Origin of the sequence: Campylobacter sp. CNRCH_2016_3089 (assembly GCF_025772505.1) — a bacterium.
GTDB lineage: Bacteria > Campylobacterota > Campylobacteria > Campylobacterales > Campylobacteraceae > Campylobacter_D > Campylobacter_D lari_D.
Genome location: NZ_JAKMSF010000005.1, coordinates 1 through 57671, shown reverse-complemented (window position 1 = coordinate 57671; position 57671 = coordinate 1). Strand labels below are relative to the sequence as shown.

The 57671-nt window shown below is 28.8% G+C and carries 57 protein-coding genes and 1 tRNA gene (1 of these 58 running past the window's edge); 20 read left to right on the top strand and 38 right to left on the bottom strand.

The features are described from left to right. The 5 genes in view from L8W69_RS04520 to tpx are tightly spaced (at most 60 nt apart) and all read left to right on the top strand, a layout consistent with a single transcriptional unit that may run on beyond the window. On the top strand, positions 1-509 hold the end of the coding sequence (locus tag L8W69_RS04520) for a DegQ family serine endoprotease (protein ID WP_133318880.1). The gene continues 907 nt to the left of window position 1, outside the view; only the last 509 of its 1416 coding nucleotides appear in the window; its start codon lies off the left edge, out of view; the stop codon is at positions 507-509. 12 nt (positions 510-521) lie between these two features. Continuing rightward, positions 522-1196 carry a response regulator transcription factor gene (locus L8W69_RS04515; protein WP_039626094.1) on the top strand — a complete coding sequence of 225 codons (675 nt, stop codon included), beginning with the start codon at positions 522-524 and terminating at the stop codon, positions 1194-1196. Further along, on the top strand, positions 1193-2434 hold the full coding sequence (locus L8W69_RS04510) for an ArsS family sensor histidine kinase (RefSeq protein WP_263661365.1): 1242 nt from the start codon (positions 1193-1195) through the stop codon (positions 2432-2434). Before L8W69_RS04515 ends, L8W69_RS04510 begins: the two co-directional genes overlap by 4 nt. Before the next feature lie 7 nt (positions 2435-2441). Continuing rightward, positions 2442-4463, top strand: a complete 2022-nt coding sequence (locus L8W69_RS04505; RefSeq protein ID WP_263666537.1) for an ATP-dependent helicase — start codon at positions 2442-2444, stop codon at positions 4461-4463. 60 nt (positions 4464-4523) lie between these two features. Then, complete coding sequence (gene tpx, locus L8W69_RS04500; protein ID WP_263665710.1) at positions 4524-5048, top strand: thiol peroxidase; 525 nt, start codon at positions 4524-4526, stop codon at positions 5046-5048. A 58-nt stretch (positions 5049-5106) separates the two neighbouring features. On the opposite strand, the gene msrA is transcribed toward tpx, so the two are convergent. The 15 genes from msrA to L8W69_RS04425 all read right to left on the bottom strand — a co-directional run bounded on the left by msrA (position 5107) and on the right by L8W69_RS04425 (position 19898). Further along, a complete protein-coding gene (msrA, locus tag L8W69_RS04495) occupies positions 5107-5607 on the bottom strand; it encodes a peptide-methionine (S)-S-oxide reductase MsrA (protein ID WP_263666536.1) in 501 nt (166 codons plus the stop codon). Then, on the bottom strand, positions 5597-5962 hold the full coding sequence (locus tag L8W69_RS04490) for a hydrogenase maturation nickel metallochaperone HypA (protein WP_263666535.1): 366 nt from the start codon (positions 5960-5962) through the stop codon (positions 5597-5599). The genes msrA and L8W69_RS04490 overlap by 11 nt, the downstream gene beginning before the upstream one ends. After that, a complete protein-coding gene (gene hypE, locus L8W69_RS04485; protein ID WP_220567193.1) occupies positions 5962-6933 on the bottom strand; it encodes a hydrogenase expression/formation protein HypE in 972 nt (323 codons plus the stop codon). The genes L8W69_RS04490 and hypE overlap by 1 nt, the downstream gene beginning before the upstream one ends. Position 6934: 1 nt before the next feature. Next, positions 6935-8026 (bottom strand): hydrogenase formation protein HypD, encoded by a 1092-nt coding sequence (gene hypD, locus L8W69_RS04480; RefSeq protein WP_133318873.1) that lies wholly within the window; start codon positions 8024-8026, stop codon positions 6935-6937. Beyond that, complete coding sequence (locus L8W69_RS04475; protein WP_012661500.1) at positions 8013-8294, bottom strand: HypC/HybG/HupF family hydrogenase formation chaperone; 282 nt, start codon at positions 8292-8294, stop codon at positions 8013-8015. Before L8W69_RS04475 ends, hypD begins: the two co-directional genes overlap by 14 nt. Beyond that, the gene (hypB, locus tag L8W69_RS04470; protein WP_261530076.1) at positions 8294-9028 is read right to left on the bottom strand and encodes a hydrogenase nickel incorporation protein HypB; all 735 of its coding nucleotides are present in this window, start codon (positions 9026-9028) and stop codon (positions 8294-8296) included. The genes L8W69_RS04475 and hypB overlap by 1 nt, the downstream gene beginning before the upstream one ends. 63 nt (positions 9029-9091) lie before the next feature. Beyond that, positions 9092-11290 (bottom strand): carbamoyltransferase HypF, encoded by a 2199-nt coding sequence (hypF, locus tag L8W69_RS04465; protein WP_263666534.1) that lies wholly within the window; start codon positions 11288-11290, stop codon positions 9092-9094. Then, a complete protein-coding gene (locus L8W69_RS04460; protein WP_263666533.1) occupies positions 11271-12785 on the bottom strand; it encodes a hypothetical protein in 1515 nt (504 codons plus the stop codon). The genes hypF and L8W69_RS04460 overlap by 20 nt, the downstream gene beginning before the upstream one ends. 76 nt (positions 12786-12861) lie before the next feature. Then, positions 12862-13527: a M48 family metallopeptidase gene (locus L8W69_RS04455; protein ID WP_263666532.1), complete on the bottom strand. Its 666-nt coding sequence runs from the start codon at positions 13525-13527 to the stop codon at positions 12862-12864. Next, on the bottom strand, positions 13503-14819 hold the full coding sequence (locus L8W69_RS04450) for an MATE family efflux transporter (protein WP_263666531.1): 1317 nt from the start codon (positions 14817-14819) through the stop codon (positions 13503-13505). Before L8W69_RS04450 ends, L8W69_RS04455 begins: the two co-directional genes overlap by 25 nt. A gap of 71 nt (positions 14820-14890) precedes the next feature. Beyond that, positions 14891-16102 carry a DUF2920 family protein gene (locus tag L8W69_RS04445; RefSeq protein WP_263666530.1) on the bottom strand — a complete coding sequence of 404 codons (1212 nt, stop codon included), beginning with the start codon at positions 16100-16102 and terminating at the stop codon, positions 14891-14893. Positions 16103-16161: 59 nt separating this feature from the next. Next, positions 16162-16902 (bottom strand): phosphate ABC transporter ATP-binding protein PstB, encoded by a 741-nt coding sequence (pstB, locus tag L8W69_RS04440; RefSeq protein ID WP_133318867.1) that lies wholly within the window; start codon positions 16900-16902, stop codon positions 16162-16164. Further along, the gene (gene pstA / locus L8W69_RS04435) at positions 16899-17987 is read right to left on the bottom strand and encodes a phosphate ABC transporter permease PstA (protein ID WP_133318866.1); all 1089 of its coding nucleotides are present in this window, start codon (positions 17985-17987) and stop codon (positions 16899-16901) included. The genes pstB and pstA overlap by 4 nt, the downstream gene beginning before the upstream one ends. After that, positions 17984-18898 (bottom strand): phosphate ABC transporter permease subunit PstC, encoded by a 915-nt coding sequence (pstC, locus tag L8W69_RS04430; protein WP_047208303.1) that lies wholly within the window; start codon positions 18896-18898, stop codon positions 17984-17986. The genes pstA and pstC overlap by 4 nt, the downstream gene beginning before the upstream one ends. 16 nt (positions 18899-18914) lie before the next feature. Next, entirely contained in the window at positions 18915-19898 is a 984-nt protein-coding gene (locus tag L8W69_RS04425; protein ID WP_257928718.1) for a substrate-binding domain-containing protein, read from the bottom strand. Positions 19899-19985: 87 nt separating this feature from the next. Here L8W69_RS04425 and L8W69_RS04420 point away from each other — a divergent pair, with 87 nt between their 5' ends. From L8W69_RS04420 to ccsA, 8 genes are all read left to right on the top strand, one after another. Then, positions 19986-20645 (top strand): response regulator transcription factor, encoded by a 660-nt coding sequence (locus tag L8W69_RS04420; RefSeq protein ID WP_220566406.1) that lies wholly within the window; start codon positions 19986-19988, stop codon positions 20643-20645. After that, positions 20639-21937, top strand: a complete 1299-nt coding sequence (locus L8W69_RS04415; RefSeq protein WP_263666529.1) for a sensor histidine kinase — start codon at positions 20639-20641, stop codon at positions 21935-21937. The genes L8W69_RS04420 and L8W69_RS04415 overlap by 7 nt, the downstream gene beginning before the upstream one ends. Before the next feature lie 73 nt (positions 21938-22010). Then, complete coding sequence (ftnA, locus tag L8W69_RS04410; protein WP_220566403.1) at positions 22011-22505, top strand: non-heme ferritin; 495 nt, start codon at positions 22011-22013, stop codon at positions 22503-22505. Between the two features lie 106 nt (positions 22506-22611). Continuing rightward, complete coding sequence (locus L8W69_RS04405; protein ID WP_220566402.1) at positions 22612-23247, top strand: helix-turn-helix transcriptional regulator; 636 nt, start codon at positions 22612-22614, stop codon at positions 23245-23247. A 182-nt stretch (positions 23248-23429) separates the two neighbouring features. Continuing rightward, positions 23430-25367 carry a multiheme c-type cytochrome gene (locus L8W69_RS04400; RefSeq protein WP_133318862.1) on the top strand — a complete coding sequence of 646 codons (1938 nt, stop codon included), beginning with the start codon at positions 23430-23432 and terminating at the stop codon, positions 25365-25367. 95 nt (positions 25368-25462) lie between these two features. Beyond that, positions 25463-27481, top strand: coding sequence for a rhodanese-like domain-containing protein (locus L8W69_RS04395; RefSeq protein ID WP_412175471.1), 2019 nt, complete (start codon positions 25463-25465; stop codon positions 27479-27481). Positions 27482-27537: 56 nt separating this feature from the next. Beyond that, positions 27538-28137 carry a SoxW family protein gene (locus L8W69_RS04390; RefSeq protein ID WP_263660777.1) on the top strand — a complete coding sequence of 200 codons (600 nt, stop codon included), beginning with the start codon at positions 27538-27540 and terminating at the stop codon, positions 28135-28137. 9 nt (positions 28138-28146) lie between these two features. Continuing rightward, a complete protein-coding gene (gene ccsA, locus L8W69_RS04385; protein WP_263666527.1) occupies positions 28147-30846 on the top strand; it encodes a cytochrome c biogenesis protein CcsA in 2700 nt (899 codons plus the stop codon). A gap of 1 nt (position 30847) precedes the next feature. Here the strand turns inward: ccsA and L8W69_RS04380 are convergent, their stop codons facing one another. The 10 genes from L8W69_RS04380 to L8W69_RS04335 all read right to left on the bottom strand — a co-directional run bounded on the left by L8W69_RS04380 (position 30848) and on the right by L8W69_RS04335 (position 40717). Beyond that, positions 30848-31072, bottom strand: a complete 225-nt coding sequence (locus L8W69_RS04380) for a hypothetical protein (RefSeq protein ID WP_133318859.1) — start codon at positions 31070-31072, stop codon at positions 30848-30850. Then, positions 31065-32024 (bottom strand): UDP-3-O-(3-hydroxymyristoyl)glucosamine N-acyltransferase, encoded by a 960-nt coding sequence (lpxD, locus tag L8W69_RS04375; RefSeq protein WP_263661691.1) that lies wholly within the window; start codon positions 32022-32024, stop codon positions 31065-31067. Before lpxD ends, L8W69_RS04380 begins: the two co-directional genes overlap by 8 nt. Then, positions 32021-32488, bottom strand: a complete 468-nt coding sequence (ilvN, locus tag L8W69_RS04370) for an acetolactate synthase small subunit (RefSeq protein WP_039626144.1) — start codon at positions 32486-32488, stop codon at positions 32021-32023. Before ilvN ends, lpxD begins: the two co-directional genes overlap by 4 nt. Beyond that, on the bottom strand, positions 32485-34194 hold the full coding sequence (locus L8W69_RS04365) for an acetolactate synthase large subunit (RefSeq protein WP_263665912.1): 1710 nt from the start codon (positions 34192-34194) through the stop codon (positions 32485-32487). The genes ilvN and L8W69_RS04365 overlap by 4 nt, the downstream gene beginning before the upstream one ends. 83 nt (positions 34195-34277) lie before the next feature. Further along, entirely contained in the window at positions 34278-34835 is a 558-nt protein-coding gene (locus L8W69_RS04360) for a 2-oxoacid:acceptor oxidoreductase family protein (RefSeq protein ID WP_133318856.1), read from the bottom strand. Beyond that, entirely contained in the window at positions 34832-35677 is an 846-nt protein-coding gene (locus tag L8W69_RS04355) for a 2-oxoglutarate ferredoxin oxidoreductase subunit beta (RefSeq protein WP_220566397.1), read from the bottom strand. Before L8W69_RS04355 ends, L8W69_RS04360 begins: the two co-directional genes overlap by 4 nt. 1 nt (position 35678) lies before the next feature. Further along, the gene (locus tag L8W69_RS04350) at positions 35679-36803 is read right to left on the bottom strand and encodes a 2-oxoglutarate synthase subunit alpha (RefSeq protein WP_263666526.1); all 1125 of its coding nucleotides are present in this window, start codon (positions 36801-36803) and stop codon (positions 35679-35681) included. A 9-nt stretch (positions 36804-36812) separates the two neighbouring features. Further along, on the bottom strand, positions 36813-37127 hold the full coding sequence (locus L8W69_RS04345) for a 4Fe-4S binding protein (protein WP_133318853.1): 315 nt from the start codon (positions 37125-37127) through the stop codon (positions 36813-36815). Positions 37128-37300: 173 nt separating this feature from the next. Continuing rightward, positions 37301-38197 carry a malate dehydrogenase gene (locus L8W69_RS04340; RefSeq protein WP_263666525.1) on the bottom strand — a complete coding sequence of 299 codons (897 nt, stop codon included), beginning with the start codon at positions 38195-38197 and terminating at the stop codon, positions 37301-37303. An 18-nt stretch (positions 38198-38215) separates the two neighbouring features. Continuing rightward, positions 38216-40717: an AsmA-like C-terminal domain-containing protein gene (locus L8W69_RS04335; protein WP_263666524.1), complete on the bottom strand. Its 2502-nt coding sequence runs from the start codon at positions 40715-40717 to the stop codon at positions 38216-38218. On the opposite strand from L8W69_RS04335, the gene mltG reads away from it, so the two are divergent. Next, on the top strand, positions 40704-41657 hold the full coding sequence (mltG, locus tag L8W69_RS04330) for an endolytic transglycosylase MltG (RefSeq protein WP_263662472.1): 954 nt from the start codon (positions 40704-40706) through the stop codon (positions 41655-41657). The two genes, L8W69_RS04335 and mltG, sit on opposite strands and share 14 nt — an antisense overlap. Here mltG and L8W69_RS04325 read toward each other — a convergent pair whose 3' ends face one another. Both L8W69_RS04325 and flgL read right to left on the bottom strand, forming a co-directional pair. Then, positions 41658-44186, bottom strand: coding sequence for a DNA translocase FtsK (locus L8W69_RS04325; RefSeq protein WP_412175470.1), 2529 nt, complete (start codon positions 44184-44186; stop codon positions 41658-41660). It abuts the gene before it with no gap. Between the two features lie 353 nt (positions 44187-44539). Next, the gene (gene flgL, locus L8W69_RS04320) at positions 44540-46762 is read right to left on the bottom strand and encodes a flagellar hook-associated protein FlgL (protein WP_263666523.1); all 2223 of its coding nucleotides are present in this window, start codon (positions 46760-46762) and stop codon (positions 44540-44542) included. A gap of 158 nt (positions 46763-46920) precedes the next feature. Here flgL and L8W69_RS04315 point away from each other — a divergent pair. Further along, positions 46921-47007, top strand: a tRNA-Leu gene (locus tag L8W69_RS04315). 193 nt (positions 47008-47200) lie between these two features. After that, entirely contained in the window at positions 47201-48379 is a 1179-nt protein-coding gene (locus L8W69_RS04310; RefSeq protein ID WP_257395782.1) for a tyrosine-type recombinase/integrase, read from the top strand. Here L8W69_RS04310 and L8W69_RS04305 read toward each other — a convergent pair. The 9 genes from L8W69_RS04305 to L8W69_RS04265 all read right to left on the bottom strand — a co-directional run bounded on the left by L8W69_RS04305 (position 48372) and on the right by L8W69_RS04265 (position 51574). Beyond that, positions 48372-48557, bottom strand: a complete 186-nt coding sequence (locus tag L8W69_RS04305) for a helix-turn-helix transcriptional regulator (protein ID WP_012661534.1) — start codon at positions 48555-48557, stop codon at positions 48372-48374. The genes L8W69_RS04310 and L8W69_RS04305 overlap by 8 nt on opposite strands. Before the next feature lies 1 nt (position 48558). Then, positions 48559-48915, bottom strand: a complete 357-nt coding sequence (locus L8W69_RS04300; RefSeq protein WP_012661535.1) for a hypothetical protein — start codon at positions 48913-48915, stop codon at positions 48559-48561. A 15-nt stretch (positions 48916-48930) separates the two neighbouring features. Continuing rightward, the gene (locus L8W69_RS04295; RefSeq protein ID WP_263666522.1) at positions 48931-49137 is read right to left on the bottom strand and encodes a hypothetical protein; all 207 of its coding nucleotides are present in this window, start codon (positions 49135-49137) and stop codon (positions 48931-48933) included. Then, on the bottom strand, positions 49121-49495 hold the full coding sequence (locus tag L8W69_RS04290; protein ID WP_047208322.1) for a hypothetical protein: 375 nt from the start codon (positions 49493-49495) through the stop codon (positions 49121-49123). The genes L8W69_RS04295 and L8W69_RS04290 overlap by 17 nt, the downstream gene beginning before the upstream one ends. Continuing rightward, complete coding sequence (locus L8W69_RS04285; protein WP_263666521.1) at positions 49492-50358, bottom strand: hypothetical protein; 867 nt, start codon at positions 50356-50358, stop codon at positions 49492-49494. The genes L8W69_RS04290 and L8W69_RS04285 overlap by 4 nt, the downstream gene beginning before the upstream one ends. 20 nt (positions 50359-50378) lie before the next feature. Then, the gene (locus tag L8W69_RS04280) at positions 50379-50537 is read right to left on the bottom strand and encodes a hypothetical protein (RefSeq protein ID WP_012661539.1); all 159 of its coding nucleotides are present in this window, start codon (positions 50535-50537) and stop codon (positions 50379-50381) included. A gap of 2 nt (positions 50538-50539) precedes the next feature. Next, positions 50540-50719 (bottom strand): hypothetical protein, encoded by a 180-nt coding sequence (locus L8W69_RS04275; RefSeq protein ID WP_133388840.1) that lies wholly within the window; start codon positions 50717-50719, stop codon positions 50540-50542. Positions 50720-51067: 348 nt separating this feature from the next. Further along, positions 51068-51367 carry a hypothetical protein gene (locus tag L8W69_RS04270; protein WP_263666520.1) on the bottom strand — a complete coding sequence of 100 codons (300 nt, stop codon included), beginning with the start codon at positions 51365-51367 and terminating at the stop codon, positions 51068-51070. Further along, positions 51368-51574: a hypothetical protein gene (locus tag L8W69_RS04265; RefSeq protein ID WP_041570280.1), complete on the bottom strand. Its 207-nt coding sequence runs from the start codon at positions 51572-51574 to the stop codon at positions 51368-51370. Positions 51575-51858: 284 nt separating this feature from the next. Here L8W69_RS04265 and L8W69_RS04260 point away from each other — a divergent pair, with 284 nt between their 5' ends. From L8W69_RS04260 to L8W69_RS04245, 4 genes are all read left to right on the top strand, one after another. Then, the gene (locus L8W69_RS04260) at positions 51859-52509 is read left to right on the top strand and encodes a hypothetical protein (protein ID WP_263666519.1); all 651 of its coding nucleotides are present in this window, start codon (positions 51859-51861) and stop codon (positions 52507-52509) included. Positions 52510-52742: 233 nt separating this feature from the next. Continuing rightward, positions 52743-53405 carry a helix-turn-helix transcriptional regulator gene (locus tag L8W69_RS04255; RefSeq protein WP_263666518.1) on the top strand — a complete coding sequence of 221 codons (663 nt, stop codon included), beginning with the start codon at positions 52743-52745 and terminating at the stop codon, positions 53403-53405. Positions 53406-54280: 875 nt separating this feature from the next. After that, a complete protein-coding gene (locus L8W69_RS04250) occupies positions 54281-55324 on the top strand; it encodes a type I restriction endonuclease (protein WP_263666517.1) in 1044 nt (347 codons plus the stop codon). Between the two features lie 91 nt (positions 55325-55415). Beyond that, positions 55416-57200: a KAP family NTPase gene (locus L8W69_RS04245; protein ID WP_263666516.1), complete on the top strand. Its 1785-nt coding sequence runs from the start codon at positions 55416-55418 to the stop codon at positions 57198-57200. On the opposite strand, the gene L8W69_RS04240 is transcribed toward L8W69_RS04245, so the two are convergent. Both L8W69_RS04240 and L8W69_RS04235 read right to left on the bottom strand, forming a co-directional pair. Then, on the bottom strand, positions 57181-57333 hold the full coding sequence (locus tag L8W69_RS04240) for a hypothetical protein (RefSeq protein WP_235362394.1): 153 nt from the start codon (positions 57331-57333) through the stop codon (positions 57181-57183). The two genes, L8W69_RS04245 and L8W69_RS04240, sit on opposite strands and share 20 nt — an antisense overlap. Next, positions 57317-57671, bottom strand: a 355-nt coding sequence (locus L8W69_RS04235) for a hypothetical protein (RefSeq protein ID WP_263666514.1), incomplete at its 5' end; no start/stop codon positions are given. The genes L8W69_RS04235 and L8W69_RS04240, both read right to left, overlap by 17 nt.

Sequence of the window (57671 nt, the reverse complement as noted above, 5' to 3'; positions counted from 1 at the left end):
TAATTACTGAAGTACAAAAAGATTCAGCAGCTTATAATGCAGGGTTAAAAAGAGGAGATTTGATTATAAAAGTAGATAAAACTGTGATTAAAAGCCCTATGGATTTAAAAAACTACATAGGAAGTATTGATCCAAAACAAGCAGTAGAAGTAACTTATGAAAGAGATAATAAAGTCAAAACAGCTAAATTTATGTTAAAAACAGATGAAAAGTCGCTACAATATGAAAAAGGTTATATTGATGGTCTAAAATTAGTGGAACTTGACTCTAAGAATAGACAGCAATACCGCATACCTGAAAGTATTAGTGGTATTTTAATTACCGAAGTTACTCCAAAATCAAAAGCTGAAAAAATAGGTTTTGAGCAAGGTGATATCATCATAGGTGTTGATCAGTATGAAATTTCAAATTTTAAAGAATTATCTAAGGCTTTAGAATTAAATAAAGGTAAAGAGTATGTTAAAATTTGGATTAATAGAGGCGGATTTGTAAGAGCTTTACTTTTTTAAGAAAGGAAAAAAATGACAAATATTTTAATGATAGAAGATGATTTAGAATTAGCAGAGATTATAGCTGAATATTTAGAGCAATTTGATATGAAAGTAGATATTGCTCATGAGCCTTATATAGGTCTTTCAAGACTTGCTTTAAATCCTTATGATTTAATCATTTTGGATTTAAGCTTACCTGGACTTGATGGACTTGAAGTATGCGAGGAAATTCGTAAAAAATATGATACACCTATTATCATTTCAAGTGCAAGGCATGATATTAGCGATAAGGTTGCAGCACTTGATTTGGGTGCAGATGATTATTTACCAAAACCATATAATCCTCAAGAACTTCAAGCAAGAATTAAAAGTCATTTAAGAAGAATTTCAAACACAAAAACTGCTCAAGCTCAAGTTAAAAAAGATCTTGTATATGATAAATATAAACATACTATCACTATGAAAGATCAAGAAATTAGCTTTACTAATGCTGAATTTGATATTTTGAGTTATTTAATTAAAAAAGAAGGTGGAGTGGTAAGCCGCGAAGAGCTTGTGTATAATTGTAGCTCTATTAGTGAAGATTCTAGTAATAAAAGTATAGATGTAATCATTAGTAGAATCAGACAAAAAATCGGAGATGATCCTAAAACTCCAAAATACATTCATTCAATCAGAGGTATAGGATATAAATTAACTCAATGAATAAATCATCAATTTTTTATACTATAACCTTTGTTTTTTTACTTGCAAGCGTTAGTGTAATTTTAGCTTTTTTATGGCTTATAAAATATGATCAACAAAATTACACTAATGAGCTTAATGCAAAATATTCTTTTATAGCTAATGCAAGATTATTATATTTTAATCATGTGATTAGTGAAAGAGAATTTTATGAGCAAACAAAAAATTACAAAATGATAGAATTAACAACTCCATCAGACATAAGACAAATCATCTATAAAGCTGAAACTATAGCACGCGCTCAAACTAGCACAGGTGTAGTTGAAATCATTACTTTAGAAGATAATGTGTATTTAAAAATCATCTTTGATGGTAAGCTTTATTTATATAAAGATTTAGAATATCAAGGTTATCGTTATTTTGTGATCAAGCTTATTGCTAGTATAGTAGTAATGGTTTTATTGATTTTATATATTTTTATCATTAAAAAATTAAAACCACTTAGAGCTTTAAAAAGACAAATTGATAAATTTGGCGAAAATAAACTCAATGAAATTCAAAATGTTAGCAAGGGAAATGATGAAATTTCTCAAGTAGCAACAGCCTTTTATGAGTCTATTTTAAGAATTCAAAAACTAAACACTTCAAGGCAGTTTTTCTTAAGAAATATTATGCATGAGCTAAAAACCCCCATTACTAAAGGTTTAATTACTTTAGAAATGCTTGAAGATAGCAAATATAAAGAAAGATTAGTGGGTGCTTTTAATCGTTTAGAGATTTTGATTAATGAATTTGCAGCCATTGAGCAAATTACTTCGGGTGCTGGTTTGATTAATTTAAAAAAATACAATATCTTAGATCTTTTAGATGAAGCTAAAGATATAGCTATGAGTGATGATGAAAAGGTAAAAATTAGTATAAAAGAAAGTTTTAGTGTCAATGTAGATTTTAAACTTTTTACCACTGCAATGAAAAATATGATAGATAATGCGACAAAATACTCTGATGAAAATTGCGTTACTATAGAAATAACTAAAGATTATCTTTGCTTTAAAAACAAAGGAAAAGCCTTAGATAAAGACTTGAAATACTATACTCAAGCCTTTACGCAAGGCAAGAAAAATAAAGATAGTTTTGGACTTGGATTATACATTGTTAAGACTATTTTAGATTCTCATAAACTCACGCTTTATTATGAATATAAAGATGGTATTAATCATTTTTATTTTAATGATATACAAAATATAATTTTAAACTAGGAAATTCATGCCCTTATCGCGTTTAAATGAAGAACAATATAAAGCCGCTAGTGCTCCTTTTGGACATAATCTAATTATAGCAAGCGCAGGCACGGGTAAAACTTCAACTATAGTTGCAAGAATAGCCTTTTTACTTCAAAATGGTATAAAGCCTGAAAAAATTATGCTTCTAACCTTTACAAACAAAGCTAGTAAAGAGATGATAGAAAGACTTAGTAGGTATTTTGATAAAAGCATTACTTCAAAAATCACAGCAGGAACTTTTCATAGTACTGCTTATTCTCTACTTAAAGAGTTAAATCACGATATTATTTTAAAACCTGCGAGTGAGCTTAAAATTCTTTTGCGTTCTATTTTTGAAAAACGCACTTTTCATCATTTAAGCGATACTAAACCTTATATGCCAAGCTATTTGTATGATGTGTATTCTTTATTTCAAAATACTAATGCAAACTTAGATGAATTTTATAATTGGTTTTGTCAAAATTATGATGAACAAGCTGTTTATGCTGAAATTTATGAAGATATTTTAAAAGAATACGAAGAAGAAAAAATGCGTTTTAACTATGTGGATTTTAATGATTTATTGATCAAATTAAAACATGTTTTAGCTTCACATCATTTTGAATTTGATGAGATTTTAGTAGATGAATACCAAGATACTAACACCTTGCAAGGCTCGTTAATTGATGCTTTTAAAAGTAAAAGTTTGTTTTGTGTGGGTGATTATGATCAAAGTATTTATGCTTTTAATGGGGCTGATATTTCTATTATAGGAAGTTTTAAAGATAGATTTGTCGATGCAAATATTTTTACTTTAAATAAAAACTATCGTTCTAGTAAAAATATACTTGCGTTAGCTAATAAGGTTATTTTAAACAATGAAAGATTATATCCTAAAGAATTAATTGTAACTAGAGAAGGAGATTTTAAAGCGCCAAGTTTGCTAACTTTTAATGAATTATTTGATCAATACTCTACCATAGCAAAAATAATTTTACAAAGCGGGGTTAATCTTGATGAAATTGCTGTGATTTTTAGAAACAATTCTAGTGCAGATGGAGTAGAAGTAGCCTTAAGAGAACTTGGCATAGCAAGCAAAAGAAAAGGTGGAGGAAGTTTTTTTGAAAGCTTGGAAGTTAAAAACTTTTGCTCTATGCTTGCAATCGTGCTTAATCCAAAAGATATCATGGCTTTTATACATTTACTTGAATACACCAAAGGAGTTGGTGGGGTTTTGGCAAAAGATATTTTTGATGCTTTATTAAAATTAGGACATTCTAGTTTAATTAAAGGCTTTTTAAATCCTGATAGTAGCGTAAATTTAAAAAAATACAAAAAACAAAGTTACCAACTAGGACTTTTTGATGATATTGAGGAGCTAGCCTCGCCTTCAAGATTTAACTTAGAAAGCGAATTTAACACCCACCCTATTTTAAGCTTACCCAAAATCAACGAGCTTTGTGCAAAAAATCTTGAAAAAATTTATCTTTTTATTAAAAAAGCAAGTGAGTGTAAAATCTCGACCCAGCTTGTAGATTTGATTTTAGAAAATGATTATTTTAAAGAAATTTGTGATATTTTGGCAACTAAAAGAGCGACTAATAAAAATTCCAATGTTGATTTAAATAAAAAAAATGAAATTTTAGAAAAAATCAACGCGAAAATGTTTGTATTAAAAGAACTTGCTAAAAATTATAGTGATAATTATAAATACTATAACTTTCTTACTCTTGGTGCTAGTGAAATGAGTAGTGGTAGTGGGGTTAATCTTTTAAGTATACATGCAAGTAAGGGGCTTGAGTTTGAACTTGTATTTATAATTGATCTTGCACAAGGAAGATTTCCCAACCAAAAACTCATGAGCATGGGCGGAAGTTTAGAAGAAGAAAGAAGGCTTTTTTATGTAGCTGTAACTAGAGCTAAAGATACTTTATACTTAAGCTATGCAAAATATGATAAGATTAAAAAAAGCAATTATCAACCCTCGTGTTTTCTAATCGAAGCAGGTATGTGCAAAGAAGAATAAAAATAAGACTTTATTAATCTTTTTATATTATGATTAATAAAAATCATTCAAGGAGAAAAAATGAATAGTGTATTATTCAAAGGAAATAAAGTAAATTTAAAAGGAAACAACATCCAAGTTGGCGACATAGCTCCAAATATCACTTTAAAAGCCAAAGATCTTTCAGGTGTTGAAATTGCTCCAAAAGGTAAAACTCAAATTATTATCAGCGTACCAAGCCTTGATACTCCAGTATGTGCAACTGAAGCTAGAGAATTTAATAAAAAAGCAGCAGCAAGTGGTGTAGAAGTAATCGTAGTTAGTATGGACTTACCATTTGCTATGGGTCGTTTTTGCTCAACTGAAGGTATAGATAATTTAACTGTCGCGAGTGATTTTGTTTCTAAAGAATTTGGTGAAAAATATGGTGTTTTAATGGCTGATGGTCCGCTTGAGGGAATTTTAGCTAGAGCAGTGTTTGTAATTAAAGATGGTGTAGTTGCTTATAAAGAATTAGTAAATGAAGTAACAGAACTTCCTAATATGCAAGCTTTAGAAAATTTCTTTAGTCAAAGTTGTGGATGTGGTGGTTGTGGTTGCCACTAAATTTTAAAAGCCTGTAAAAGGCTTTTAAATCTAACTGCAAAAATACTTAAAAACAATATTAGCAATTAACCTTTTCTAATTTTGGAGCAATAACAAATCTACAATAAGCTTGGCTAGGATTATTTTTAAAATATTTTTGATGATAGTTTTCAGCCTTATAAAATTTTTCTAGTTTTAAAACTTGTGTAACTATGTCTTTAGTGTAATATTTTTGTGCTTTTTGTAAAAAATTGTTAATAATTTTTAACTCCTCATTAGTTTGATAAAAAATAACTGATCTATATTGTATCCCCTCATCAGCTCCTTGTTTATCTAAGCTTGTTGGATCGTGCATTTTGAGAAAAATTTCTAAGATTTTTTCTAATGAAATTTGTTTTTCATCATAAATTATCTTAGCTACTTCTATATTCCCATCACCATTTATCACGCTTTCATAACTTGGATTTGGCTTACCGCCACTATAACCTACTTCTGTATAAACTACGCCTTTGATTTCATCAAACACAGCTTGAGTACACCAAAAACAACCCGCACCTAAGATAATTTCCTTATTTGTCATTATTTTCCAAATCCTCATTTTCTTTTAAAACAAGTTGCATAAGATAAAGCTCTTCCCCATCTATGATTTTTAAATCTTTATCTTCGCATTTTGGGCACCAAAAGATATTATTTTCAAGTACTCCACTAAAATGGCATTTTTGACACTCAACTATTACTTCTTGAATATGTATAATAAATTTAGCATTTTTACATAATGGACTATTTTCTTTAAAAGTTTCAAAGCTTCTTTGTAAAAGTGGAGGTTCAACCCCACTTAAACGCCCTATTTTAACATGCACTTCTTCAATAACTTTTCCTTGAGCATATTCTTCACAAAGCTCTAGCAAAGATTCTGTAATACTTAACTCATGCATTAGCAAATTCTTGGTAAAAGTTCGCCTTTTGGAGCTTCTAAAATGCGTTTTGCTCCATAAGCATTTTCTAAAACCACTCTTGCTTTTTTATTAGCTGTGATTTCACCTATAATAGCTGCATTAGTATTAAATTGTTTTAAAATTTCTAATGCTTTTTGTTCATCTTTTTTATCTACACAAATAATAAAAGTTCCTTCATTTGCAAGCTCATAAGGCTCATACCCAAAAAGCTCACAAACCCCTAAAACTTCATCACAAACTGGGATTTTTTCTTCAAATATTAAAAGCTCTAAATTACTTAATTTAGTCCATTCATTTAAAACTGCACTAAGCCCACCACGCGTAGCATCACGCATTGCTTTTATGGAAATATTTGCATTTAAAAGTGTTAAAACTTCATCTTTTAAGCTTTTACAATCACTTTGGATATTTGCCTCTAAATTATTTCTTTCAACCAAAACCGCACAACCATGAGCTCCAATATCCCTTGAAACTAAGATACTACAACCACTTTTTAAGTTTTTGGTATTGATTTTTTGTATATTTTTACCTATACATGAAGTATTAATGTATATTTCATCGCCTTTATTTTTAGGAACAACTTTAGTATCCCCGCAAACTAGCTTTACTCCCGCTTTATCGCATTCTTCTTTTATAGATTTTAGTATAATTTTTAACTTTTCTAGCTCAAAACCCTCTTCTAAAATTAAAGCTAATGATAAATATAGCGGTTTTGCTCCCACCATTAATACATCATTTACACTACCACAAACTGCTAATTTTCCTATATTTATATCTTTTAAAAAGATAGGATTTAATACAAAAGAATCAGTACTAAAAGCCAAATCATCTAAAATAGCAGCATCATTTGCTTCTTTTAAAACATCATTTTCAAAAATAGAAAAAATTTCACTTATCAAAGCATTCATTTCTTCGCCACCGCCACCATGAGCTAAAGTAATTTGCTTCATTTTATGCCTTATCTTGATAGTATTTATAATAAGCCGCACAAGCTCCTTCACTAGAAACCATACAGCTACCTATGGGATTTTTTGGAGTGCAAGCTTTTGCAAACACCTTACAATCGTAAGGCTTAGCTAAACCTCTTAAAATTTGACCACAAATACAAGCCTTGCTTTCGTTTTTACTTTGTACTTTACAATCAAACACTTTGCTAGCATCTAAGTGTGCAAATTCATCTTTTAGACAAAGCCCGCCATTTACAATCACTCCAAGACCTCTAAATTCAAAATCACATGGTTTAAAGTATTTTTCCACTAAAGCCTTAGCTTTTAAATTTCCTTCTTTGCTAACTACTCTGTGATATTCATTATAAACTTCAAAAGTATTTGCATTCATTTGCTCTACTATATTTAACACACTAAGCATTATATCAACTGGCTCAAAACCACTCACTGCTATAGGAGTTTTGTATTTTTTAGCAATAGGTTCATAAATGTTTGATCCTGTGATAACGCTTACATGGGAAGGCCCTAAAAAGGCGTCAATTTTTACATTTTCATCTTGCATGATAGCTTCTACCGCGGGTGGAACCAACACATGATTAATATGAAAAAATAAATTTTTTAAATTTAAAGCTATACCTTTTTCTATAATCACCCCACTCATAGGTGTAGTTGTCTCAAAACCTATGGTAAAAAAGATTATATTTTTTTCAGGGTTTTTTAAGGCTATATCTATCACATCCAAAGGTGTATAAAGTGCTCTAATATCAGCCCCTTTAGCTCTAAGATCAATTAAGCTTTCATAACTTCCTGGCACTTTAAGCATGTCACCTAATACACAAAAGATAGTATTTGGCATACTTGCAAGCTTTAAAGCTACATCAATACGCTCTCTAGGCATAACACACACAGGACAGCCTGGGCCATGAACAAAATTAATTTCTTTTGGCAATAAATCAGGCAAACCAAATTTCATAATACTATGCGTATGTCCACCGCAAATTTCCATGATATTAATAGGCTTAGTAATTTTAGAAGCAATAAGTTCTTTTAAGGTTAAAATTCTTTCTTTATTTCTAAAATCATTAATTAAATCCATTTTTTAGCCCCATATCGCCTTCATTTTCATCGATTTGTCCATTTTGCATTTTCTCTGCTATATCAGCATAAATTTTTAAACTCTCTTGTGCAGCTTGAGTGTCGATTTTCTCCATAGCAAAACCCACATGTATAAGCACATAATCGCCTACTTTTAAAGGCTCACTTATTAAATCCAAACTTACTCTTCTTTTAACCCCTAAAGTTTCTACTATGGCTGAATTTAGCTCATCAATTTCTAAAATTTTAGAAGGTATAGAAAGACACATTAGTTAAGCTCCTTTTTCATTTTTAGATAATTTATCCAAAGATCAAATCCTGTTTTTGTTTTACTATCTAAAATCATAATATCTATTTTAGGATTTAGCCTTTTAGCTGCCATAGAAGCTGCTTTGAAATCAAAGTCAAAATGTTGAGCTAAATCGGCTTTAGTAATGACCAATAAATCAGCCTTTCTAAACATCACTGGATATTTTTCCACCTTATCGCTACCTTCTGTTACTGAAAGTAAAACTACATTTAAATGTTCACCCAAATCATAACTTGCAGGACATACCAAATTTCCCACATTTTCAACAAATACTATATCGAGTTCGCTAAGTTTAAAATGATGTAAAGCTTCATGCACCATAAAAGCATCTAAATGACAAGTTTGTCCTGTAGTAATTTGATGAGCTAAGCCTCCTGCTTTAATAATGCGATTTGCATCATTATTAGTTTCCAAATCTCCTTCAACCACAGCTATTTTTAAATCATCTTTTAAAGTTTTTATAGTTTCTTCTAAAAGCGTTGTTTTACCGCTTCCTGGGGAACTCATTAAATTAATACAAAGAGTATTATACTCATTAAAATGCTCTCTATTATGAGCTGCTTGATGATCATTTTTTGATAAAATTTTACTAATAACATTAATAGTTTTTTCATCTTTTAAAACTGGATTTTCATGATGGTGATCATGATGATGTTCATGTCCATTAATAGAACAACCGCAATCTTTACACATAATCTTTCCTTTATATTTTTATTTTATTGTATATAAAAAAGTATTAAAAAAATATGAGTTTTATTAAGTTTTTAAAGATAAATAATGCACAAGTTGCCCAAGTGCGATAGAACTATCATTGCAAGGAAATTGCAAAGAAGTTTTATAAGCAAAATTTTTTCGATCTAAAATTTCAAGCAAGGTTTTGTTTTGAAATACCCCACCACATAAAAGCACTTCTTCTTTAAATTTTTTTGAATATTCTATAATTAAATTTGCAATGCCATTTAGCAAACCTGTGCTAATTTTAACTTTATCTTTATCTTCTAAAGCTTGCAAAAAAGCATTTTTAAAGCAAATTTCTTTTTCTTTGATGTCAAATTTGTAACTATAATCAAGATTTTTATCATAATATTTTTCCATCAAAAGCCCAATTTGTGCTTCATAATCAAGCTTTTGTATATCAAAAGCAAAAGCGCCAAAAGCATCGATAATCCTACCAAGAGAACTCGTATATAAAGAGCTTTGAGTGTGAATTTTTTTAAGATTATTTAATTTTACTTGAGAAAATTTAGCTAAAAACTCGCTAGCTTTGCTTTCTAAATTAAAATCAAAAATTAAAGCTAAAGCTAAATTTGCGATATTTTTAATATCTGCATTAATTAGTTTGAAATTTTTAAAATGATTTAGCCTTTCATAGTTTTTTAAATTCGCTCTAAAAATCTCCCCACCCCAAATTTTTCCATCATCTCCATAACCTGTTCCATCAAAAACAAAGGCTAAAACATCATTTTTGTAAATTTTGTGTTCAAATAAACAAGCACACAAATGTGCATAGTGATGTTGCACGCGAAAATTTTTATAATCTTTAAATTCTTTTACATAGTTAAATTGTGGGTGTTTATCGCTTAAAATCTGATCAAAATTTAATTTATAAGAGTTTTGAAAGAAAGTTAAAATTTTAAAAAATCTCTCTTGTATGTCTAAACTTTTCATATCGCCTATATAAGGAGAAATGAAAATTTGATTTTTAAAAAAACATGCAAATTCGTTTTTTAACTCACTTCCTAGAGCTAGAATATTTTCTTTTGTATTAAAAATACTTGCTGTATTGATATAAAGTGGGTTAAGACCCCTTGAAGTCCTTAAAAACATAATTTTTTCGCTAATAACTTGAGCAATGCTATCATCACTTGAGTTGTGTATTGTTCTATCATAATCAAGATAAAAATCAAATACATCACTAAGTTGCTCTAAAAGTTTTGTTTCTTCATAAATAATGCTTTGTGAACTTAAATTAGCACTTGTTGCAATGATAGGTTTTTTAAAATGTTCAAAAAGCATTAAATGCGTTCCCATATAAGCTAACATAATACCTATTTTATTGGTATCTGGTGCTAAGCTTTTATGGATATTTTTGCTATTTAAAATAACTATGGGTTTTAAATTTGAAGTTAAAAGTTTTGCTTCAGCTTCATTAATAAAAGCTAATTCTTGAGCCATTTTAAGATCTTTTACCATGATAGCAAAAGGCTTTTTAGGGCGATTTTTGCGTATTCTAAGTTCATTTATAGCATTTTTATTTGTGCTATCACAAATTAAATGAAACCCACCCATACCTTTAAAAGCTATGATTTTACCTTCTTCTAAAAGCTTTGCAAGCAAGATAAAAGCTTTTTCATCTTTGGCTAAAATATTTTGATTTTTATCTTTTAAAAAAATAGTAATTTTACATTTTGGGCATGAGAGTGGTTGGGCATGAAAACGACGATTAGTAGGATCTTCATACTCGCTTTGACAAAAAGAACACATTTTAAACTCATCCATAGTCGTATTAACTCTATCATATGGGAGTTTTTTTATAATAGAAAATCTTGGTCCACAATTTGTGCAAGTGATGAATGGATATTTAAATCGCGGATTTTTCTCATCGTAAAATTCATTATAGCAATCCTCACAAAGAGCAAAATCACTCAAAATTGGACTAAATTTTTCACTATCTTGTGAAGTACTTATACTAAATTCATTATAAGTTTTTTGAAGTTTTTTATAAGAAAAATTAAAATCATCTATCCTAGCTAAAGGTGGTAAATTAGCAAAAAGTTTTTCTTTAAAAATTTTTAATTCAACATTGTTACACTCAAGGATTATAACAACACCTAAGCTATTATTATAAACTTCACCTTTTAAATTAAGCTCTTTAGCTATATTAAAAACAAAAGGACGAAAGCCAACGCCTTGCACTAGTCCTTTAATATGAATTTCATATCCAAAGTGGGACATCACTTAACTTAAAAAATGGTATGTGTTTAAATACATTTTTACTAAGGCTTTTATGCTCAAACAAGCTCCCACTAAGCACGGCACAATCAACTTGTTCTTTAGTCCTTAAATCATCAAATAAATCCCTTAAAAAATACGCCAAACTCTCAACAACACCCAAGGCTATGATTTGATTTTCTACTCCAGCAAGCTTAAAACTCATCACACTTCTTAAGGTTTTAGTGTAATCAAATTCTTTTTGCTCATTAAGCTTAAAGTCTATCCTAACACCTTTTGCCATTTTACTCTCATCTGCTAAGGCCAAAAGTGCTAATGCTGCTTTTTTCTCGTCTTCATCAAGCTCTAAAATCATCCCTACCATGCCAAAAAGATTAAAAAAATTATTAGCCATGTTTAGTTCTTTTCGCACTAGGGTAAATTCTTTTTCATAATTAGCTAATAATCTCTTAGCAACATCATCTTGACTTATAGTTTCATAAAACTCATCAAAGCTTTTTGGTAAGCAAAGTTTTAAAAGATTTAGCTCTTTATCAAGTAGGATAATATCATCATATTTTTTACTAAGTTCTAAAAGCAAAGGCTTTTTGTCTTTAAAATCAGACAATATACAAGAAATTCTTGCAAAATTTTTATCTTCTTTTTGAAAAATCAAATTTTTAAACTCAGGTAAAATATAATCATAACCCCTGCAAACTACTAGCTCATTTTCGATTAAAGCTACTTCAAAATCATCTTCAAAATGTTCTAGTTTTTTAAAATTTAAAAACTTAATTCCTTCTTTTTCAAGCTCAAAACATAAAGCAAACAAGAAAAGATTATCATATATTTTTATTTTAAAATATTCATGATTTAATTGATGATTTTGTCTAAAAATAGCATTAAATTTAAGCTTCATTAGAGGCTTTTCAACCCCTGCTAAGATTTTAAATTGCTCGTTATTACAAGAAAAAAATGCATTGATATGTTTTGGGTCACAAGGTATTAAAAAATCATCCAATGCTTCATTAAAAATTTCAAAAGCATATATTCCTTTTGGACTTTTAAAATGCATTTTTTCTTTATTTTTTAATTTTTCCAAGGCTTTTTTTAAATTATCGTAGAAATTTTCTTTAGTGATTTTTATAAATTCTTCTTCTATTTTAAATTCTTCTTCTACAAAAATACCCCATTCATTTTCTAAAAGCTCGCCATTAATATAAGCATTTGCATTAAGTCTTGTTAAAAAACTTCTTTGAGTAAAAGCTTTTTCTTTTTTTATAGGTGTAAAATCTTCTTCTATAACTTTTAAGTCAAATTTGTTTAAAAAAACACTATGGCTGATATTTTCTAAATTAGAGCAAAAGGCTTGAACTTCATCTTTTTCGCCTTTAATCTTAATGATGATTTTTTCATCTTTTTGCTCATAATCATACACATAATCTTTAGCATAATAAGCTAACAAATACTCAAAAATATCATTTTTAGATTTATAATCAAAAGTAATTTCTAAAAGCAAGTTTAAAACCTTAAAATTAAATTTTTAAAAATATAAATATAACAATTTTAATTCTAAGGAAAGCTTAAAAATATACTTAAAAAATAAGACTTTTTAGAAAAATTTCCCTTGCTTTATAATCAGGCATAAATTTATATAAAAAATCATAAAATTCTTTTTGATGATGTGGGTAGATTAAATGTGTAAGTTCATGTAAAATCACATATTCTATAGCTTTTATAGGTTTTTGCATAAGTTTTAAATTTAAGTTTATGTATGCTTTTTGATGATTACAAGAACCCCATCTTGAAATCATTTCCTTGATGCAAATTCTTTGCACCTTTCTTTCAAAAGCAAATTCCCATTTTTTTATAAAATACTCAAAAATCACTCTAGCACTACGCCTCAAGAAAAGATCTAAGGACTTTTGATTTTTTGCAAAAATTTTATCTTTTTTTATAAGAACTTTTTTATGATTTTCGTTAAAAACTAGCTTGTATTTTTTACCTAAAAAATACAATTCATCACTTGCTAAAACTACTCTTTTTAAAGAAAGTTCTTTTTCTTTGGCTCTAATCCAGCTTTCATTTTTTTCTAAAAATCTTAAAACATCTCTTTGCTCATAATATAGCGGTATGCTAAGCTTGAAAGTTAAATCCCTATCTATCTTAAGTCTTAAGTATTTAAGTTTTTTCTTTTCAAAAGCAAAACGAAATTCTTTAAATTCTAAAATTCCTTTTATACTAGTGCTTTGCCTTGCCATTTTTTACTTTTCCATCTATATGAATTTACTATACCGCGTAAAAACTCATCTGCACAAAAACCTATCCAAACTCCCAAAATTCCAAGTCCAGCATAAAAACAAAGCACATAACCAACCGGTAAAGAAACCCCAAGCATAAACACCACTCCACTTAAAAATGGAAATCTCGCATCACCACTTGCTCTTAGCGAATTCACCATGACTATATTAAAAGTTCTTGAGATTTCTAAGAAAATTGAAAGAGTAAAAAGTGGTATCATAAGTTCTTTTAAACTTTCTTCAAGCTTTACCACACCCATGGTAAAATCTTGCAAAACATAATTAAGCAAAGCTACAAAAGCACTTGCAACCACGCTAAAATATAAAGCTATCCAAGTATGTTTATAGGCCACATTTAAGTATTTTGCGCCGACTAATTTACCTATGATAATTTCATTGGCTACGCTTATAGCTTGCCCTACTAGCATGATGAGCAAAGAAATTTGAAAATAAATCGTTTGAACGCTTAAATTTTCTTTACCCAAACTTGCTACAAAAGCAAAAGCTATGGTGTATTGTATAAACCATATCAAATGCTCTCCTGCTGCAAAACCACCGATGTTAAAAATCTTTTTAAGTACCACTTTTTCAAGGCTTATCATCTCTTTAATTTTAAGATGAATTTTGAGTTTAAAGCTAAGTATTGCTACAAGCATACCAAAGGCGACCAAACGCCCAAGTATATTACTAAGCCCTACTCCAAAAAGCTCTAGTTTGGTAAAATGTAATACATAAAAATTTCCTATAAATATCATAACATTCATCAATAAGGTAGTAAACATAACCCAATAAGCCATATTATACACCCTAATAATAGCAGCCAAAACTATACCCATAGCGTCGAAAAACAAACAAATTCCAAGCATGTGCAAGTAAATTTCACTATTCTTTAAAAGCTCATTTGGAATTTGTAAAAGATAGAGTAAAAACTCTCCATGCCATAAAATCAAACTTCCGCACACAAAACCAAGCAAAGCATTTAAAAATAAACTTTGATGAATTGCCTTTCTTGCTAGAGTGTAATCTTTAGCCCCTAAAGCTTGAGCAATCACTACACTACAACCCACACTTAAAAAACTAAAAATAATGATAAATAAATCTGCTACTTGATTACCCGCACCCATGGCTCCAACTAAAAAGTTAGAATACTGCGAAACCATAACGGTGTTGATAATCAAAGAAAAATATCTTAAAAACATTTCAAGCAATATAGGCATACTAAGATGTTTAAGTGAAAGTTGTTTGCTTGCCATAAATACTCTTTTTGATAATAATCTTTTGAAAGTAAAAAGTAATTTTACTTAAAAATTACTTTTTATAAGCTTTATAATATTTCTAAAACAAATTTATCATTTTCATCTTTAAAGGTAAAAACTTTATTTTTACAAGGATAAGATATACTATCTTTTTTCATACTAAATGTTTTATCTTTTAATTTTTCAAGCATAATAGGTAATTCTTTATTAAATAATGCCTTATCAGGAATTCCACAGCCATGAGTTAAATTTTTAATAAATTTGCCATCTATATCTTTTTCATCTATTAGATGAAAATCTACTTCATAGTTTAAGGCTTTTAAAATTTCTATCATAGAAATTTTATGATCAGCTGGAGTTAAGTCATCTTTAGCGCTATGATAACTTGTATAAATGATATTTTTATTCTTTTGAGCTTGTAAAATCAAGTGATCTTTATTAAGTAAAGCTCTTATTAAATAATTTTCATCAGCAAAATAATAAGGTGAGTTTGGGTTTTTGCGTGTCCAATGAGTTTTTATAGTGCTATAAATTATTATATTTTCATTACCAACTTTACAATCATAACTTTTTACTTCTTTTCCGATTACATAATTTAACGGAGGCAATGCAGCACCTGAATTATCTATCACTCCATCTACATACCAAGGAGCTATTTTAGCACACATTAATGCCACTAAGCCACCGTATGACCCCCCCCCGTAAATTTTAGGTAAAGATTTAAATTGAGGATAATTTTTCATTATATCTTTTAAGGCATTGATATGATCGATTGCAGGCATAATGGCAAAATTATTATACTCATTGTTAGGTGGGATAAAACTTCCATAAATATGTGCTTTATAATCTTGATTTAAAATTTTATTATTTTTTAAATTAGTAATGGTATGATACAAATAATCATAATGTATATGAGCATTATTGGTATCTAATTTACTTGATTGAATTTTGAAATTTTCTAAAACTTCTTTCAAAAAAGGTAAATCATCTTCCATAAAAGTAGTAGTTGCACTATATTTGTCCACATCAGAAACTCTTTGGCAAAAACAATGATAAAATACATTTACAGTTACTACATCAAATTTTTTAGCTATAAAATTTCTATAACTTTCTAGAAAATGTATATTTGCATTAGCTCCATACCCACCTATGATAAAAACAATAGCTTTCATTTGCCTACTATCATCATAAGTGATTCTATATTCTAATTTACTTTCTCTTTTTATATTTAATTCTACATCATCACAAGAGTCTATGAAATAGGTTTGATTTATGAGCATATTAAGCCTTTTAGAAATTTTGATTAATTATATCATCAAAATTTCTAAATAAATAAAAATTATCCAAAAGCTCCATTTAAATAAGCTTTTGTTTTTTCTTGTTTTGGATTTTCAAAAAATTCCTTACTCTCTCCAAATTCTACAAGTTCACCTAGATGAAAAAACGCAGTATAATCAGCCACGCGCTTACCTTGTTGCATGTTATGTGTTACCATAATCATGGAAAGATTATGGCTTAATTCTTTAATAAGCTCTTCTATAACACTTGAAGATATAGGATCAAGTGCAGAAGTTGGTTCATCTAAAAGTAATAATTTTGGCTTTATAGCCAAAGCTCTTGCAATACAAAGGCGTTGTTGCTGACCACCTGAAAGTGCTAGAGCATTTTGTTTTAGTTTATCCTTTACCTCCTCAAAAAGCCCTACTTTTTTAAGACAATCTTCCACCAAAGCATCTTCTTCATCTTTGTTTTTGATCATCCCATGGAGTTTTGGTGCATAAGAAATATTATCATAAATGCTTTTTACAAAAACATTAGGTTGTTGAAATACCATTCCGACTTTTTTTCTAAGCACGACTAAATCTTGATTTTTAACATCTTTTCCATCAATCTCAACAAGACCATCGATTTTTGCTATTTTGTCATTCATCCTATTAAAACAACGCAAAAATGTGGATTTTCCACAGCCTGAAGCACCTATTAAAGCTGTGATTTTATTTTTTTGAATTTCCATATTAATATCAAATAAAGCTTGTTTTTTACCATAAAATAAATTTAGATTTGTTGTTTTTGCTATCATTTTAATTTTCCTTGAAAATATCTTCTTAAAAGTATTGCTGCTAAATTTAAAATCACCAAAAGAGATAAAAGCACTATAATCCCTGCTGCTGTTCTTTCTAAAAATGCACGCTCTGGCATAGCTGACCATGAAAAAATTTGAGCAGGTAAAACACTTGTTGGCGCAAAAACACTATTTGCCACATCAGGTATAAAAGCTATCATACCTATAATCATCAAAGGTGCGGTTTCGCCAATAGCTTGAGCTAAAGTTAAAATAGAACCTGTTAAAATCATAGGCATTGCCAAAGGTAGCATAATGCCTTTTATCATTTGAATTTTAGTCATGCCTAAAGCATATGCTGCATTTTTCATATTAATATCCACACTTTTTAAGGCAGCTTTAGTTGAAACAATAATAATAGGTAAGCTCATAATAGCCAAAGTTAATCCTCCAACTAAAGCACTAGAACGAGGCATCCCAAAGAGATTAATAAACACCCCAAGTCCTAAAAGTCCAAATAAAATACTAGGAATACTTGCAAGGTTATTAATACACACTTCTATAAAATGCGTAAATACATTTTGCGGAGCAAATTCTTCTAAATAAATAGCTGCTCCAACTCCTATTGGGATACTTACAACCATACATACTATCATCACAAGTAAAGTTCCAACCACAGAAGCAAAGATTCCTGAATTTTCAGGTGATTTAGAATCTCCATTAAGGAAAAAATTTGTGTTAAAACTTAGTTTGATTTCTTGCTTTTGAACTAATTCATCAACTAAAGTTTTTTGTTCATCGCTTAGTTTATTGTAGTTTTTTTTCATATATTGATCAACTTCAGAATTTGCTAAAAGCCAAGATTTTTCTTTGATTTGACCCGTTCTTATTTTCCTTTGTTCAGCACGCGATAAAAGCTCATATGAAGGGCTATTTCTATCAGCCTGGGCATAAATGTAAGTTTGCTTAAAAGCTCCTATCCCAAGATACCCTACGCTTGATAAAAAAATACAAAGAAAAATAAGATTTATATAAAGCCCCATTTTACAGAATCTTTTGAAATTTTTTGAAGCTTTTTTTCTTTGTTTAAAAAGTTTTTTCATAAATTTTTCCTTTTATGGAAGCGATTTATCAAATAAACGCTAAAAATATTAATGATTAATGTAATAATAAAAAGCACAAGCCCTAAAGAAAATGCACTTAAAGCTAAAGAACTATCAAAAGCTTGATCACCGCTTAATGCTTCTACTATTTTTACAGTCACTGTTGTCATATCTTCTAAAAAATTCATTGTTAAATTTGGACGCAATGAAGCAGCCATAACAACAATCATCGTTTCACCTAAAGCTCTTGAAAGTCCTAAAAGACAAGCTGCAACTATACCTGGCATTGCTTCTGGTAAAATTACTGCAAAAACGACTTCTTTTTTAGTCATACCTAAAGCATAAGCTCCGTTTATCCTTTTTAAACTTACAGCTTCAATGCAATCTTGTGAGAGTGAAGCCACTATAGGAACTATCATAATACCCATGATAAAACCTGCACCTAGGGCACTTTGAAAACTAGCTTCTATACCAAAAAGAGAAAAAAACCACACTATAAAAGGAGCTACAACTATGGCTGCGAAAAATCCAAAAACTACAGTAGGAATTCCTGCTATGATTTCTAAAATAGGTTTTAAATAGTTTTTAGATTTTTTACCTGCAAATACTCCAAGATAAATAGCACACATTACACCTAAAGGTAAGGCTGTTAGCATTGCTATTAATGAAATATAAAAAGTTCCCCAAAATAAACTCAAAGCACCAAAAACCCCATGCTTGCTACTTCCATCAGCACCTACAAATGCAGCATCTGCTGCCCACTGACTTGAGAATAAAAAAGTAAATACGCTTTCTTTTTGAAAAAATTTTAATGCCTCTATTAAAATAGTTAGCATAATAGCAAAGCTTACTACTACGCTAACAAAAGCACAAAGAAAAAGCGTTAATTTTATTATTTTTTCTTTTATCAATTTTTCATCCTAAAAATTAAAAAACTTTCCCTGCTTTAACAAGCTCATCAGTTAATAAACCTTTTTCTTCTATATGTTTTTGGGTTTGTTTTAAAGTTTTTTCATCCAAAGGAACTAATCCTATTTTTTCTAATTCTGCTCCGCTTTTAGCTAAATCATCACTCATATAAATTTTTGCAAATTCAAATACTTCTGGATTTTTCTTAGCATTCATATATATAAACAAAGAACGAGCTAGTTTATATTTTCCTTCGGAAATATTCTTCTCATCAGCTTTTACACCATCAATATCAACTGCATTAATCTTATCATCATTACTAGCTAAAAATCCGTATCCAAAAAGCCCAAAAGCTTCTTTATCAACAGAAAGTTTTGAAACAATTAAATTATCGTTTTCTCCGCTTGGTATAAATGCTCCATCTTGGCGTATAGTTTTATATGCACCTTTATATTCAGGAATTTTTTTAGAAATATCTACCATTACAAGCTCTTCTATACTATCTCTTGTTCCTGAACTTGATGGAGGACCATAGATTGTAATTTTTCTATTTGGTAGATTTTTATTGATTTGTTGCCAATTTGTATAAGGATTTGGGACTAATTTTCCATCTTGTGGAATTTCTTTGGCCAAAGCTAAAAATAACTCATGTAAGCTTATATTTAATGGAGCATTGATTTTATTTTGAGCTAAAACTATGCCATCATAACCTATCATAATCCCGACTATATCACTCACACCTGATTTTTTACAAGTTTCAAATTCACTTGGCTTGATTGCTCTTGAAGCATTAGAAATATCAGTAATTCCCTCGCAAAACACTTTAAAACCACCGCCTGTGCCAAGACTTTCAACTATAGGTGTTTTTGTATTTTTTATAGAAGCATACTCTTCAGCAACAAAAGAAGTAAAAGGATAGACAGTAGATGAACCTGCTATTTTTAATTCTGCTGCGTTTAAACTAACAAAGGTAGCCACACTTAAAGCCAAAAGTTTTTTCATTTTTTCTCCTTGTTTTAAAAAAAGTAATGAAAATTTAAAAAAACTTGGAAACATTTTGGATACATGTATTTTTTGATATAATTTTATATGCTAAATGTTATTTTGATAGAAGATGATAAAGATTTAAATGAGTTAATTAGTTTAAGACTTAGTCAAGAAAATATAAAAATTTATAATTATTTTGATTTTTTTGACTTAGAAACTTTTCTAGATACAAATGAAATAGACTTAATCATCATGGATAGAAATTTACCAAGTGGCGATAGTGTAGAGATGATAAAACAATTAAGAAAAAAAGGTTATATGGAGCCTGTGATTTTTCTTAGTGCAAAGACTTTACAAAAAGATATTTTAGAAGGTTTTGAGCAAGGCTGTGATGATTATATATGCAAACCTTTTGATTTTAATGAACTTTTATTTAGAATCAAAGCCGTAACTAAAAGAAATAAAACTCCAAAAGAACAAATTTCTTATCAAGATTTTACTTTATATATAGAAGAGAGAAAATTAATTCATCAAACAAATACATTTGAAAATTTATCAACCCTAGATGTAGAATTACTCAAGTGTTTTTTTAATCATAAAAATCAACTTCTAAGCCGTCAATTTTTAAGTGAGCAAGTATGGAAAAATGACACAACAAGTGATAAGACAATCAATACGGCTATTTTAAGATTAAAACAAAAAATTCCACAAATTAAAGAAAATATCATTTCAGTGCGCTCGGTGGGTTATAAATTGTGTTAAAAATCAGAAATTTTTTTGCTTTATTTTTTATATGTTTTTGTATATTTTTTATAGGATTGTTTTATTTTATCAATGAGCAATATATAAATAACACTATAAAAAGCACTTATGAGCAAAAATTAAAAACCTTGAATGATACATTAAAATTTAGCATTATAAAAACACTCAATACAAACAACATTCAAGAATTTTCTCAACAAACAAGAGCAGATTTTATCATCAAAAAAGATGGAAAAACCATCTCATCTTTAGATGATTTTGATTTTTTTAAAAATCAATTTAACGCAGATTTTACACATGAATTTTTTAATAATAAAGAAATTTATTATAAAGCTTATCAATATGAAGGATATAAATACATCATCATTGTTTATCCAAAAATAAACGCAAAAATACAAGATTTTTGGATAAAAAATATTTTGATTTTTTTGCTTTTTTTAGCAGTATTAACTGCAATATATATTTTTATATTTAACTTTTTTAAAAAATACTTTCAAGAATTACTTTTGTTTATTAAAAATATAAAGAGTCAATCAGAATTTCATTTTACAAAGAACTTTTTTTATGATTTAAATTCTTTAAATTTAAGATTATTAAAAATAAAAAAGTTATTTTATGAGAAAGAATTACAAAATAAAAAACAAGCCAAAAAAATTAAAATGAAAAACACTCAACTTTCAAATTTAATCAGTGCTATTTCACATGAGTTAAAAAATCCTTTAAGTGTTATAAATTTAAGTTTGCAATCTTTAGAAAAAGAACATAATGATGAAACTATGAGAAAATTTATGCTTGAAAAAATTCACAAGCAAAGCGTAAAAATCAACCAACTAACACACAAACTAAATTTTGTTTTTAATTTAAATATCACATCTTTAAATAAAGAAAATTTTGATTTATATGCTTTAAGTAAAAATATTGTTGAAAATTTTAATGAAAACAGGATTAAAATTCAAGGAGAGCAAACTTTCATAAAAGCAGATTCTTTTCTCATTGAGCAAGTTATTATTAATCTCATTAGCAATGCACTAAAATATAGTCAAAAAGATATTTTTATTGAAGTTAAAAACCAAGAATTTACTATACAAGATCAAGGCATAGGCATAGAGGAAAAATACTTAAAATTAATCACAAAAAAATTTTATAAAATCAATACTAGCCAAAACAATTCTTTTGGACTAGGATTGTTTTTAGTTAAAAAAATACTCACTTTACACAAAAGCTCTTTGAAAATTCAATCTAGCCCACAAAAAGGCAGTGTTTTTTCTTTTAGTATAAAAAATACAAAATAATTTTTTTATTATTAATATCTTTTTAATAAAACTATATTAATATAATAAAGCAATAACACTTAAAGGAGAGAAAATGCTTTCAAAAGAAGTAGTAGCTTTATTAAATGAGCAAATTAATAAAGAAATGTATGCAGCAAATTTGTATTTGAGTATGAGTTCATGGTGCTATGAGCATAGTTTTGATGGTGCAGGGGCGTTTTTGTTCGAGCATGCAAGAGAAGAAAGTGATCATGCTAGAAAACTCATCACTTATTTGAATGAAACTGATTCTAAAGTAGAATTAAAAGAAGTTAAAAAACCTGATAGTGATTTTAAATCATTGCTTGATGTATTTGAAAAAACTTTTGAGCATGAGCAAAGTATCACTGCTTCTATTAATAATCTTGTAGATTTTATGCTTTCAAGTAAAGATTATTCTACTTTTAATTTTCTACAATGGTATGTAAGCGAACAACACGAAGAGGAAGCGCTTTTTAGAGGTATAGTAGATAAAATCAAACTCATAAGCGATAATGGTAATGGCTTATACATGGTAGATCAATACATCAAAAGTCTGACTAATAAATAATTTTTTAGCTTCCATAAATTTGGAAGCTAAATATCTTTTAATTTAAAAGAATTCTTGCAAAATAAAAGTAAATTTGCTAAAATACTTTTTATTTAAAAGGATTTTTATGCAAATGAATGAAATTACTGATAAACTTAAATTTATACTCCAAAAAGAAGGTATAAAAAACGCCAAAGATTCTGATGTAGCTAAGATGCTAAATATCAATCCTGATACCTTTTATAGTATGAAATTTAGAAATTCCATACCTTATAAACAAATACTTCATTTTTTAAATGAAAGAAATATCAATATCAATGCGTTTTTTTATGAAGATTCCCTTGAGAGTAATACTCTAACGCATGATCTAAACTATAATGTTTTAAAATATTATGATGTTAATGCTTCTATGGGAGGTGGAGCTTTAAATGATAATGTAAGTTTTTCAGAAGTGATTATAGATGAAAAACTAAGTGATTTTTTTGGCTCTAAAGATTGTGATATCATCCCATGTATAGGCGATAGCATGGAGCCTGAAATCAAAGATGATTCTTTGTGTTTAGTAGATAAAAGCAAAAGCTTTAAAGAAGGTGGAGTTTTTGCGGTAAATACCAGAGATGGTTTATTTATCAAACAAATTTTTAAAAGCAATAAAGGCGGAGTTTATTTACACTCTTTTAACCTAAGTTATGCAGATGTTCATTATCAAAATGGAGACTTTTTAATTGTAGGTAAGGTAGTAGGAACTATTAGTAGAATTTAATATTTAGCAAATAACTTCTTTTTCTATATGATAATTTTTATTATTTAAATTAATAAAAAGTTAATAAATTATATTTTTAAGTTAATTTTTATTAAAAAATAGTCAAAATTATGTTTTAAAAGTTAATAGATAATAAATAAGAGTGTTTTTATCTTTTAACAAAACTACATGAAAGGGAAGTTATGAAACATAAACTAGCTAAAGTCGCCACTTATGCTTGTTTAGCATTGGGCATTAGTTTGACTACACAAGCTTTTGCTTCTTCAGAGCCTAGAACCCTTGATGGTTATGTGGCTCAAGAAGATGCATTTTTTGATTATCTTTATAAAAATCACCCTATTTTTAAATATGAAAAAGAAGGGCGTTTGGTGGGTAAATTTACCCATAGTGATAGAACTGAAAATTGGGTTGTAAATCAAAATGGAGCTAAATTTGCTGCCGAGCATGATTTAAAACAAGCTTCTATTACTTATCGCTTGCCTTATGAATCTTTTTTGGATTTTCCAAACAAATTTGTGGGTCCAAAAAAATGTGGCGAATGCCATCCTGCTCAATATGCTTCTTGGGAGCGCTCTCGTCATGCAAAAACCGTGCGTTTTCCACATGAAATGGAAGAAGTTGGTGGAGCTGAAGGTTTGAAAAAACCTATGTATAATTCTCAAGCTACTATTTTACCCGATGGAATTTATCCAAATGATGTTTATGCTCTCATTGGAACACCAAGAACAAAATATGGTTTTATAGATAGATGGCTTGTGCGTGGAACTTACCATGTTGAAGATGGAAATTTGAGTGATTTAAGTGGTAAATTAACCGCTGGAGGTAATCAATTTTCAAGACTTTGGAGTGAGTTTTTAACCCCTGAAATGGCACAAAAAATAGCTGCATTTGCACCTGGTTTTCCTACTAAAATGGAAGATTTTGGAGGAAATGGCTCTCAAGTATGGGGAACAAACTCTTATGCTGCAACCTATAAAGAAAAAGCGGTTTTCCAACCTGCTACTGCGTATTGTGAAACCTGTCATACTTTTAAATTTGACTTTAAAAGCAAGGAAGAATTTTACAAAGCACTGGGTAATCCAAAAGAACTTCAAAAACATACCATCTCAAAAGGCATTACTTGCGAGGAATGCCATGGGGCTGGAGCACATCTTTATGGAGCAAGAGGTGCGGGTATGCCATCAAATTGTGAAAGATGTCATCAAAGATTTTCATATAATGAAACCGATGCTAAAATCAATCCTAGAAAACCTTTCAACGCATATTTTAAATCAAGTTGCCCTGCGTGTGGAACAGAAGGCGCTCAAATGTATTCTTCAGCACACTACGATAAGGGTATGAGATGTAACACTTGTCATGATCCACATGAAGTAACTTTTAATGATTGGAAAAGCGGTTATACTAAAACAAAACTTAAAAAAACTTGCAAAGATTGTCATGAAACCCAAGCAAGCTTTTTCAAAAAAGGCGGAATTCACGCAAAAGATAACTGTACAGCTTGTCACATGCCAAATATGATGAGTTGTGAAAACTTTGGAGCAGTTCAAAACCCTGATAAAGGTGGATTTGATAATGTTAGAGCTTCACATATTTGGAATATCAAAGTAGATAAAACCGCAAAAACACTTAATCCACCAGAAGGCAAAGAAAGATCGCCTAAAGTTGGTGGTTGGACTATAGCTAGAGATGATGAAGGTAGATTTTTCCTTGATTTAATGTGGAGTTGTGGTAGAACTAGTTTTAGTGATATTAACCTAATGGGTCCTGGTGCAAGTGGTTGTCATAGTCCTGTACAATCAACCTTACCTGAAAAACTTCACTTTAGCAATCAAGAAATGATTTATGATAAAGTAATGCAGTGGCAAAACCCTGTTAAAGAAGGATATGAGAAAATTAGAAAAGGCATAGCAAATATTGATAAAACTTTTGCTGAAAAAAATAAACTTTCAATAGAGCAAAAATCAAAAGTATTAAGCCTAACTAATCAAGCTCAAGCCATAGCTGATAGACTAGAAAAAGATGGTTCTTGGGGTGTTCATGGACCTGCTTATTCTAAGAAAATCATAGAAGAAGCTTTAATTTATATCCAAGAAGCACAAAATATCCTAAATGGTAAATAAAAACAAAGGAAGAATGAAAAATTCTTCCTTAAAATAAGGAGCTAGTCTTGAAAAATTTAATTACTCGACTTTTTATTGTGCTTTTTACTCTTTTTATGCCATCAGGATTTATTTTTGCTGAGGCTAATGGAGAAATAGGCTCAATAGAAGGTGTAAAAAGCATTAGCTTAGCACAAGCTCAAGAAATGCTAGATCAAAACAATACTTATTTTTTTGATGTCAATTCAGAGCAAGATAGACAAGCTAATGGTTATATACCTAATTCCATATCAACCTATGTGGAAAATTGGCAAAATTTATTACCTAATGATAAAAATGCAAATTTAGTATTTTATAGTTTAAATCGTTTTAGATTTGAAGCTTCTCAAGCAGCTGCAGTTGCTATAGAACTTGGCTATAAAAACTCTGTTGTAATGCTTGATGGTATAGAATCATGGGTAACTTCAGGTAGAAAAGTTGAAAAAATAGACACAGTTAAATGGGAAAAAGCTAAAGAAATTATCGAATTTAAAGACACTATCCACTCAAGATTTAAATTTAGCAACACCCCATCTTGTCGTGATTGTCATGCTCAAAAAGGTAAAGGCATTAGAGCTGATATTGCAGCAAATAAAAACCTAATCAATCAAAAATGTGCAACTTGTCATGAAAAAGCAAGCAATGCTTTAGCAAAAAGCGCTCATGGGGTGCAAGAGTTCTTACCCGCTCAAGATATGCAAAAGAAAAAAGAAAAACCATCTTGTGCAACTTGTCACTCTATTCATATTACCCCAAAACATTCAGGAATTTATTCACAAAAACAATTAGTTGATCAAAAATGCACACAATGTCATAAACAAAAAAGTGCAACTTTTCATATGACTTTTCATGGTAAAGGTATGTTTTTAAGCACTCCAGGTGAAACTCCAAGTGTTGCTACTTGTTCTGATTGTCATGGAAAACATAATATTTTAAAATCAAGCGAAAGAAGCTCAACTCTCTCGCCAATTAACCGTGTTCAAACTTGCAAATCATGCCACCCAAATGCAAATGAAAATTTCGCAAATTGGATGGCACATGCTGATCATAGTGATGGCGAAAAATATCCTGGATTACATGGTGCTTATATATTCATGACTATTTTGGTCATTTCTGTATTTGTTTTCTTTGGAGCCCATACTATACTTTGGTGCTTGCGTTTAATTGCTATGCGTATAAAATATCCTAAAGAATGGAAAGAAGCAAGAAAAGCAGCACATGAAGATAAAGTAAGAGTAAGAAGATTTAGCACTTTTCATAGAATTCAGCATTTTTTTATGGCAGTTAGCTTTTTGGGTCTTGCATTCTCAGGCTTACCGCAAAAATTCTATGATTCAGCATGGGCTAAACCTATGATTGATTTAATGGGTGGAGATATCATTAACGCTGCAACCATACATCATATTTCAGCCATAGTAATGTTTGCAGTATTTTTCTCTCACATTGGAGAAATAATCATCGTAAATTGGAAACGCCGTGATGTAGCAAGGGATCCAATAACTGGCAAAATAAGCTTTATGAAAGTTTTAAAAGCTACTTTTGGGCCTGATTCTTTAATGCCAAATTGGCAAGATTTTAAAGATATGAAAGATCATTTTAAATGGTTCTTTGGTTTTGGACCAAGACCGCAATTTGACCGCTGGACTTATTGGGAAAAATTTGACTATCTAGCAGTATTTTGGGGTATGTTTATCATTGGTATTTCAGGGCTTATTTTATGGTTTCCTGCTTTCTTTGGTAAATTTTTACCAGGTGAAGCAATCAACTTAGCAACCCTACTTCACTCTGATGAAGCTTTACTTGCTACAGGATTTATTTTTGCAATTCACTTCTTTAATACGCATTTTAGAGCAGATCGCTTCCCTATGGATATGGTGATTTTTTCAGGAAGTATTAGTGAAGAAGAGATTAAACAAGAAAGAAGCGTATGGTATAAACGCTTAAAAGAAAGTGGAAAATTAAGCACTTTATATGAAAATAAAAGTAACTTCAAAGCATATCAATGGCTAGCTAAACTTGCAGGATTTGCAATGCTAATCACTGGCTTAGTATTTTTATTTTTAATGCTTTATACTTTCTTTAACACTATCTTATAACCTTATTCGCTATAATAGCGAATAAGGACTTTTTCTAATTTTTTCAAGGATTTTAAATGTTTAAAACAATACTCTCACTTAGTTTTTTAAGTATTTTTTTTATAGCTTGTTCTAATGAAGAAAAACTTGATTCTAATTTAATCTCAAGCGGTACACAATTTTCTAAAGAAAATTTACAAAAAGCAAATGATTTAGATAAAAAATCTTATGAAGAAATAGCTCATTTATTTAAAGATAATGCAAATATAAAAAGTGATGATAAAAACATTTTAATCATTTTTAGCGCAAATCACTGCCTTTATTGTGATAAATTAAAAGAAGAAATTAAAAATGATAAAAAAATACAAGAACTTATAAAAGACAAATACAGCTCATATTATATAAATATAAGCTATAAAAAAATTCATACATTTTATAAAAACCATAAAAGTGACTTAAGTACAGCTGAACTTTCTAGTATTTATGATATAGTAGCCACCCCTACTATTGTAATTTTAAACAAAAATAGCCAAACTTTGCTAAATTATCCTGGTTTTATTAGCGCAAAAAGACTAAGCGCTACAATGGAGTTTTTAAATCAAAAAGAAAATCAAAATTTAGACGAAGCAACCATAGCACAAAAACTCATACATTTTTATAAAGAAAATAATATTTAAAGGTTAAAAATGCAGTATTTTTTTTCTTTTGCAATGAGTTTTTTGCTAATGAGCATATATGCCATAGCTTGTGCTGTGGCAACCTTTATAGAAAATGATTTTGGTATTAGTGCAGCTAAAGCTTTAATTTATAATAATGCTTGGTTTGATATGTTGCATTTATTACTAGGTTTAAATTTAATCGGAGTGATATTTTACAACAAGCTTTTTCAAAAGAAAAAATACTCTATCTTGCTTTTGCATTTATCTTTTATAGTGATTTTAATCGGTGCTGGACTTACTAGATATTTTGGCTTAGAAGGTGGAATGTATATAAGAGAAAATCAAAGCTCTAACACCATAGTTACTAGGGAAGAATTTATAAAAATTACTGATTTTGATGCTAATGTTAGTTTTGAATTTCCTATTAGCTTTACCCCGCTAACTCAAAAGCATTTTGAAAAAACTATTGACTTAAATGGTGAAAAATTAATCATAAGCTCTATCAAATACACTCCACAAAAAGACTCTATTACACCTGCTAGCTTAAAATTAAATATTAATTATCAAAAAGCAAATACACAAATAATCTTAAATCCAAATTTTACAAAAAAACAAGCAGTGCATTTTAACTTACAGGGAAAAAATTTTACTATCAATTGGGGACCAAGAGAAATTAAGCTTCCTTTTGCATTACACTTGAAAGATTTTATACTAGAGCGTTATTTAGGTTCTATGAGTCCATCTTCTTATACTTCCAAAATTCAAATCATGGATGAGCAAAATAATATTAATCTAGATTATGATATTTTTATGAATAATGTTCTTGATTATGGCGGGTATAGATTTTTTCAAAGTTCTTATGATCAAGATGAGCAAGGCACTATACTTTCAGTAAATAAAGATCCTGGTAAAATCCCTACTTATATAGGTTATACTTTATTGATTTTGGGATTTTTATGGGTTTTATTTGATAAAAACTCAAGATTTCATCGTTTAAGCATTTATTTAAAAAAAGGTCAAAGCTTTGTATTGTTTATTTTGCTTTTTGCAAATTTACAAACTCCGCTTTTTGCACAAGAAAATAAAAATGAAATTTTAAATTTAATCTCAAATTTACAAAAAAATTCCTATGAGCATTCTTTAAATTTTGCAAGATTACTTGTGCAAGATCATAATGGTAGAATCAAGCCTTTAGATACTTTGGCAATGGAGTTTGTTTATAAAATCACTCAAAAAGAAAAATTTTTAAATCTTCACTATGATCAAATTTTTCTAGCAATGATGATTTATCCTAAAGAATTTAGAAAAATCAAAATGATAGCTACAAAAACAAGCAAGCTAAGAGAATTAATAGGCGCAGATATAAATGAAAAATACATAGCATTTGATGATGTGTTTGATAATGGGATATATAAACTTAGTAATTATGTTGAGGAAGCTAACCGCAAAAAGCCCTCACTAAGAACTAACTTCGATAAAGATTTGCTAGCCTTAGATGAAAAAATAAATCATGCATATTATATTTATAGCGGTCAAGCTTTAACTATTTTTCCTGATATTAATGAACAAAGTTTAAAGTGGTATTCTCCAGTGCAAATTTTACCTTTTGCAAAAGAAGATGTAGAGCGTTTACAAATGCTTTTAGTTGGCTATTTTTTACAAGTTCGCAATGGTGTTGAAAATAATCAATGGCAAGATGCGAATGAAATTTTACAATCTTTAAAAGATTTTCAAAATCACTATGGAAGTAGTGTTTTACCGCCAAAAGAAAGATTAAATCTTGAAATACTGCTTAATCATTATAATATCTTTGATAATCTAACTTTTGTTTATATTAGCTTTGCGTTAGTATTTTTCTTCTTAAGTTTTTATACTATATTAAAAAATATTTCTTTATCTGCCTTTGTATATAGATTTTTTTACATCATTTTAAGTATATGTGTAATCATACATGCACTAGCTTTAATCATTCGTTGGTATGTAGGTGGGCATGCTCCTTGGAGTAATGCTTATGAAAGCATGATTTATATAGCTTTTGCTTGTGCGATAAGTGCTGTGATATTTTTTAAAAAATCACTCTTGGCTTTATGTGGTGCGAGTTTTTTAGCAGGCATTTCGCTTTTTGTAGCTCATCTTGGCTTTATGGATCCTCAAATTGGAAATTTAGTACCTGTTTTAAAATCATATTGGCTTAATATTCATGTTTCTATTATAACAGCAAGTTATGGATTTTTAGCACTTTGTTTTATTATAGGGATTTTGAGTTTAATTCTTTTTGCTTTAAGGGGTAAAAATAAAAATATAGATTTAAACATCATTAAATTACACTGCGTTAATGAAATGTCTATGATAATAGGACTTGCAATGCTTACAATAGGAAATTTTTTAGGCGGAGTTTGGGCTAATGAAAGCTGGGGAAGATATTGGGGTTGGGATCCAAAAGAAACTTGGGCTTTGATTTCTATTGTAGTTTATACTATGGTATTGCACTTAAGATTTATTTTTAAAACTTATTTTATTTTTGTTTTTGCAAGTGCTAGTGTTTTAGCCTTTTATAGCATATTAATGACTTATTTTGGAGTAAATTTTTACCTTTCTGGGCTCCATTCTTATGCAAATGGTGACGCTTTTCCTATACCAACTTTTGTGTATGTTTTGATTGTGCTTAATTTTATTTTAATTATTAGCGCAGGAAGAAAAAGGGATTTAAATACGCCTAGTTTTTAAACTAGGCTTTGCTTTTTTCTATTTCTTGAAGTGCATGGATAAGATCTTTTAAATTTTCATAAGGAATATGAACTTTCCAATCTATTCCATTTTCTTTTTTTAAAGCCACACCTATACTTAAGACATCATTGCTTCCTATACCATAAGGATTAGAAAGATTACAAAGGCTTATTTCTCCACTTTTACTACCATGTAATTCTATAGTTTTAAATATTTTTTTACTCATGTTTATCCCTAAAAGCTGTGATAATTTTTGCTTGAAATTTCAACCAATCTTTTTGAAGCATGATAGGAAAACCACCATAAACCCTAGCACCTTCTAAATTTTTAGTGACCCCACCTCTTGCTGCTATGGTAGCAAAATCTCCTATTTCTAAATGTCCGCTTGTAGCGCTTTGTCCACCCATGGTGACATTTTTACCCAAAATACTTGAGCCTGAAATTCCACTTTGAGCTACTATAAGACAATTCTCCCCTACTTCACAATTATGTCCTACTTGAACAAGATTATCAATCTTTGTACCTTGCTTTATGATAGTGCTTTCAAAAACCGCTCTATCAATAGTCGTGCAAGCTCCAACTTCCACAAAATCTTCTAAAATAACATTCCCATTGTGATAAATCTTATAATGCTCGCCATTTTTTGTATGTGCATAACCAAAGCCATCGCTACCTATAACACAATTTGCTAGCAAATGGCATTTTTTACCTATTTTAGTGTCATTATAAATCACAACATTTGGATGGATTGTAGTATATTCACCTATACTTACATTATCGCCTATATAAGCTCCTGCCATTATCACTACATGATCAGCTATTTGGACATTTTCTCCAATATAAACATTTGGCATAATCTTGGCACTTTTAGCGATTTTAGAATTTTTCTTTTCACTAGAAATTAAAGGTTTAGCAAAAAGCTTACTTAAAAGCGCAAAAGATAAATGTGGATTATCAACAACTAATTTAACACAATCTTTTGAAACTAAATTTTCAAATTCTTTTGAGACCAATATAGCCCCAGCTCCACTACTTGCAATTTTTTTAGAGTTTTTTTCTCCATCGCAATAACTAAGTTCAGTAAAACTTGCATTATTTAATGAATTTAAAGCTGTAATTTCTATATCATCTCCGCAATATTCTATGCCTAAAAATTTAGCAATTTCACTAATTTTCATTTTACCTCCATTAAAATAGAACCACTTCTAACTACACTAATAGGATTATACTTTTTCATAGTTTTTAAAAAGTTATCAATATTTTTTGCATCATCACTTGCCATTACTATAATAAACTCATCATCACTATAAGTTACACTGCCATTATAAGCTTTTAATATAGCATCTAAGCCTGCAAAATTTTCATTTAAAGCAATCTTTACCAAAGCTGTTTCTTTTTCTATAAAATCACTAGAATCAATTACCTTATAAGTAGGTATGAGTTTATGAAGTTGCTTTATGATTTGCTCAAAAACTTTTTCATCGCCTAAAGTAACGATATTTATCCTTGAGAATTCTTTATCATCAAGCGGAGCAACCGTAAGAGATTCTATATTATAACCGCGTCCTGAAAAAAGCCCGACAACGCGTGATAATACCCCATGCTCATTTAATACAATGACAGAAATTACTCTTCTTTTCATTTTTTATCCTTGTTTTTATAGCTAGGTAAAATCATATTATAAATAGCTCCGCCCGCAGGTACCATAGGTAATACATCTTCATAACGATCTATAGCTACATTTAAAACACAAGTTTTTTTAGATTCTAAGGCTGCTTTAAAAGCTTTTTGAAATTCTTCTTTATTAAAAACATTATAACCCTCACAATGAAAACCTTTAGCAATAGTAACAAAATCAGGTTGACTTGTTAGATCTGTATTAGAAAATCTTTCTTTATAAAACATACTTTGCCATTGTCTTACCATACCTAAAAAAGAATTATTTAAAATGATATTAATCACTTTAATTCCATAAGCACTTGCTGTCATTAGCTCTTGTATATTCATTAAAAAAGAACCATCGCCTACAAAATTTATTACAACTTCTTCATCTACAGCTAATTTAGCCCCAAGTGCAGCCGGTAAAGAATACCCCATAGTTCCTTGCCCACCGCTTGTTGCAAGTTGTCTTGCATAATTAAAAGGATAAAATTGCGCTACCCACATTTGATGCTGTCCCACATCAGTAATTATCCTTGCATCAGGAGCTAATCTAGCACATTCTTCTATAACCCATTGAGGTTTTAAAACTTCATCACTATCTTCATAGATTAAAGGATATAATTGTTGATAGTTTTGTAAAGTTTTAAACCATTCTTGGTATTTTGTGTTGTCAAAACTTTCTTTTTTTAATTCTTCTAAGGTATCTAAAATAACACTTTTAATATCCCCAACTATAGGAAAATGCGCTTCGATGATTTTAGAAATAGAGCTTGGATCTATATCAATATGAACGATTTTTGCACCCTTAGCAAACTCACTTGTTTTACCAGTAATCCTATCATCAAACCTAGCACCCACAGCAATGAGTAAATCACACTCACTTAAAGCGATATTTGCACAATAACTTCCATGCATACCTGCCATTTTTAAATTAAGCTCATCATCGCTTCTTAAAATCCCTAGAGCCATCAAAGTTTCAACTGCAGGAATTTGGCAAAAATGAATCAAGTCTCTTAATTCGTCACTAGCATTAGAAGCTATGCAACCTCCACCTAGGTAAAATAAAGGTTTTTGAGCATTTTTAATCAAACTTACTAATTTTTTAATTTGCTTGATATTTCCTTTATAGGTTGGCTTGTAAGTTTTCATAGAAATTTCTTTAGGATAATGCCATACACCCATAGCAGCAGTAACATCTTTAGGTATATCAATATGCACAGGCCCTTTTCTACCTGTTGTAGCAATATAAAAAGCTTCTTTTAAAATTTTAGGTAATTCTTCGATATTTTTTACTAAATAATTATGCTTTACACAAGGTCTTGAAATACCTATAGCATCGATTTCTTGAAAAGCATCTGTTCCTATTAAAGAATTTGCAACTTGAGCCGAAATTAAAACCAAAGGTATAGAATCACTATAAGCAGTAGCTAAACCTGTAACTGTATTAGTAAAACCAGGTCCACTTGTAACTACTGCCACACCAACTTTACCACTCATTCTAGCATAAGCATCAGCGCTATGTAAGGCCGCTTGCTCATGTCTGACTAAAATGTGTTTAAAATGAGTTTGTTTGTAAATTTCATCATAAATATTTAAAGCCGCACCACCAGGATAACCAAAAACTACTTTAACATTTTCTTCTTTTAATGCTTCACAAATCATTTGCGAGCCATTTAGCTCTTTCATTATTTTACCTTTTTGCTTAAAATGGAAAATATTATAACGATAATTTAATAAATATTATTTTACAAGAAAGAGTTTCTTGAAAATCAAGAAACTACTTGTGCTTTTTTAGCGTATTCTATACCTAAATCAAAAGCTTTTGCATTTGCCTCTTTAGTTTTTGCAGGTACCATATCAAGCATAGTTTGTTTTAATGCATCAATATCAATACATTTACTCATATAAGCAGCTATAGCTAAAGCAACGACTGATTGAGTAGCTACATTCCCTACTTCTTCTTTAGCTATAGTAATAATAGGAATTTCAAAAATTTTCCATCTTGCATAATCTTCTTTACTTGGATGAACTAAATTTGGCTCTATAACTATAACACCACCATCACAAACACCATCTTTGAAACTATGATAACCTTTATCAGCAGTTGAAAGCATAAAACTAACTTCACCTTCTACTGCATAAGGAAAAAAGATTTCATTTTCATCAACGATAATATCAACCTTAGTTGGCCCACCTCTAACTTGAGAAGTATAAGTAGAAGCTTTAAAAGCATTACGCCCTTCTTTAATGGCGGCTTTAGCTAGAATTTCACCTGCAGTGATAACCCCTTGTCCACCTTCACCACAAAATCTTAATTGATATTTCATTTTAATACTCCCAAATCAACCATTCTTTTTTCTTTCAAGGCTCTTCTAACTTCCTCATAAGCTTCACAATATTCTGTTTTACTTTCATCTTGGTGTAAAATTCCTGTAGGGAATTTATCCGCTCTTTGTTCATAGTCTAATTGTTCAAATTTAGACTTTTCAATACAACGATTTTTAATCCAATCAAGCATGCTTACAGCTTCGCCCATTTTGTTTTTTCTACCTAGATTAATATGGCAGTTTGAAAATACATCTACAAAACTATAACCTTTGTGAGATAAAGCTTTAAAAATGATATTTTCAAGCTTATTTGCCTCTATAACATTTGTTCTTGCTACAAAAGAAGCCCCAGCGGCTTTAGTAAGCTCACAAGCATCAAAATTTGGGTCTATATTACCTGCTTGAGCTGTAACAGTGTAAAAGCCTTGTGGGGTAGTTGGTGAAGTTTGTGAATTTGTAAGACCATAAATAAAATTATTGATTAAAATATGAGTTAAATCTATATTTCTTCTACATCCATGGATGGTATGATTTCCACCAATTGCTAAAGTATCGCCATCTCCGCTTACTACGATTACATGTTTTTTAGGGTTTGCTAGTTTAATCCCTGTTGCATAAGCAATAGCTCGACCATGAGTAGTATGGACTGTATTGCAATTTACATAAGAACTCATTCTACCACTGCAACCTATACCAGAAACTAAACAAACATCATCCATATTCCAGCCAAGTTTTTGAATAGCTCTAATAATAGCTTTTAAAACAACACCATCCCCACAACCCCAGCACCATTGTGTTGGAAGTTTATCTACTCTTAAATATTCATCATAATTAAAAGCCATTTTATATATTCTCCTTTACTTTAGCAATAATTTCACTTGGGGTTATAGGGCGACCATTTGCACGGTGCAAGCTAATAAAATCATCTCTCTTACTTACTCTTTGAATTTCTTCTAAATATTGCCCCATATTAAGCTCACTTACCATAACTTTTTCAAATTTAGATACTACTTGAGCTATTTTTTTCTCAGCTACTGGATAAAGGGTAATAGGTCTAAAAAGCCCTACTTTTAAACCCTCTTCTCTAAGTCTTAAAATAGCTTCTTTGGCAGATCTTGCAACGCTACCATAGGCGATGATTAAAAACTGCGCATCATCACACATAAACTCTTCATAAGTACAAATTTCATCGGTATTATTTTTAATCTTACCAAATAATCTTTTGATATTTTTATCTACTATTGCTCCATCTTCTGTTGGAAAGCCTATGTCTCCATGATGAAGTCCTGTGATATGATAACGATAACCTTCAAAGAAAGGATTTAGTATGGCAGCTTCATTTTTACCTGCTGCATAAGGTTTGTAATCTTTTTTATCACCCGTAAATTTTTTGCGGTTGATAATTTCTAATTCTTCTAAATCAGGTAATTTTGCCTTACCATTCATGTGTCCTATGGTTTCATCTAAAAGCAAAAATACTGGAGTCATGTATTTTTCAGCTAAATTAAAAGCTCTAATAGTTTCAGTGTAAGCTTCCTCTAATGAAGCAGGAGCTAAAGCTATACTTGCATAATCTCCATGCGTTGGAGCTTTTGCTTGAAATAAATCACCTTGTGCAACCCTTGTTGGAAGACCAGTTGAAGGACCACCTCTCATAACATTTACAATTACTAGTGGAATTTCAGCTATAAAACCCAAACCAATTTGTTCAGCTTTTAAAGAAATTCCCGGTCCGCTGCTTGCTGTCATGGATTTTACTCCACTCATAGAAGCACCTAAGGCCACGCTAATACCCGAAATTTCATCTTCCATCTGTATAAAAGTACCATCATTTTTTGGTAACATATGGCTTAGCTCATGTGCTATTTCAGAACTTGGGGTAATTGGATAACCACCAAAAAATTTACAGCCACAATCAATCGCAGCTTTGGCTACTAAAACATTACCTGTTGATATAACTTCTCTCATTTTGTTTTCCTATGCATTTAGTTTTTTGTATTTATTTTCTTTGACAGCTTGTGCTCTTTCTTTAGCTTCTGGCGTAAGCTTTGCAAATTTAAATTCATCTCTTTTGGCAACAAAGATCGCAAAATCAGGACAGTGACTTTCACATTCACTACAGCCTATACAAGAATCAGGATGAACCACTTCTATCATCTGTCCTAAAACTGCACTGATTTCATCTCTCATTGCTAAAACTCCGGCTGGACAATAGCTAACACAGATATTACAAGCCTTACATCTTGCTTCATCAACCCAAACTGGTGTATTCTCTGGAGCAATCATTAATATTCCTTTCTAGTTTTTTGTAATTTTCTAATGATTTTTTATTAAAAATTATTTTTAAAACAAACTTTTTATTATAGCGAATTTATAGCATGATTAAATATTATTTAAAAGATAAAATAAAACTAATAAGATTTTATAACACAAAGTAACATTAGGAGTAAAAAACTCCTAAAAAATTATTTATAATTATACTGAATAAAAGAATTTTCCAATGCAATTTGTTCTTGATTGTCTAATTTTAATTCTAAAGTTTCAAGCACCCCATCAAGACTAATCCTTGCCATAACTCCAAAAGCTTTTTCTCTTATGCCATATTCTCCATCTAAAATCACACATACTGGTAAAAATTCTCCACTTTTTAAAGCCTCTATCATTCTCACGCAAGCACTAGCGGGAGCTAAATAGGCTGAAGTTTTTAAATATTTTATAATTTTAGCACCACCGGTTTTAACCTCTTGTTCAATTTGAACAATATCTTGCTTATTTAAGACTTCACTTAAAGCTTTATTTTGCACTTTACTTTGAGATTTTACCAAAACCATACTATCATTGTGAAAACCTATAAGCTTAGTATCTATATAAGAAGTTTTTATATCTAATTTTTTGCTCACTTCGTATTTAAATCTAGCATTATCTAAAACACCTGCCATAGCAATGATTTTTTTTAATGAAAATAATTTACTTTCATAAAGAGCGTTGAGTAAAAAATCTACAGGATTGCTTACTATGATAAACAAAGGATCGTTGTTAAATTTTTTAATATTTTTTGCACACTCAAGCATAATTTTAGAATTAATAGCAAAAAGCTCATCTCTACTCTGACCTTCTTTTCTAGCTACACCTGCACTAAAAATAACCACTTGAGAATCTTTTGAGTATGTATAATCATCCGTACAAGTTATTTTAATATCAAAATTAAAAGCGGCTATGCTTTGACTTAGTTCTAATTCTCTAGCAAAAAGCAAGTCTTTATTAATATCAATCAATATAATCTCATCTATTAATTCTCTTAAAATTAAAGCATAAGCAATGCTTGCACCGATATTTCCTGCTCCTATGATGGTAATTTTCATCTTAGCTCCTTTGTGGTATTATTTAACTAAATTTGTCGGTAATTCAAAAATATTTTTTATCAAATGATAAGGAAGTTGCAAACTTTGTGCGATAAGTTGAGTTTTAAACTCGGGATTATCAATTGTTCCACCTAGTTTAATTTGTGTGCTAATTTGCCTGTCTTTGCCTAATATAATTTGATTGATAATTGGAACTTTAGAAATAACCGAACTAGCTGATTTTAGCGTTCTAAGCTCTAATAAACCATCCACTTGACTACTTCTTAAATTGATTTTAGCTTGACCTAAAATATCTGCACTATCACCATTAAAATTTAGCGCATCTATTTCAAAAAGATCTTTTTTGCGATTAAAACTTATGCCAGCATTTTCTACACTAAAACCTTTTTCATTAAAAGTTGGGGCTTTAAATAAAATCAAACTAGGTATGGTATCAATAAAACTTAAGAGTTGCTGATGAAATTTTAAATCTTTTAAATAAGTATCTTTAAATAAAAATTTGCCTTTAAAAAAATCAGTACTATTACCATCTACATAAAGATTAAACTCGCCTTTTTCAAAAACATTTTGACGCATAAAAGTATTTAGAAAATCATCATCCATTTTTAAAGCTCTAATTTGCATTTGATTTTCTTTAAGCAAAAGCTCAAATTTAGACTCATTTCTATTAGCCCAAGCTTTTATATAGTCTTTTTTGATTTTAGCATTAAATTGATCAAAATCTAAAGTTTTGTTAAAATCTTTTAAGATCAAATCTATATTTTTAGCACTGATATTATAATTTGAATTTTCAAGATTATCTAGTGTGTTTTCTGTATCTTGTTCTGAAAATAATAAATTAACATTATTTAAAGTAATGTTAATATCATCATTGTCTTTTTGTGCAAAAACACTACCACTTGCGCTAGTTAAATTAAAATCTTCTCCTTTTATTTTTATACTAAAACTATCATACTCATAAGGATTATTATCCTTATAGAGTAAAAATGATTCAAAAGTGGTATTATTTATATCTACATCAAAATCTTTAAAATTTAAAGTATCTAATGACAACTCTCCATCATGCACATTATTTTTTTGCATTAATTTAGAATAAGTCTTATACTTTGCAAGCTTAGCAACATAAACAGACATACCTTGGTCAAAATTTAAAGTCGTAGTAAGCTCTTTATTATATAAACTGATATTTTTATCATAGTTAAGATCTAAATCAAGAAATTTATTTTCCATTTTTAAGCTATCTTGTGGTAATTTTAAATTTGCTATAAAGGTCTTAAAATCACCTTTTTTTTGCTTTAAATCAATACTTGCATTAAAATCACCGCTGATTAATTCACTTTGTACACTTGCATTTTTAATCTCTAATTTATCTTTTTGTAAATCAATATTTGCTTGTATGATTTTAAAGTCACTTATATTTATATTAGAATTTACAATATCAAAATTTCCTTTATATGAAATTCTTTCAGGGTGTTCAAAAGGAATTTTCAAAACTAAATCAATCTTTGTAATACCATTGTTTTGTAAAAATGGTAATTTTATATCATACAAACGCAAAATTTTATTCACTCTATAATCAGCTCTAGCATTGTCACTTTTTATGCGTATATAAATTCCTGCTTTTTCATTTAGCATATTGTCTATATAAATTTGACTTTGATTGAGATTGTAATTGTTAAAATATAATTTATCATAGATAAATTCTAGTTTTTGTTTATTAAATTCAAGCCTTACAAAAGGACTAATGATAGGATCTATACCTTTATCTAAAACCACCTTCAAATTATTTACATAACCTTTAGCACTAATATCATTCAAGTAATATCTATGTTTTCCAAAATCTGCAAAGCCATTTAATTTCTCTATAAAATAAAAATCAGCCTTTACCTTACCGCCCACCCAAAGAGCAAGATTAGAAGGCAAATGCACTCCATTTTCCACTAAAATATCAAAAATTTTTGAAATATTATTTGAGCTTATATTTTCTAATTCATAAGCAATTTCTTCTCTTTTAAGTGAGAATTTGACATCACTTTTTAAAAAATCACTATCAATTTCTCCTTTAAAAGTATAAAATTTTGTCTTAGGATTGATAAGTAAAGAGCCAACTACACTAAGGTTATGATCTTTTAAAAGAAAATTATCAATATTAGCTTGTATATTTTTATCACTAATTTTTAAATTGACTTTTACTAAAAGATTTTTACTGTTTACAAAAAATAGATTATTTTTATAAATTAATTCCACGGGATAGTTATTAACAAAAATTTCATCTATATTGATTTCTTGAAAAAACCAATAAATATATTTTACATCTTTGATAAGCTGTACAGCTTTACTCGCACTAGTTTCATTTTGAGTGTTTTGATTTTGAGAATTTACTATAACTTTTTTTGCATTTAAAATGAGTTTTTTATCTAATTTAATATATAATTTCTCCAAATTAATAGAAGAAATTTCTAATTTTTCTATGTAAATTCCATTTTTAAGGTAAATAAACAAAACAATGAAAAGTATCATAGGTAATGCTAAAAATTTAAGAATTTTTTTAATATGTTGTGATTTGATTTTAATTTTTCTTTTATCCATTTTTTATTATCTACTTTTACCTATAAAAACAAACTCTGTAGTTTTTATACCACAAGGTTCTGTTAGTAAGATTATAACGCAATTAGATAAAAATAACTATAAAATGAGCAATATTGATAAATATACTTTATATTTTTTAGGCCATCCACAATCTGGCTGGATAAATATAGGCACAAAAGAACTAAATAGAGCCGAATTTTTACATAAGCTTACCGTCGCTAAAGCAGCACTTGAAACTATTACTTTAATTCCTGGGGAAACGACTGAAATTTTCTTTGAAGAATTAGCACCAAAGTTAAATTTAAATACCAAAACCTTAATGCAAGAATTTTACAAACAAAGCCCTTTTAAAGAAGGTATGCTTTTTCCCGAAACTTATAAAATTCCAAAAGGCATTACAGAAGAGCTTTTAGTAAAATATCTTTTGGCTTACTCTGCAAGTGAATTTAAAAAACTTTCTTATAAAATTTTTAGAGAATACAATGAAAAAAAATGGCATGAATATATCATCATTGCTTCCATTATACAAAAAGAAGCAGCGAGTAATGAAGAAATGCCTATAGTTTCATCTGTGATTAGAAATCGTTTAAGAAAAGGTATGAAGCTTCAAATGGATGGGACATTAAATTATGGAAAATACTCTCATGAAAAAATCACTCCACAAAGAATAAGATCAGATAATAGTTCTTACAATACTTATAAATTTAATGGCATACCAAAAGAAGCTGTATGTAATGTTTCATTTGAAGCTATTAAGGCAGCTATTTTTCCTGCTAAAACAGAATATTTATACTTTGTAAGAGATAAAAAAACCAATAAGCATATTTTTACCTCTACTTTAAAAGATCATAACAAGGCAATAAGAAATTGATTATAAAATTTCTCTTTGGCCTTTTGCATCAGGTTCGCTTAAAACACCTGTTTGTGAAAGTTGTTCTATGATATTTGCTGCGCGGTTATAGCCTATTTTTAAGCGTCTTTGCAAATAAGAAATACTAGTTTTTCTATCTTCTAAGATTACAGCCTTTGCTTCTTCATAAAGCTCATCTAAATCTCCATCATCAAATTCACTTCTTTTATAAGCTCCATCTTGACTATCATCTTTTAAAAAGCTCTCATCATATTCTACTACTTGTTGAGCTTTTAAAAACTCTACAATATTTTCGATTTCATTTTCACTTGCAAAAGGTGCGTGCAAACGCACTAAACCACTCATACCAGGAGGAGTAAATAAACAATCTCCACGCCCTAATAAACTTTCAGCCCCCATAGAATCTAAAATAACCTTAGAATCTATCTTTTGCCCTACTTTATAAGAAATTCTACTTGGTAAATTTGCTTTTACAACACCGGTAACAACATCTACTGAAGGGCGTTGTGTAGCTACGATTAAGTGAATTCCACTTGCTCTTGCCATTTGTGCTAAACGACCTATATAAAACTCTACATCCTTACCTGCTGTCATCATTAAATCAGCCAACTCATCGATAATCACTACAATAAATGGTAAAATTTCTCCACCTTGTTCTTTGATCTTTTCATTGTAATTTTCTATATTTTTAGTTTTTGCTTCAGCCATCAAACGATATCTGCGTTCCATTTCAGCTACCATATTTGATAAAGCATTTACCGCCTTTTTAGGATCAGTAATTACCGGTGTAAGTAAATGTGGAATATCATTATAAATACTAAATTCAAGCATTTTAGGATCTATCATCATAAGTCTTAAGGTTTTTGGCGAATTTCTATAAAGCAAAGATAAAAGCATAGAATTTATACCCACACTTTTACCACTTCCTGTAGTTCCTGCTATTAAAAGATGAGGAAGCTTTTTAAGATCTGTGATGAAAGGATCGCCTACTATATCTTTACCCAAAGCTATGGTTAAAGGTGAGCTAGAATTTTTAAATACCTCACTTTCTAAAATTTCTCTTAAGTAAATCGTATCGATTTTTTCATTTGGAACTTCAATTCCCACTACATCTTTACCTGGGATTGGAGCTTGAATTCTTATAGTTTGAGCTTTTAAAGCCATAGCTAAATCATCTTGTAATGATAAAATTTTACTTACTTTAACATCTGCTGCTGGGCGAAATTCAAAAGTAGTTACAACAGGACCCGTGTAAGTTCTAACTACATCGCCACCTATTTTAAAGCGTCTTAATTTTTCCAATAAATCATAAATTTTTCTATCTATTTCTTCTTCATTTATCTCGCTTTTGCCTTCTTTTGGCATAGTTAAAAAATCTAAAGGTGGTAAAGAAAAATCTTTTGGTTTTTCAAAATTTCCAAAATCAAGATCTTTCAACAAGGCTTTGTTTTCACTCACTTCATTAGTGATAGAATGGTGTGTTTTATTTTCTATTACTTCTATTATAGGCTCTTGGGTAATCTCAAATGGAATTTTTTCTTCTTTAACTTCATTTTGTGCTTCTTCTACTACAAAAGGATTTTCATAGTTTCTTTTACTTCTTAGCTCTTCTATACTAATAGGCTTGGCAAAATCATCTTCACTAAAATCAAGTTCTTTTACTTTATTTTGTGGAATAAAATCTTCATCTTTAAATTCTTTTACCCCTAAAAAGCTAGTTTTATTTTGAATTTTTTTAAACTCAGCTTCTTTTTGTGCTTCTATAGCATTTAATTCTTCAATTTTTTTAAAATCCTCATTAAGCTCTTCTAAGATTTTTTCTTTTTGCAAGGCTTTATATTCTTCTAGCAATTTAGCTTTTTGTAGCATTTGCTCACGCTCTTTAAGCTCTTTGGCAAACAAAGAATTTTCTTCTATCACCTCTTCTTTGTTTTCGTTTAAATCCATATTGCGTCTTTTATAGCTTGGTTCATCTAAATTTTTACTTTTTAAAGTTTGAGTATAAATATCTTCACTTTTATTTTTGTATTTTAATAAATACTCTTCAGGGGTCATTTCATCTTCCTTTATATTTATTTGACTAGCTTTTTGAGCAAAACTTGCAATAGGCTCTGAAAGCTCATGAATATAACTTGAACCTAGCTTTTTATCCTCTTCACTAATCACAACCTCTTCTAATTCTTGATTTTTTAAATCTTCAAGGTTAAATTTTTTATTCTCTTGGATTTCTTTTTTTGGTAGCTCTTTTTCCTTGATAAGTTCTTCTGTTTTATCTTTAATTAAAAGCTCTTGTTTGAGCTTTTCTTGCTCTTCTTTAGTTTCATTTTCATACTTATCGCCACCAAAAAAGCCAAAAATTTTATTTTTAATTAAAGTTTCAAGTTTTAAATAAAAATCAAAATCAAGCTCTATTTTAAATACTTCTTTGATAATTTGCGGAAAAGAAATACTAAAAGCAAAAGCTAAAAGCAAAATCACCAAGATCAAACTTCCTATTTTTCCAAAAAGTCCATCTAAGATTACAAACATAGCAGAGGCTATATAGCCTTTATCTTGCAAGAACGCTGAAGCAAAAATAAGTGAAGCAAAAATACAAGCAAAAACAGCCACACTAAATCTACGCTCTATAAGTTCAAAATTATAGTTATTTTTATACAAAAGATAATTAAACCAAAAAAAGACAAAAGGGTAAAATTTAGTCAATGATCCAAATAAAAAATAACTAAGTTTTGCCAAGGAATACCCTATAATACTTACTAAAGCTTGATCGGGTATCAAAGCACTTAAGCAAAAATAAAAAATAAAAATATTAGAAATAACAAAAATAGCTTCTTTTTTTATAATATATCCTTTATAAAGAAAAAAGCTATTATATCAAAAAATTATAAGTAGTTTAATAAACTAATTTGAGAAATTTTAGAAGTAGCCGAAAGCATAGCTTGATAAGATACCATAGTTTGCATAAACTGCATATAAGTTTGCCCATAATCAGCATCAGTTACACCGCTTTTAATAGAAGCTACATTGATATTTAAAAAAGTCATTCTTTTATTTGTCTCTTCTATATTATTAGTGTAAGCTCCTATGGTTGTTTGCATTTTTCTAACATGATCTTGCAAATGATCTATTCTTTCTAAAGCCCCTTGTAAACCTGTATTTCTAGGATCACTTCCTTCTGAATCAGCTCTCATACTGCCATTTAAAACAGCATCTATCATCTCATCTAAATCTTTAATCAAATCAACATTTGGATCATCAATAGTTAAAGAATTATTTGCACTAAATACAAAACCTGATCCATTTACAGAAGTACCTGCTGGAGGAAAACCGCTATTTGAATTTGAATCCTTAATAGTAAGACCTATATTAGTGTTACTTGAAAATTTATCAGTAATACTTATACGACCTTTATAGTCCATACTAACTTCAACAAAACCTTTAGAATCAGCTATGTCTTGTTGGATAGTTTGAAAATCATTATTATTAATAGTACCATTTGCATTTGCATTTATAGTTGCTGTGGGAACATTATCACTTGCAAACATACCGATAATATCATTTAACTGGCCATAAGTAATATCTTCAGGTCTTGTTTGCATACCCACTGCATTACCTGTATTTTCATTATATTGAGAGTGAGTAATAGGAAAACTTATAGTTTGATTAGGATTGTTTGGATTAACATAACTTACAGTTGAAGTTTCCAAATTTATAGTTACATTATAAGTTTGTCCACTTTTAGAAACAATTTCCATTTGGAGTTGTTGACCTTGCATGCTTCCATTGGCATTTGCTACAACTTCACTTAACTTTGTACTATCAGTAGCATATTCACTTGTACCTTTAATCACTTGAGAAACATTGCCAAAAACAGTATTTCCATCTTTTTCGAAAGGCACATCATAACTAGCCCCATTAGTTTTATCACCATTGATGTTACTTTTAATAAAATCTGTTTTGTGCAAGTTTACAGTAAATTGCTCGCCGCCAACTTCTACTGTTACTGGATTTCTAGTGTTATTTAAATTTCCTCCGTGTGCTGCTTGCATAATACGATTGGTTACATCCTCCATGCTAATACCTTCTCTTTGAGCAGCAGCACTTAAGGCTTTGATTTGTTCTGCATCTTGAAGCTGTGGAGTTAAAGCAACAGCATGAAAATCTAAAGAACTACTTCCTTCTTTTAAACTCTTTATTTCTATCTGTCCGCTATCATTTAATGCTACTTTAACAACCTCATTTCCCTCTGTATTTCCATATAATCTTCCAATATTTTTTAATACATCTTCAATTTTTGCATCAGGATCTATATCTAAAGTAGCTTTAAAACTTGTTCCATCGGGTCTAACGCCTTGAATATACATAGCTGAATGCGGGAAAGGAAGTTTCTCATCATAGCTATCTTGAAAATTTTTATCTGGATCAAGTTCTCCATTTTGAACATAGTTTTGGCCTATTAAATGTGAAAATTTAGATTCTCCGGTTAAAAATTCTTTTTTGTCCGGATAACGAGCATCAGTAAAAGAAACATTTGTTGAAATAATTTTATTGATATTTGAATCAGGCTTAAAAAATAAATCCCATCCAGGTATATTATAAGGAATTTGGGTGCCAGCACCACTTACTACAAAAATATTATCTTTATTCCCAGTATAATTTCCATAATTATCAAAAGGTTTATTTGCACTATTTGATCCTGCAAAGAGATATTGCCCATTGATACTAGTATTAGCAATATTTACAATAGAATCTCTTACAAGTTTGAGTTCTTTTGCTATAGCCTCTCTTGATTCTTGAGAATTACCATCACTTGCAGCTTTTGTGAGTAATGTTTTAAATTTTTCTAAAAGTTCTGTGATATTTTTCAAGGCAGTATCTGTGTTTTTTGCTAGCTCCATAGCAGATTGAGTTCCTTGAACTATTTGACCTATGTTTGCCATCTCATATTCTAATCTTGAGCCATTAATATAAACATTTGCATTTTCCCAAGAATGCTGAATAAGCTGACCTGTTTGTAGCTGCAAATTATATTTATTAAGCAAAGACTGACCATCTGTGTAGTTTTGTATAGAAGTGTAGTAATTATACTGATTGCTAATTCTCATTATTTTGCTCCGCAAATAAATTTTTTAATTATTTACAAGCAAAAAAAGTTCCAAATTTTAATGATATTTAAATTTTTTATATAAAATATTTTATATTGTTTTAATTTTTTTTTAGTATAATCCCATATTCTATTTAATTATTTTAAAACTTTCAAAAAGCCCGAGTGGTGAAACTGGTAGACGCGCCAGACTCAAAATCTGGTAAGGGCAACCTTGTGTCGGTTCGAGTCCGACCTCGGGCACCATTTGTTTTTTTACTCCCAAGTGTTATTTTTCAATAAATTATCTTTAAAATACTATATTTAAGGGATTATATAAACATTCTTTTTTATTCTATTTTGTTATTTTTTGTGTTAAAATATTGCAAAAAAAGTGGGTTACTTTTAAAAAAGTGGGCTACTAAATGGGTTACTTTTTACAATAATACAAAGAATAAAAATGGCAAAAATTAATAAACTTACAGATAGTTTCTTGAAAAGCGTAAAATGCGATAATGGTAAAAAATTTATAAAATTTAGCGATCCTAGTATAAAAGGATTATATGTTTTTGTTTATCCTAGTGGTAGAAAACTATTTAAAACAAGACAAGCTAATGATACTTATATAACACTTGGGGAATATCCCTTGCTTTCCCTAGCAGAACTTAGAGAAATAGCTATAAATTCACACAAACTAAAAGCCAAGGGTCAAAACATAAGCAATGCAAAAAGATTGAAATTTGGCGTATTATATGATGAAGTATTAGAAAATGCAAGAAAGAGTAATTTAGCAGCGAAAACAATCCAAAGAGGACTAAGCTACAAAGAAGGTATTTTTAAATCTTTAGAATATAAAAATATTAATGATATAAAAAGAGTAGATATTGTTAATATTTTAAAGACCATAGAGCATAAAAGCGCTACGCTTCAAAAAGCAAAGATATGGATAAATAAAGTATTTGAATATGCTTTGCAACTTGAGATCATAGAAAACAATCCCGTAGCTTCTATCAAAAATAATATTGTATTTAAAAAACCAAATCAGGTTATACACCAACCTACCCTATTAGATGAATCTGATATTAAAGAATATATAAATACTCTAATACATTCAGATATCAAACAAAGTCATAAAAATTTAATGCTTTTTGTGCTTTTAACAGCCCAAAGACCTGGCAATGTTATAAAAGCTACTTGGGATGAGATAGACTTTAAAAATGAAATTTGGACTATATCAGCTCAAAAAATGAAAATGCGTAAAGAGCATAATATAGCATTAAGCAAACAAGCCATAAGTATATTAAAAAATCAATATGCGATTAAAGTCAATGATTATGTTTTTGCTGGTTCTTCTAAAAAAGGATGTAATAGTGAAAATATCACATGCAATACCAATAAACGCTTAGGATATAAAGGAATTCAAAGCGCGCATGGATTTCGTGCTATGTTTAGAAGCATTGCAAACGAAAAGCAATTAGAACATGGAATAAGTATGGATATAGCAGAGCAATGCTTAGCTCATGAGCAAAAAAATGCAATATTGAAAGCTTACAATAGAAGTAAAAATATAGAATTAAAAAGAAGATTAATGCAGTGGTGGGGAGATTATATAGAAAAACTTGCAGGAAAGCTTAGCTAACCTTGCAATATTTTATCCAATCATCGATTTCTTTCTTTTCATACATTAAAACTTTTCCCACTCTAACACCCTTTGGAAAGTTATAAATGGCTTGATTTTTTCTCATTCTCATTTTTCTTATCCTATCAACGCTAAAACCCAAATACTGTGCAACTTCTTTTGTACTTAATAATTTCATATCAATCCTTTTTAATGTTTGTTTCTAAATTGAGTGATTTTATAATGGCTTTTTGCTCTTCATAACTTAAAGTATGCGCTAATAATACTTTGACATTCTCAAAATCAAAACTATTATAAGAAACTCTTGTATCTATAAGCTTTATACATATTCTTTTAAGCTCTACATCAAGCCAAGCCTCTATCTTCCAATAATGTCTAATTTCTTCTTCTAAAGAGTTACATCCATTAGAAAACGAAAGATCATTTCTTATAGAAAGAAATTCTTTAAGCATTTTTGATAATTGTTGTTTTATTTCTTCTAAGTGTTTTTCTATCAAATTTCTTTGATCTAAAAAATCTTTCATCATTTGTAACATGTAATATCCTTTTGTTTATTCCTCTTTATTTTCTTGATTGAAAAGATTAGGTTCTTTCATTTGCTCAAGCTCTCTTATGGCTGTTTTTAAATCTTCTTTATATTCTTTAATGGCTGAATTTAAAACACTTCTTTCATACTCTGCGTGCTCTATAGCTTTATGTAAAGATACAATTTTCATAGATAGTTCTTTTAGATTATTTTGATTATCTATGTTTTCCATTTTTACTCCTTTTTATAATATTTTCAAGCATATCTATACCCCTTTGAAGTATTTGTTTTTCTTCTGTTGTTCTTGATTTAAGCTCATTAGTGTTTTTTGAGCAAATATCGTAAAATACAAAATCAATGCGTTTATAAAGTTTGATTTTTTTCTTGTATTCACATCTTAAGTCATTTTTAATACTTTCTTTGTTTCTTTCAAACAAATCTATAGCAAAAGGATTATCAAAATAAAAACACAGCATTCTTTCATTTGCACTATTGATAATCCTTGCTTCTTTCAAACTATATTTTAAGTCATTTTTTAAACATGCGCGAGCTATTTCATTAGCCTCAATTATATGTGTTATGATACTCATGCAACATCCTTTAATGCATATGGTTTTATATCTTTTGTCCATCTTGGATTGATTAAATATTTTGTTTGTTTAATAAGTAATAATTCTTTTGTAAAGCTATATGTTTTACCTAGTAAAGCTATAAAATCATATATAAAATCTAAAGCATCGTGAATGTGTTTATGCTGTATGTATTTTAAAAATTTATAGTTTAGTTTGAAAGTTAATTCTAATCTTTTCCAGTCTTTAAATTCTTCTTTGATTTTTTCTTTGTGATAACTAGTCTGCTTTTCATACTTATCATAAATCAAAATTCTATCAAGATCAAAAAACTTACTATGCACCCCATTTACATAAAGAGATTTTTTATAAAAAACCATTTCGCCTTTGATTTTTTTATTTAAAGACAACTCATGCAAATGTTCTTCATATTTTCTCATAGAAGCACTTTCATCACAAAAATCACAAGCTATATCAAAACTATAAGCCTTAAACCTCTTAACCATTTTACTTAACACCTTATACACATCAGCTACCACACTTTTGCTAGGCTGAAAAAGACCGTTAAACTGTACTTCTACATAAAAGTCTTTTTTCTTTTTATTTTTTCTAGCAACTTCATGGGTGTCTTTTGAATTTTCTATCACTATTATGGTATTTGATAAACTTTTATTTCTAGGTTTGATGTTTATATACTTAACCTTAAACTCATAAAACTTATCTTTTGTTTTGATATTTTTAAACTTCTCTTTTGTGTATTTTTCTATAGCTTTATTGCGGTTTGTTTTTCTAAGCTTTGTATATAAATCATGTTTTTTAAGAAATTTATAAAATGCAAATTTTGGGATTACAAATTTGATACTATCATAGCCTATGTTTTGCATTTTATTCCTTTCTTTTTTTGTTATTTTGCTACCTTATCAAAACCTTTTTTCATAACTAAAGATTTTGAATTTGCCTTTGTAAGTTTAAATCCTTTTGAGCTAAGCTCACTTATTAAACTTTCTATTTCTCTTGCTTTTTTAAATGCATCATTTTCTTTTTGTATGGGCTTAAAATTCATTACTATCCTTTCAATAATTCTTTTGCTTTTATCAAGAGTTTTTTTAAGTCATCTAAGTTAGATCTTAATTCATCCTCATCGCACTCTTCCATGTAGTCAATTAAATCTAAGCATTCTTTGTTAATTAAAGCCAAAGCTCTTGCGTGCTCTATGGCTGTATTTAGTTTTTCTTTAAAAGACATTTTCTTCCTTTTTATAGTGCATAAATGGAAGTTAAAAACCACCATAAAGGTGGTTACTCAAAATAAAGAAAGCTAATATGGCTTATAAGGGAGTTTAACTCCCATTTAAACACTACTTATGTCAAAACATAGAGCCTGCATTCAAAGTTATTTAAACTTTTGGTATTTTGACCATTTAACAAAGCTTTTTAAAAAAGCCCACTTTCCCACCCGTCGCCGTGGAGTGTGATAAATAAAGAACACGCTAGCTTGATCACCAAGCTAGCTATAAGGAAATTCACTTAAAACCTAGTTTCAAGCTTTTAAAAACCTTTTAAGCACACTTAGAAAATGTGCTTAATGAGGTTTTCAAGCTACCTCATTAATTTCTTTTAAAAGTTCAGAAATCTCCTGTATGGTTTTTGTTTTTTCTTCTACTAAAGCTGTAAATTTTTTATGCTTTAGTTTTAAATCTTTCAATCTCTTAGATAATCTCAAATCCTCATTCAAAAAACCAAGTCTTAAAAGTGCTTTTTCTACTTTAGAATTTGTTTTGCTTTTATTGCTAAGCCAAACCTTTAAAGTTTGATTTTTCAAATTGAGCTTTCTTTCCATTTCATCAAAAGTTTTTAACCCTAACTTTTCTTGAATTTTCTCTTTAATGCACATTCAATTACCCTCATAATGAACTATGATGGTTTCAAATAAACCATCACTAATAGCTTCTAGTTTTACAAAATTATGATCAAGTAAAAAATTCAAAGCTTCATTAAATTCGCTTTCTTTTATGTTCATTCTTTTAAAAAGTGTATCTTTTTTTATAGATTTTTCATTGCTGAGTATATTTGATATGGTGTTTGCATATGCTCTTATCATTTTGTTTCCTTTATCTTTATGATTACAAACATAACCGATAAGATAGCTATAATCACACCAGCTATAATCCAATCTTGCATTATGTATCCTTTTTTATACTTAAGCAAAAAGTTGGTATTCTTTTTGCTAAAAAATAATTATTTTTATGTTTTAAAATTAATTATTTTGTGAAATTATATATTAATTTTTAATATATGTCAATATATATTTTTAATTTTTATATTAATTATAAATACGTTAAAATTTTTACCATAATTATAAAAAATACTATACAAGGATTGAAAATGTCAGAAAAAGAAAATATTTCATATGAAAATTATGAAAAGAATTTAAAGCTACAGCTTGAAAGCAAAAGAAAGGATTTAGATATTCAATTAACAAGTATAATTCCTGGGCAATTTCAAACTATAAAATTATACATGTGGCTTTGCACTTTTATAATAGTTAGCGACTTCACTATACTTAATAGCTATATAAAAACAACCCATATAGATTCATTTGCTATTATTCTCTTTTGTATTTCAATTATGCTTTTAGGATATTGTGCCTTTTTTTCCCTACTTACATTAAAAGCAAATAATACATTGGCTTTCCCACAAGATCAATATAAAAACATGTCTCAATTTAATTCAGATAATTTAGAACATACAAATGGAATTAATGCTATGATATCTTCTATACTAGATGCCTTCGATGAAAATAACAAAATTATTAATAATATGAGTAAAGATATTAAGCTAATTTATCTTGTTCTTCTTGCGGGAGCTTCTATATCTTTTTTTGCTATAATAGTAAGTGGTTTACAAATTATAAAAGGAGAGATAAACATGTCAGAAAATCAAGAAAAAATAACAAAACCGCAACCACAACCTGGAACTACTACACCTATCACTCCAAAAACTAGAGGGGATAAGCCTCAACAAGAAAAAAAATAATTTTTAAGGCGTAATTACGCCTTATTTAAAATAAAATATAATATCCAAAAAAGAAAAACACAAATATAAACCAATACTCCATTTTTAAGCCATTACAATGTCATAATATAAATTTAATCTAAAACTTGGCATACTTTATGCTTTCTTAAATTAATAATTTACTTTTTAAGTTGTTAAGAAAATTATATATTAATTTTTAATATATGTCAATATATTTTTTAAGGTTTATATCCATGAAAGATTATTATGAATTAGTAGAAGAGTTAAAAACTTTTTTCAATGTAAAAAGTTTAGAAGAAGTAGCTGAAAAATTAGGATATAAAAAAAATAACGCAAACAATTGGCGTAACAATAAACAACTTTCTGCTCAAGCGCTTAAGAAATATTACGATTTAAAAAACAACAAAAAACATATAATTAAAACAAGCAATATAGAAAATATAATTAAAATCAGATATTTTTCTAATGTTTACGCTAGTGCAGGTTTTGGAAACAATAACAGCGATGAAAACTTTCAAACTATATATCTTGATAAAAATTTTTTAGTAGAAATATTAGGTATTCCTTACAAAACACAATATGATATGATAAAAATATTTGGCGATAGCATGGAACCTTTTATACAAAATGGAAGTTTTGTTATAGTTGATACTAGTAAAAATTCTCTCGATAAGATCAAAAATGCTGATGTAGCTATTTTTAGATACGATGGTGAATTATTTTGCAAACGCATAAGAAAAAATGTCCTTGATGATGAAATTATCATAAGTAGTGATAATATAGGTTTTGAAGACAAAAAAATTAAAAAATCTGCATTAAAAGACTATGTATTTTTAGGTGTTGTAATTTGCTCGTGTAACACTAAAATATTCTTAAATCAAATAGAAAGGGTTTAAAATAAAATATTATATTCCTTCTAAACTATCAAAATTTATAGATGACAATCTAGGTTATCATGTTCTTTATTTGATAGGAATTGTTTTTATTTTGTGTTTTAAACTACATTCTTTCTTGCTTATTTTGGGTTTTATATTAATTACTATTGTAACAATTATAGATTTATATCATATTATTAAAAAAATTAATCTTACCAAACTATATAATATCTTGGTATTTTTTGGGTTGTATTATATAGCTGAATTTTTTTCAAGAAATGTAGTTTATATAGTTGTAGATAATGTACCAGATAGCTATAGCTATGCTATTAATATTTTAAATATTATACATATTATTTCAATATTGATTTTTTTTATATCACTCCCTTTGATAGTTATTTTATTAATATCTACACTAATATATATTGCAAACTATACTTAGCACTATAGGTATAAAATTTAATTTTATAAATCAAATAATTTTTAGTTTTATACTTAAGCGAACTCATTTTAAAAACGAACTCCATGTTATTTATTTTGCATTTTTTGGCACTTTATCCATGCTGTATTTTTTAATTTTTTTAACGAATGTGTATTTTAATGCACTTAGTTTTACTCCTAATATTATTCATATAAGTTCATATTATCAAAATAATAAAATATGCTCAAAAATATCACCTGATTCATATATACATATACTAGGAGATAATAAAGTATCTATATCCCCTTTTAACACTAAATTTGCATTTAACTTAATTACAAACAAGCCTAATTTCACAACCCAAGAATGCAATTAAAAAAATAATGATTTTAAAATATATAAATAATATCTTTTTAAATATAGCTATAATATAATTACCAAAATTTTATTTGGTAATTATATTAAGGGGTAAAATATGGATTTTGAAAATTCTATAAATTCTATAGCGGAAACAATAGCAGAAAGAAAAAATTTAGTAAATACTGAAGAATCAACCAAAATGACTTTCATCATGCCGTTTTTAAAAGCATTGGGGTATGATGTGTTTGATCCAAGCGTAGTAGTCCCTGAATACATAGCCGATATTGGAACAAAAAAAGGTGAAAAAGTAGATTATGCTATTTTCAAAGATGGAAAACCTTTTATATACATAGAAGCTAAAAATCACACTGAAAATTTAAGCAATCACAATAACCAACTAACTAGATATTTTAACACATCACCTAGTGTTAAATTTGCTATTTTAACAAATGGAATAGAATATAGATTTTTTACAGATCTTGATCAAATAAATATAATAGATCAAATTCCTTTTTTAACAATTAATCTTGAAAAATTAAAAGCTAGAGATATTAAAGATTTAAAAAAATTTATATGTTCAGATTTAAATCTAGATGAGATACTAAACACAGCAAAAGAAAAAAAATATTATCAAAGTATACAAGATATCTTCAAAAGAGAGATAGAAAACCCAAGTGATGATTTTGTTGTTCTTTTTGCAAAACAACTCACAGACAAAAGAATGACCGCCTCAACTATTGAGGAATTTAGAACTTATATAAAAAAATCTTTTAAAGAACTTATAAATGATATAGCATATGATAAAATCACTAGTATAAAAAACAATCTTCAAGAAATTAACAACGATGAAGATGAAGAAAGCAGCGATGATGAAAAAGAAATTATAACAACAGAAGAAGAACTTCAAGGCTTTTACATAGTAAAATCTATTCTTGCTAGCGCGGGTGCTAACTTGCAAGATATATCCTACAAAGATACTTTAAGCTACTTTGCAATCTTGTATCAAAATAGAGTAACAAAATGGATATGTAGGTTAAATTTTACAAAAACAAAAAAATGGGTAAGTTTCCCAGATGACACATACGAACAAATAGAAAAACTAGAAGATTTGTATAAATTGCAAGATAAGATCATCAAGTCATATAATGATAGAAAGTAATTTCTATCATTAAGATAAAATACAATGTATATCATAGGTGCTGTTTTATATTGGATATTTATTATATGCTTAATAATATACATGATTCAAAGTGTATATAAAAAAGAACTGCATTTTTACTAACAATAAAATTATCAATTATTTAATATCAAAAGAAAAACAATGTTTGGTTATTTTGGGGTCTTGGGGCTGTGGAAAAACATATTTTTGGAAACAAATAGAAAAAGAAATTACTTTAAATTTTAATAATAAAAAAGTTATCTATATAGATCTTTTTGGCAAAGAAAGCTATAAGCAAGTAATAGAAGAAATAGTAGTAAGTTTACATGGAAATTATAATAATATTACAAAAAAAACTTTTAAAGGATTAGAAGGTTTAATTAAAGGTGCAAGTGGTGGTTTAATAAATATAGATAGTGATGTTATTTTTTCCTTTTTAAAAAAAGAAGATTTTAAAAAAATCATTGTATGTCTTGATAACATAGAAAGAAAATCTGACAATCTTCCTTTGAAAGAAATTTTAGGACTTGTAAATTTACTTAAAGAAGAAAAAGAATGTAATGTTGTTATGATTCTCAATAAAGATGGGTTAAAGAAACAAGATGACAATTCAGATAATAATAAAGAGGATAAACAAGATACTAAAGACTGGTATCAAGAATACAAAGAAAAAGTTATTGATTGTGAATATACTATAAAAGACAATAACGAAATTGCCAAAGATATTATTATAGAAAAATTAAAAGTACAAGATAAAGCCTTAAAAGATGATTTAAAAAATATTATTTTTACATATTATAAAGAGCATTTAAATAACAACTTAAGGCTTTTACTAAAATCATTAGAACATATAAACCATTTCAACGATATATGTTTCATGAAATTTTACAATAAAGAAAATCATGATAATTTTATACATATTTTAAAAAATCACTACTATTCAAATATACTACAAGCTATATCAGATTATTATATACCAACAGAAAACATATTTGAAAATACTGACGATATGTATATCATAACATCAGATTATATGAAAAACTTTTTTACTATAGATAAAGCAGATATAGAAAAAATAAATTATGATTTCACTAATCGTCTTCAAAACCTAATAGATAAGCATTTTCATACTGTTTATAATATGCTTTATACGTACAATAGCAATGACATAGAGTGTGGTAAAGCAATAGAAGATCTTGTGAAAATGTTTTTACCTATTAAAGATAAATATTCTTGGGATAATTTTAAAGGAGAATTTTATTGTGAAAGATTTTTACAAATTGCTTATTCATATAAGAGGATAACTAATAAAAAACTAGATATTACAGATGAAATCATAAAATTTTTTATTAAAAGCAATGGTAATTCAATTCCTTTCAAAAGTAATAGTAATTTAACTTCTTTTAAAAGATTACGAACACTGATTGCTATTCAGCCTAAATATGCAGAATTTTACGAAAATACTAGAAAATTTCACAAAATAGATCATAGAATAGAAATAATATTTGAATATTATAAAGAACCTAGCCTTAAAATCTTTCATAATTCCCAAATAGATAATTTTAATAAATATAAACTTGAATCTATCATTGATTGTTTTAAAAATAACAATCAATTTTACATGGATTTTATTTATTTTTTTAGCATACCGCCTAGTAATTCCAAGGCAAATATAGAATATTTTCAAGATCGCTACGACATATTTGATTATGAAGAATACTTAAAAAAAATCAAATCAAATAATCTATTTCGAGCATTTAATGATTTTATTAATCAAAATGAATATAAATTTAAAAAGAAACAATTAATAAAAACTACTACCAGATATGATAAAAATATCTTATCAGAACTATTACTCACTCATTCAACTCCTTAATTTTATCTATATTGATCTCACATTGCTTATAGTGGTAAAAAAGCTCGCTATAAGCTTTTAATATATCTTTTTCATCTTGCACTATAGGTTTATGCGCTCTATCAAATTCTAAAAGCTCATTTGGTATTTGCACTTTTTGAATTTGTATTTTGGTTAGTACTTGTGTTTTGCTCCCACAGCCTATCAAGCATAGCATTAAAAAGCTTAGTGGTATTAGTTTCATTGCTTTTGGATATATAGTTTTTAACATCATCAACCCTTGTTTTGATTTGATTTTTTTGAGTATTTGCATAAAAGAGTGCTTTTAGCTCTTGTTCGTGTCTTGTTTTCAACTCCTGAGCAATCCTCGTGAGTTCATTATTTACACTCAAAGCCAAATTTAAATCACTTTGACTTTTTTTTAATTTTGCTTGAGTACTATCAAGTCTTAGATAAAAATATCCTGCTAAAATTGCCATTAGAGCTAAAGCG

Excerpts from the sequence above, each read along its gene's own strand:
- tpx (WP_263665710.1), top strand. The coding sequence starts at position 4,524 with ATGAATAGTGTATTATTCAAAGGAAATAAAGTAAATTTAAAAGGAAAC.
- L8W69_RS04445 (WP_263666530.1), bottom strand. The coding sequence starts at position 16,102 with ATGCTCATAAATCAAACCTATTTCATAGACTCTTGTGATGATGTAGAA.
- L8W69_RS04350 (WP_263666526.1), bottom strand. The coding sequence starts at position 36,803 with ATGAGAGAAGTTATATCAACAGGTAATGTTTTAGTAGCCAAAGCTGCG.
- L8W69_RS04310 (WP_257395782.1), top strand. The coding sequence starts at position 47,201 with ATGGCAAAAATTAATAAACTTACAGATAGTTTCTTGAAAAGCGTAAAA.
- lpxD (WP_263661691.1), bottom strand. The coding sequence starts at position 32,024 with ATGAAAATTAGTGAAATTGCTAAATTTTTAGGCATAGAATATTGCGGA.
- L8W69_RS04250 (WP_263666517.1), top strand. The coding sequence starts at position 54,281 with ATGGATTTTGAAAATTCTATAAATTCTATAGCGGAAACAATAGCAGAA.
- ilvN (WP_039626144.1), bottom strand. The coding sequence starts at position 32,488 with ATGAAAAGAAGAGTAATTTCTGTCATTGTATTAAATGAGCATGGGGTA.
- L8W69_RS04300 (WP_012661535.1), bottom strand. The coding sequence starts at position 48,915 with ATGTTACAAATGATGAAAGATTTTTTAGATCAAAGAAATTTGATAGAA.
- L8W69_RS04335 (WP_263666524.1), bottom strand. The coding sequence starts at position 40,717 with ATGATACTTTTCATTGTTTTGTTTATTTACCTTAAAAATGGAATTTAC.
- hypD (WP_133318873.1), bottom strand. The coding sequence starts at position 8,026 with ATGGATTTAATTAATGATTTTAGAAATAAAGAAAGAATTTTAACCTTA.
- L8W69_RS04505 (WP_263666537.1), top strand. The coding sequence starts at position 2,442 with ATGCCCTTATCGCGTTTAAATGAAGAACAATATAAAGCCGCTAGTGCT.
- mltG (WP_263662472.1), top strand. The coding sequence starts at position 40,704 with ATGAAAAGTATCATAGGTAATGCTAAAAATTTAAGAATTTTTTTAATA.
- L8W69_RS04390 (WP_263660777.1), top strand. The coding sequence starts at position 27,538 with ATGTTTAAAACAATACTCTCACTTAGTTTTTTAAGTATTTTTTTTATA.
- L8W69_RS04400 (WP_133318862.1), top strand. The coding sequence starts at position 23,430 with ATGAAACATAAACTAGCTAAAGTCGCCACTTATGCTTGTTTAGCATTG.
- L8W69_RS04280 (WP_012661539.1), bottom strand. The coding sequence starts at position 50,537 with ATGAATTTTAAGCCCATACAAAAAGAAAATGATGCATTTAAAAAAGCA.
- L8W69_RS04275 (WP_133388840.1), bottom strand. The coding sequence starts at position 50,719 with ATGTCTTTTAAAGAAAAACTAAATACAGCCATAGAGCACGCAAGAGCT.
- hypF (WP_263666534.1), bottom strand. The coding sequence starts at position 11,290 with ATGTCCCACTTTGGATATGAAATTCATATTAAAGGACTAGTGCAAGGC.
- L8W69_RS04515 (WP_039626094.1), top strand. The coding sequence starts at position 522 with ATGACAAATATTTTAATGATAGAAGATGATTTAGAATTAGCAGAGATT.
- msrA (WP_263666536.1), bottom strand. The coding sequence starts at position 5,607 with ATGACAAATAAGGAAATTATCTTAGGTGCGGGTTGTTTTTGGTGTACT.
- ccsA (WP_263666527.1), top strand. The coding sequence starts at position 28,147 with ATGCAGTATTTTTTTTCTTTTGCAATGAGTTTTTTGCTAATGAGCATA.
- L8W69_RS04340 (WP_263666525.1), bottom strand. The coding sequence starts at position 38,197 with ATGAAAATTACCATCATAGGAGCAGGAAATATCGGTGCAAGCATTGCT.
- L8W69_RS04290 (WP_047208322.1), bottom strand. The coding sequence starts at position 49,495 with ATGAGTATCATAACACATATAATTGAGGCTAATGAAATAGCTCGCGCA.
- L8W69_RS04450 (WP_263666531.1), bottom strand. The coding sequence starts at position 14,819 with ATGGCAAGCAAACAACTTTCACTTAAACATCTTAGTATGCCTATATTG.
- hypB (WP_261530076.1), bottom strand. The coding sequence starts at position 9,028 with ATGTGTAAAGATTGCGGTTGTTCTATTAATGGACATGAACATCATCAT.
- flgL (WP_263666523.1), bottom strand. The coding sequence starts at position 46,762 with ATGAGAATTAGCAATCAGTATAATTACTACACTTCTATACAAAACTAC.
- L8W69_RS04255 (WP_263666518.1), top strand. The coding sequence starts at position 52,743 with ATGAAAGATTATTATGAATTAGTAGAAGAGTTAAAAACTTTTTTCAAT.
- L8W69_RS04365 (WP_263665912.1), bottom strand. The coding sequence starts at position 34,194 with ATGAAAGAGCTAAATGGCTCGCAAATGATTTGTGAAGCATTAAAAGAA.
- hypE (WP_220567193.1), bottom strand. The coding sequence starts at position 6,933 with ATGAAGCAAATTACTTTAGCTCATGGTGGCGGTGGCGAAGAAATGAAT.
- L8W69_RS04360 (WP_133318856.1), bottom strand. The coding sequence starts at position 34,835 with ATGAAATATCAATTAAGATTTTGTGGTGAAGGTGGACAAGGGGTTATC.
- L8W69_RS04395 (WP_412175471.1), top strand. The coding sequence starts at position 25,463 with ATGCCATCAGGATTTATTTTTGCTGAGGCTAATGGAGAAATAGGCTCA.
- pstA (WP_133318866.1), bottom strand. The coding sequence starts at position 17,987 with ATGAAAAAACTTTTTAAACAAAGAAAAAAAGCTTCAAAAAATTTCAAA.
- L8W69_RS04420 (WP_220566406.1), top strand. The coding sequence starts at position 19,986 with ATGCTAAATGTTATTTTGATAGAAGATGATAAAGATTTAAATGAGTTA.
- L8W69_RS04490 (WP_263666535.1), bottom strand. The coding sequence starts at position 5,962 with ATGCATGAGTTAAGTATTACAGAATCTTTGCTAGAGCTTTGTGAAGAA.
- L8W69_RS04265 (WP_041570280.1), bottom strand. The coding sequence starts at position 51,574 with ATGATAAGAGCATATGCAAACACCATATCAAATATACTCAGCAATGAA.
- L8W69_RS04260 (WP_263666519.1), top strand. The coding sequence starts at position 51,859 with ATGTCAGAAAAAGAAAATATTTCATATGAAAATTATGAAAAGAATTTA.
- L8W69_RS04425 (WP_257928718.1), bottom strand. The coding sequence starts at position 19,898 with ATGAAAAAACTTTTGGCTTTAAGTGTGGCTACCTTTGTTAGTTTAAAC.
- L8W69_RS04355 (WP_220566397.1), bottom strand. The coding sequence starts at position 35,677 with ATGGCTTTTAATTATGATGAATATTTAAGAGTAGATAAACTTCCAACA.
- L8W69_RS04270 (WP_263666520.1), bottom strand. The coding sequence starts at position 51,367 with ATGTGCATTAAAGAGAAAATTCAAGAAAAGTTAGGGTTAAAAACTTTT.
- L8W69_RS04285 (WP_263666521.1), bottom strand. The coding sequence starts at position 50,358 with ATGCAAAACATAGGCTATGATAGTATCAAATTTGTAATCCCAAAATTT.
- L8W69_RS04455 (WP_263666532.1), bottom strand. The coding sequence starts at position 13,527 with ATGGCAAGGCAAAGCACTAGTATAAAAGGAATTTTAGAATTTAAAGAA.
- L8W69_RS04325 (WP_412175470.1), bottom strand. The coding sequence starts at position 44,186 with ATGTTTGTAATCTTAGATGGACTTTTTGGAAAAATAGGAAGTTTGATC.
- L8W69_RS04405 (WP_220566402.1), top strand. The coding sequence starts at position 22,612 with ATGCAAATGAATGAAATTACTGATAAACTTAAATTTATACTCCAAAAA.
- L8W69_RS04295 (WP_263666522.1), bottom strand. The coding sequence starts at position 49,137 with ATGGAAAACATAGATAATCAAAATAATCTAAAAGAACTATCTATGAAA.
- L8W69_RS04475 (WP_012661500.1), bottom strand. The coding sequence starts at position 8,294 with ATGTGTCTTTCTATACCTTCTAAAATTTTAGAAATTGATGAGCTAAAT.
- L8W69_RS04305 (WP_012661534.1), bottom strand. The coding sequence starts at position 48,557 with ATGAAATTATTAAGTACAAAAGAAGTTGCACAGTATTTGGGTTTTAGC.
- L8W69_RS04510 (WP_263661365.1), top strand. The coding sequence starts at position 1,193 with ATGAATAAATCATCAATTTTTTATACTATAACCTTTGTTTTTTTACTT.
- L8W69_RS04380 (WP_133318859.1), bottom strand. The coding sequence starts at position 31,072 with ATGAGTAAAAAAATATTTAAAACTATAGAATTACATGGTAGTAAAAGT.
- pstB (WP_133318867.1), bottom strand. The coding sequence starts at position 16,902 with ATGATAGCAAAAACAACAAATCTAAATTTATTTTATGGTAAAAAACAA.
- ftnA (WP_220566403.1), top strand. The coding sequence starts at position 22,011 with ATGCTTTCAAAAGAAGTAGTAGCTTTATTAAATGAGCAAATTAATAAA.